Source organism: Vibrio sp. 10N.286.51.E5, assembly GCF_041469125.1.
Classification (GTDB): Bacteria; Pseudomonadota; Gammaproteobacteria; order Enterobacterales; family Vibrionaceae; genus Vibrio; species Vibrio crassostreae_C.
This window is the reverse complement of the sequence record NZ_JBFRJZ010000024.1, coordinates 1-57,671: the sequence shown is the minus strand read 5'-3', so window position 1 is coordinate 57,671 and position 57,671 is coordinate 1. Positions and strand designations below refer to the sequence as shown.

At 45.1% G+C, this 57,671-nt stretch carries 45 protein-coding genes and 2 pseudogenes; 29 read left to right on the top strand and 18 right to left on the bottom strand.

Annotated features, from left to right (window positions below):
• The first annotated feature begins 276 nt into the window (after positions 1 to 276).
• Complete coding sequence (locus AB4161_RS08865; protein WP_004732526.1) at positions 277 to 765, top strand: Lrp/AsnC family transcriptional regulator; 489 nt, start codon at positions 277 to 279, stop codon at positions 763 to 765.
• A 108-nt stretch (positions 766 to 873) separates the two neighbouring features.
• Here the strand turns inward: AB4161_RS08865 and AB4161_RS08860 are convergent, their stop codons facing one another.
• Entirely contained in the window at positions 874 to 1,578 is a 705-nt protein-coding gene (locus AB4161_RS08860; RefSeq protein WP_017065155.1) for a hypothetical protein, read from the bottom strand.
• Positions 1,579 to 1,864: 286 nt separating this feature from the next.
• Positions 1,865 to 3,715, bottom strand: a complete 1,851-nt coding sequence (locus tag AB4161_RS08855; RefSeq protein ID WP_372083229.1) for an ABC transporter ATP-binding protein — start codon at positions 3,713 to 3,715, stop codon at positions 1,865 to 1,867.
• 586 nt (positions 3,716 to 4,301) lie between these two features.
• On the opposite strand from AB4161_RS08855, the gene AB4161_RS08850 reads away from it, so the two are divergent.
• On the top strand, positions 4,302 to 5,276 hold the full coding sequence (locus AB4161_RS08850; RefSeq protein WP_102393786.1) for an arginine deiminase-related protein: 975 nt from the start codon (positions 4,302 to 4,304) through the stop codon (positions 5,274 to 5,276).
• A gap of 133 nt (positions 5,277 to 5,409) precedes the next feature.
• Here AB4161_RS08850 and AB4161_RS08845 read toward each other — a convergent pair whose 3' ends face one another.
• The 6 genes and pseudogenes from AB4161_RS08845 to AB4161_RS08820 form a co-directional block, all read right to left on the bottom strand.
• Positions 5,410 to 6,042 (bottom strand): triacylglycerol lipase, encoded by a 633-nt coding sequence (locus AB4161_RS08845; RefSeq protein WP_050647609.1) that lies wholly within the window; start codon positions 6,040 to 6,042, stop codon positions 5,410 to 5,412.
• A gap of 134 nt (positions 6,043 to 6,176) precedes the next feature.
• Positions 6,177 to 6,376, bottom strand: a pseudogene (locus AB4161_RS08840) (AraC family transcriptional regulator); the annotation flags it as partial.
• 18 nt (positions 6,377 to 6,394) lie between these two features.
• Complete coding sequence (locus AB4161_RS08835) at positions 6,395 to 6,970, bottom strand: mechanosensitive ion channel family protein (protein WP_017070158.1); 576 nt, start codon at positions 6,968 to 6,970, stop codon at positions 6,395 to 6,397.
• A complete protein-coding gene (locus AB4161_RS08830) occupies positions 6,970 to 7,905 on the bottom strand; it encodes a CorA family divalent cation transporter (protein ID WP_017062015.1) in 936 nt (311 codons plus the stop codon). The genes AB4161_RS08835 and AB4161_RS08830 overlap by 1 nt, the downstream gene beginning before the upstream one ends.
• 327 nt (positions 7,906 to 8,232) lie before the next feature.
• Positions 8,233 to 9,855: a phosphoethanolamine transferase gene (locus tag AB4161_RS08825; RefSeq protein WP_372083228.1), complete on the bottom strand. Its 1,623-nt coding sequence runs from the start codon at positions 9,853 to 9,855 to the stop codon at positions 8,233 to 8,235.
• Positions 9,856 to 10,087: 232 nt separating this feature from the next.
• Positions 10,088 to 10,672, bottom strand: a complete 585-nt coding sequence (locus tag AB4161_RS08820) for a porin family protein (RefSeq protein WP_065584469.1) — start codon at positions 10,670 to 10,672, stop codon at positions 10,088 to 10,090.
• Positions 10,673 to 10,864: 192 nt separating this feature from the next.
• On the opposite strand from AB4161_RS08820, the gene AB4161_RS08815 reads away from it, so the two are divergent.
• Positions 10,865 to 11,404 carry a hydrolase gene (locus AB4161_RS08815; RefSeq protein ID WP_372083227.1) on the top strand — a complete coding sequence of 180 codons (540 nt, stop codon included), beginning with the start codon at positions 10,865 to 10,867 and terminating at the stop codon, positions 11,402 to 11,404.
• Here AB4161_RS08815 and AB4161_RS08810 read toward each other — a convergent pair.
• Together AB4161_RS08810 and AB4161_RS08805 are read right to left on the bottom strand one after the other, a co-directional pair.
• Positions 11,401 to 12,264 (bottom strand): MurR/RpiR family transcriptional regulator, encoded by an 864-nt coding sequence (locus AB4161_RS08810; RefSeq protein ID WP_229647596.1) that lies wholly within the window; start codon positions 12,262 to 12,264, stop codon positions 11,401 to 11,403. The genes AB4161_RS08815 and AB4161_RS08810 overlap by 4 nt on opposite strands.
• A gap of 117 nt (positions 12,265 to 12,381) precedes the next feature.
• Entirely contained in the window at positions 12,382 to 13,656 is a 1,275-nt protein-coding gene (locus AB4161_RS08805; protein WP_372083226.1) for an amino acid deaminase, read from the bottom strand.
• A gap of 176 nt (positions 13,657 to 13,832) precedes the next feature.
• Between AB4161_RS08805 and AB4161_RS08800 the strand changes: the two genes are divergently transcribed.
• The 6 genes and pseudogenes from AB4161_RS08800 to AB4161_RS08775 all read left to right on the top strand — a co-directional run bounded on the left by AB4161_RS08800 (position 13,833) and on the right by AB4161_RS08775 (position 21,475).
• The gene (locus AB4161_RS08800; protein WP_372083225.1) at positions 13,833 to 15,266 is read left to right on the top strand and encodes an amidohydrolase family protein; all 1,434 of its coding nucleotides are present in this window, start codon (positions 13,833 to 13,835) and stop codon (positions 15,264 to 15,266) included.
• 103 nt (positions 15,267 to 15,369) lie between these two features.
• Positions 15,370 to 15,762: a RidA family protein gene (locus tag AB4161_RS08795; RefSeq protein WP_102431864.1), complete on the top strand. Its 393-nt coding sequence runs from the start codon at positions 15,370 to 15,372 to the stop codon at positions 15,760 to 15,762.
• A 38-nt stretch (positions 15,763 to 15,800) separates the two neighbouring features.
• Positions 15,801 to 17,195 (top strand): annotated as a pseudogene (locus tag AB4161_RS08790) (sodium:solute symporter family protein); the annotation flags it as partial.
• Positions 17,196 to 17,285: 90 nt separating this feature from the next.
• Positions 17,286 to 18,233 (top strand): sugar kinase, encoded by a 948-nt coding sequence (locus tag AB4161_RS08785; protein ID WP_372083224.1) that lies wholly within the window; start codon positions 17,286 to 17,288, stop codon positions 18,231 to 18,233.
• Between the two features lie 20 nt (positions 18,234 to 18,253).
• Entirely contained in the window at positions 18,254 to 18,883 is a 630-nt protein-coding gene (locus AB4161_RS08780) for a bifunctional 4-hydroxy-2-oxoglutarate aldolase/2-dehydro-3-deoxy-phosphogluconate aldolase (RefSeq protein WP_055319259.1), read from the top strand.
• Between the two features lie 141 nt (positions 18,884 to 19,024).
• Complete coding sequence (locus AB4161_RS08775) at positions 19,025 to 21,475, top strand: family 20 glycosylhydrolase (protein ID WP_372083223.1); 2,451 nt, start codon at positions 19,025 to 19,027, stop codon at positions 21,473 to 21,475.
• Between the two features lie 120 nt (positions 21,476 to 21,595).
• Here the strand turns inward: AB4161_RS08775 and AB4161_RS08770 are convergent, their stop codons facing one another.
• A complete protein-coding gene (locus tag AB4161_RS08770; RefSeq protein ID WP_372083222.1) occupies positions 21,596 to 23,659 on the bottom strand; it encodes an ATP-binding protein in 2,064 nt (687 codons plus the stop codon).
• 230 nt (positions 23,660 to 23,889) lie between these two features.
• Between AB4161_RS08770 and AB4161_RS08765 the strand changes: the two genes are divergently transcribed.
• From AB4161_RS08765 to lhgO, 4 genes are all read left to right on the top strand, one after another.
• Positions 23,890 to 25,230, top strand: coding sequence for a sigma-54 dependent transcriptional regulator (locus AB4161_RS08765; protein WP_102321268.1), 1,341 nt, complete (start codon positions 23,890 to 23,892; stop codon positions 25,228 to 25,230).
• Positions 25,231 to 25,547: 317 nt separating this feature from the next.
• On the top strand, positions 25,548 to 26,561 hold the full coding sequence (locus AB4161_RS08760; protein WP_372083221.1) for a TAXI family TRAP transporter solute-binding subunit: 1,014 nt from the start codon (positions 25,548 to 25,550) through the stop codon (positions 26,559 to 26,561).
• A gap of 213 nt (positions 26,562 to 26,774) precedes the next feature.
• On the top strand, positions 26,775 to 28,952 hold the full coding sequence (locus AB4161_RS08755) for a TRAP transporter permease (RefSeq protein WP_065584462.1): 2,178 nt from the start codon (positions 26,775 to 26,777) through the stop codon (positions 28,950 to 28,952).
• A 26-nt stretch (positions 28,953 to 28,978) separates the two neighbouring features.
• Positions 28,979 to 30,193: an L-2-hydroxyglutarate oxidase gene (gene lhgO, locus AB4161_RS08750; RefSeq protein ID WP_065584461.1), complete on the top strand. Its 1,215-nt coding sequence runs from the start codon at positions 28,979 to 28,981 to the stop codon at positions 30,191 to 30,193.
• Positions 30,194 to 30,336: 143 nt separating this feature from the next.
• Here the strand turns inward: lhgO and AB4161_RS08745 are convergent, their stop codons facing one another.
• The 5 genes from AB4161_RS08745 to AB4161_RS08725 form a co-directional block, all read right to left on the bottom strand.
• Complete coding sequence (locus AB4161_RS08745; protein WP_065584460.1) at positions 30,337 to 31,893, bottom strand: M28 family metallopeptidase; 1,557 nt, start codon at positions 31,891 to 31,893, stop codon at positions 30,337 to 30,339.
• A 143-nt stretch (positions 31,894 to 32,036) separates the two neighbouring features.
• Entirely contained in the window at positions 32,037 to 34,406 is a 2,370-nt protein-coding gene (locus AB4161_RS08740; RefSeq protein WP_372083220.1) for a M4 family metallopeptidase, read from the bottom strand.
• Positions 34,407 to 34,978: 572 nt separating this feature from the next.
• On the bottom strand, positions 34,979 to 35,254 hold the full coding sequence (locus tag AB4161_RS08735) for a hypothetical protein (protein ID WP_017065177.1): 276 nt from the start codon (positions 35,252 to 35,254) through the stop codon (positions 34,979 to 34,981).
• Positions 35,255 to 35,389: 135 nt separating this feature from the next.
• Positions 35,390 to 36,709: a sensor histidine kinase gene (locus tag AB4161_RS08730; protein ID WP_372083219.1), complete on the bottom strand. Its 1,320-nt coding sequence runs from the start codon at positions 36,707 to 36,709 to the stop codon at positions 35,390 to 35,392.
• A gap of 35 nt (positions 36,710 to 36,744) precedes the next feature.
• The gene (locus AB4161_RS08725; RefSeq protein WP_372083218.1) at positions 36,745 to 37,449 is read right to left on the bottom strand and encodes a response regulator; all 705 of its coding nucleotides are present in this window, start codon (positions 37,447 to 37,449) and stop codon (positions 36,745 to 36,747) included.
• Between the two features lie 288 nt (positions 37,450 to 37,737).
• Here AB4161_RS08725 and AB4161_RS08720 point away from each other — a divergent pair, with 288 nt between their 5' ends.
• The 14 genes from AB4161_RS08720 to AB4161_RS08655 all read left to right on the top strand — a co-directional run bounded on the left by AB4161_RS08720 (position 37,738) and on the right by AB4161_RS08655 (position 54,820).
• Entirely contained in the window at positions 37,738 to 38,835 is a 1,098-nt protein-coding gene (locus AB4161_RS08720; RefSeq protein ID WP_102393797.1) for an alpha/beta hydrolase, read from the top strand.
• A gap of 433 nt (positions 38,836 to 39,268) precedes the next feature.
• Positions 39,269 to 39,871, top strand: coding sequence for a transcriptional regulator BetI (gene betI, locus AB4161_RS08715; protein WP_017070135.1), 603 nt, complete (start codon positions 39,269 to 39,271; stop codon positions 39,869 to 39,871).
• 92 nt (positions 39,872 to 39,963) lie between these two features.
• A complete protein-coding gene (gene betB, locus AB4161_RS08710; RefSeq protein WP_102398297.1) occupies positions 39,964 to 41,424 on the top strand; it encodes a betaine-aldehyde dehydrogenase in 1,461 nt (486 codons plus the stop codon).
• A 72-nt stretch (positions 41,425 to 41,496) separates the two neighbouring features.
• Positions 41,497 to 43,224 carry a choline dehydrogenase gene (gene betA, locus AB4161_RS08705; RefSeq protein WP_372083216.1) on the top strand — a complete coding sequence of 576 codons (1,728 nt, stop codon included), beginning with the start codon at positions 41,497 to 41,499 and terminating at the stop codon, positions 43,222 to 43,224.
• Positions 43,225 to 43,351: 127 nt separating this feature from the next.
• The gene (locus AB4161_RS08700; protein ID WP_104216325.1) at positions 43,352 to 44,323 is read left to right on the top strand and encodes a choline ABC transporter substrate-binding protein; all 972 of its coding nucleotides are present in this window, start codon (positions 43,352 to 43,354) and stop codon (positions 44,321 to 44,323) included.
• Positions 44,324 to 44,418: 95 nt separating this feature from the next.
• Positions 44,419 to 45,261: a choline ABC transporter permease subunit gene (gene choW, locus AB4161_RS08695; protein ID WP_009845976.1), complete on the top strand. Its 843-nt coding sequence runs from the start codon at positions 44,419 to 44,421 to the stop codon at positions 45,259 to 45,261.
• A gap of 2 nt (positions 45,262 to 45,263) precedes the next feature.
• Positions 45,264 to 46,478 (top strand): choline ABC transporter ATP-binding protein, encoded by a 1,215-nt coding sequence (gene choV / locus AB4161_RS08690; RefSeq protein WP_102482273.1) that lies wholly within the window; start codon positions 45,264 to 45,266, stop codon positions 46,476 to 46,478.
• 362 nt (positions 46,479 to 46,840) lie between these two features.
• Complete coding sequence (locus AB4161_RS08685) at positions 46,841 to 47,323, top strand: MarR family winged helix-turn-helix transcriptional regulator (RefSeq protein ID WP_004732429.1); 483 nt, start codon at positions 46,841 to 46,843, stop codon at positions 47,321 to 47,323.
• 276 nt (positions 47,324 to 47,599) lie between these two features.
• Complete coding sequence (locus AB4161_RS08680) at positions 47,600 to 49,015, top strand: coniferyl aldehyde dehydrogenase (protein WP_372083215.1); 1,416 nt, start codon at positions 47,600 to 47,602, stop codon at positions 49,013 to 49,015.
• Between the two features lie 85 nt (positions 49,016 to 49,100).
• Positions 49,101 to 49,544, top strand: coding sequence for a hypothetical protein (locus AB4161_RS08675; RefSeq protein WP_076644934.1), 444 nt, complete (start codon positions 49,101 to 49,103; stop codon positions 49,542 to 49,544).
• A gap of 241 nt (positions 49,545 to 49,785) precedes the next feature.
• Positions 49,786 to 50,991 carry an iron-containing alcohol dehydrogenase gene (locus AB4161_RS08670; protein WP_372083214.1) on the top strand — a complete coding sequence of 402 codons (1,206 nt, stop codon included), beginning with the start codon at positions 49,786 to 49,788 and terminating at the stop codon, positions 50,989 to 50,991.
• 194 nt (positions 50,992 to 51,185) lie between these two features.
• Positions 51,186 to 51,617 carry a tetratricopeptide repeat protein gene (locus AB4161_RS08665; protein ID WP_372083213.1) on the top strand — a complete coding sequence of 144 codons (432 nt, stop codon included), beginning with the start codon at positions 51,186 to 51,188 and terminating at the stop codon, positions 51,615 to 51,617.
• A 91-nt stretch (positions 51,618 to 51,708) separates the two neighbouring features.
• Entirely contained in the window at positions 51,709 to 53,454 is a 1,746-nt protein-coding gene (locus AB4161_RS08660) for an arylsulfatase (protein ID WP_372083212.1), read from the top strand.
• A 118-nt stretch (positions 53,455 to 53,572) separates the two neighbouring features.
• Positions 53,573 to 54,820 (top strand): anaerobic sulfatase maturase, encoded by a 1,248-nt coding sequence (locus AB4161_RS08655; protein WP_372083211.1) that lies wholly within the window; start codon positions 53,573 to 53,575, stop codon positions 54,818 to 54,820.
• Positions 54,821 to 54,918: 98 nt separating this feature from the next.
• Here the strand turns inward: AB4161_RS08655 and AB4161_RS08650 are convergent, their stop codons facing one another.
• Positions 54,919 to 55,509: a TetR/AcrR family transcriptional regulator gene (locus tag AB4161_RS08650; RefSeq protein WP_102458015.1), complete on the bottom strand. Its 591-nt coding sequence runs from the start codon at positions 55,507 to 55,509 to the stop codon at positions 54,919 to 54,921.
• Between the two features lie 320 nt (positions 55,510 to 55,829).
• Here AB4161_RS08650 and AB4161_RS08645 point away from each other — a divergent pair, with 320 nt between their 5' ends.
• Positions 55,830 to 56,486: a Qnr family pentapeptide repeat protein gene (locus tag AB4161_RS08645; protein ID WP_372083210.1), complete on the top strand. Its 657-nt coding sequence runs from the start codon at positions 55,830 to 55,832 to the stop codon at positions 56,484 to 56,486.
• A 162-nt stretch (positions 56,487 to 56,648) separates the two neighbouring features.
• Here the strand turns inward: AB4161_RS08645 and AB4161_RS08640 are convergent, their stop codons facing one another.
• Entirely contained in the window at positions 56,649 to 56,864 is a 216-nt protein-coding gene (locus AB4161_RS08640) for a hypothetical protein (RefSeq protein ID WP_029235681.1), read from the bottom strand.
• Positions 56,865 to 57,312: 448 nt separating this feature from the next.
• On the opposite strand from AB4161_RS08640, the gene AB4161_RS08635 reads away from it, so the two are divergent.
• Positions 57,313 to 57,573 (top strand): DUF5062 family protein, encoded by a 261-nt coding sequence (locus tag AB4161_RS08635; RefSeq protein WP_017061084.1) that lies wholly within the window; start codon positions 57,313 to 57,315, stop codon positions 57,571 to 57,573.
• Positions 57,574 to 57,671: the final 98 nt, after the last annotated feature.

Here is a 57,671-nt window from a genome sequence, read left to right as displayed (position 1 = left end):
TAGAGTCATCCTTTCTCTTTGATAATTATATTATTCACTTTGGCCTATATCCTTTCTTTCGTTTCCGGCTCAACTTATTTGTTAATCGGGTCATTTCTATAATAATTTGTTAATAACCAGAGTTTGATTTATAAGGGTTCTTATCTATTTGTATGTGTTTATATCTGGCGTGAATATCATCCGTGCATTTAGTTTTTAAATGTGTGAGCGAGGTTTTCTTCGATTGCACTTGGTATGGAATATACTGAGCGGAATTTAGAATGTTTAAGGAATGTTATGTCTCAGCATCAGCTCGATCGTATCGATAAAGAGATACTAAGAATTCTGCATATGAAAGGGCGTTTACCTGTTGTTGAACTGGCAAAACAGGTCAACCTTACGACGTCACCTTGCTCTGATAGACTCAAGCGATTGGAGAAAGAGGGCTACATCACGGGCTATCATGCTGAGCTTTGTTCAGAAAAGCTGGGACTCGATGTTCAAGTCTTTATCCATATCCGTCTCGATCAGACTAGCTTTTCGATCTTCGACAAATTTGCCCAAGCCGTGGAAATGATGCCTGAGGTGGAAGAGTGCTACTCACTGTCGGGTGACTTTGACACCATGATCAAGGTTCGAGTGAAAGACATGAAGGCGTACCAAGCGTTTATGGCAACGAAGTTGGGCACCTTGCCTGGTGTGATTCAGACACGTAGTGAAGTGGTGATTGAAGAGCATAAAAAGGGCTTCGGCGTGAACCCTGAGTTGTTGGCAACTCTAAAATAGTGGCCTAATTTCGCTTACCAACGTGATTTAGATATAAAAAATGGAAGCAATAAGCTTCCATTTTTTGTTGAGCGTCAGATAAAGAGCAATCCGATAAACTTGTTCGCCTTAAAGCGTAATGGCCGCAGAGATTAAGCCAATCACACCACCGAATACACCGCCCCAAACCACAAGCCAGCCAAGGTGTTTCTTGATCATGGTCTGAACCATCTCTTTAACCAGCTTAGGTGTTAGTTCATTCAAGCGCTGATCGATGATCGCCTCAATGTTTTCTTTGATTTCATCCATCATCGCAGGCGATTCTAGCTCGTCTTTGATGGCATTTTTTACAGAATCACTCTTGCTGATTTCAATCACAGATTCTTGCATCTTCTCAACAAACGGCGCTTTCATTGGCTCTAGTGCTTCTGTGCCACCAAACATTGCCAACATACCGCCAAATTGAGAGTTCTCGATAACATGCACCAGTGAGTCGAATGCAGGGTTAAAGTCGATCTTCTGAATCACAGGCTCTAGATTGAGCGACTTTCCTGTCATCTCGCTGCTTAGGAAGCGGTCGATGTTACTTTCTGTAAAGAATTGCTCCATCATCAGTTGCTTGATGGCTGCCTTGAACTCTTCAAAGCGCGCTGGAATCACTCCAGAACCGTATAGGCCGGGTACTTTCTCGAACAACATGTGAATCGCAAGCCAGTTGGTGATGGCACCAGAAAAGGCGAATAGGCCTGCATAAAGCAAGTATTGGTTTGCTGTCGCATAGCCGCCAGCAAGCAGCGCTAACGCGATAACGTTAGTTAAGACACTTTTGTTCATGGTTGATCTCTAGAAAGAATATTGCGCGCATTTTAAGAAAAAAACGCCAAGAAAAAAACAAAAGGATCGATGAAGTTTATTGGACAGGTAGCAAAGAGCGCCAAATAGCAGGCATAAAAAAGGCTAGCCTCCCCCCGAAGTCTAGCCTTATTCCAGAACGCGCAAGCGAGGCGTCTTTGGTGTTAATGTCATTATATAATTACGACATAACATTCTGCCATGTGTAATTTACCGCTAATAAACAAATTGCTGTGAATCACATCGCACTTTTAAAATAGCACAAAAATTAAGCGTTTGTAGCTTGCTCAAGGTCATCGGCAATGAAGCCACCGGTTTGGTGATTCCATAGCTGCGCATAAATACCATTCTGGTTAATCAGCTCTTGGTGCGTGCCTTCTTCTACGATATTGCCGGCATCAAGCACGATCAGGCGATCCATCGCTGCGATGGTCGACAGGCGGTGTGCAATCGCAATAACCGTTTTGCCTTCCATTAGCTCAATCAAGCTCTCTTGAATCGCTGCCTCTACCTCAGAATCGAGTGCAGAAGTTGCTTCATCGAGAACAAGTAATGGAGCATTCTTTAGAAGAACACGTGAGATAGCCACACGTTGACGCTGACCACCAGAAAGCTTAACGCCACGTTCACCCACTTGAGCATCGTAACCAACGTTGCCAAACGGGTCGGTTAGCGTTTCGATAAACTCATGCGCGTGTGCCTGTTTAGTCGCCGCGTATACCTCTTCGTCTGATGCCTCTGGTCGACCGTAAAGAATGTTGTCTTTGATCGAACGGTGCAGCAGTGAAGTATCTTGGGTCACCATACCTATGTTGCTACGCAGAGAATCTTGAGTAACGCTCGAGATCTCTTGGCCATCAATCAGGATGCGACCACTTTCTACATCGTGGAAACGCAGTAGTAAGTTAACTAGGGTCGATTTACCTGCACCTGAACGGCCAACCAAACCCACTTTTTCACCCGGTTTGATGTTGAGGTTTAGGTTGTTGATCACCCCCTTATTCTCACCGTAGTTAAAGCTGACGTTGTCGAAGTTGATGCCGCCTTGTGGAACGTCCAGAGGCTTCGCGTCTTTCTTGTCTTCGATAGCGATAGGCTTAGACAGAGTTTTAATGCCATCAATCACGGTACCTAGGTTTTCAAACAGGCCGCCGATTTCCCACATGATCCATTTCGACATGCCGTTGATACGCAGAGCCAAACTCACAGCAATCGCAATCGCACCTACTGTGATTGCGCTATCTAGCCATAGGTAGATAGAGATACCCGCAATGCTGAACACCAATAGATAGTTAGCGAATTCCACGCAGATGTTGAAGCCGGTTACCAAGCGCATTTGGCGGTGCACAGTATCTAGGAAGCCTTCCATGCCTTCTTCGGCGTATTCGGTTTCTCTTTTACTGTGTGAGAACAATTTCACCGTCGCGATGTTGGTGTAACTATCGACAATACGACCTGTCATTAACGATCGCGCATCCGCTTGCTCTGAAGACACGTCTTTTAGCTTTGGCACGAAGTGCAGTTGAATACCGATGTAAACGAATAGCCAAATCAGCATCGGAGCCATCAAGCGCCAATCTGATTCAGCAAGCATGAACAGCATCGCCGTGAAGTAAACCGTCACGTAGACAAACACATCGACCATCTTGGTCACAGTTTCGCGCACTGCAAGCGAGGTTTGCATCACTTTGGTCGCGACACGTCCGGCGAAGTCATCTTGATAGAAGGACAGGCTTTGCTTCAAAAGGTAGCGGTGTGCTAACCAACGAATCGACATTGGGTAGTTGCCCAGCAAAGTTTGGTGAAGCAATAGCGAGTAAACACTGATCAAGATTGGCATCACAACCAACAGCAGAATACCGAGCCCCATCAATGTCGATTCGTTGTCTGCTAAGAAAGTGTCTGGGTTGCTTGTTGATAGCCAGTCGACCAATTGCCCCATGTAACCGAACAGCGCGACTTCGATGATCGCGATGGTCATGCTCATCAACCCGAGCAAAATCAATGGTTTTTCGAAACCTCGAGTGTAATGGCGGCAGAATGCCAGTATGCCAGTAGGAGGTTGTATCGGCTCTCCCTTTGGAAAGGCTTCAGTAAAGCCTTCAAATTTCTTGTACATAGATTTCCCTTTATAAACTAGTGCATCTATAAGCGACTGCATCGTTGGTGCAGCTTTGTTTTTATGGTCTTGATTCGAAATTTAACTATCTTAGTTTGAAATTATATAAGCGCCCATGGGTTCTTATCAGTATTAAGTCATTCGATGGATTTTGTTCTAGCGCCTATTTAGGCACTTGGCTTTAAAACACTAAAACTTTGTCTAAGCGATACAGGAAAGGTCCAAAGAGTGTCTTTCATGACGCTTATTTTAGATTGAATTAGACAGGAAAAGTTAAGCTTATTTCAAACGTAATTGATTGTTATGCAACGGTGATAATCCTAACGTTAAATGGATTGAATTGTAATCAAAACTCGTGATGGGCGAGAAAATGGAATCAGAATATTTATCCATAAAGTGACTTAACGAATATGCATACAGTTGGTTCTTTCTGATGTGCTGTTATCTTGCAGTAAAAATTACCGAATAAACTGACTTTTGCAGGAATTGTTTGGGATAAATATTCAAATCATTATTCTTTTCAGTGAATCTTGTCGTAACAAGTTGTTTACAATTCTGAGGTAAATAAAAGATAGGGACGGTTGAGATGTTAAACCTACACAAAAAATCACTTCACATTACTAATGTTCAAAACGCCAATTGCGTTGTTATGGTGCCGCCAAAAGAATTTAAATTTAATGAAGAAACGGCACAAGATAATGAGTTTCAGCACAGAGTAAACCTGACCGAAGCCGAGGTAAAATTAGAAACCATGGCTGAGTTTAAGGCGATGGTCGCTTCGTTGCGTAAAGAAGGTGTGCAAGTTGTAGAGTTTGATTACCCAGAATTGGGCGTTGAAACTCCGGATGCTGTTTTCCCAAACAACTGGTTCAGTACCTGTAGTGATGGAAGCTTATTCACGTTCCCTATGGCGTGTGAAAACCGTCAGAATGAAGTTAAGCCAAATGCTCTTATTGAAGCGTTAGAAGCGTCGGGTCGCATTGTTAACCATAGCGAGTCTCTAGAGTCTTACATCGCGCAAGGTTCTTATCTAGAGAGCACGGGCGTGATGGTTATCGACCATATCAACAAGACCATCTACGCTGCGCTTTCTCAGCGTTGCGACCGTGAAGTATTAGAAGATTATGCGAAGCGTATTGGTTATTCTCGCGTGGTTTCGTTCCAAACGGCATTACCGTCTGGTCAGCCGATTTATCACACCAATGTGATGATGGCGATTGGTGATAACTTCTGCGTGATCTGTGATGAAGTGATTCCTGAGTTTGAACGCCGCTTTGTGGTGAAATCTCTTGCAAAAGACAAGCAAGTTATCTCGATCTCGATCGATCAGATGAACCGATTCTGCGGCAACATTCTGCAATTGGAAACCGTGAATGGCGATAAGGTAATCGCGATGTCTCAATCGGCTTACGATGCGTTTTCTCCAGCCCAGTTAGCTCAGCTTTCGACGCATGGAAAACTGCTGCCATTTAACGTGAAAACGATTGAAGACATTGGCGGTGGTTCGGTGCGATGCATGTTGGGTGAGGTGTTTTTACCAACGCGAGTAAATCGTCTGTAACAAGCACTCACTTTCAGTAATGAATCTTTGAATACCACTCTTATCGCAGAGTGGTATTTTTGTTTTTGTCTTTCACATATAAGAGAACAGAGCTCGATACAGGAGTCAACGCGCAAAAGCTAATGGAAATAAGCTATGAAGCGTCCTTAAAAGCTCTGTGTTCGATGAACTGAGCCGACAGTGTTACGACTTCTTTGGAGTAGACGAGCGCCGTGTGGTTGAGTTTGAGGGCGTAAGTATCCGTTGCTCCTCTCAGGTTGGCGTCTTCGAGTGTGACTGTGCCATCGCCCGGGTTTCTTCCCAGAACAATACGTCCGACTCCGGCGTCGTAGGTACCTGTAATCACGCCAATCGGCACATCAATATCGTAGTCACCCAGGCCATCGCTTAAGATCATTTTGCTCGAACCAAATATAAAACCAAGCCCATGATTCGACAGTGTTTTGGCGATAGTTGCCCCATTGTGCGGCGTCCCTGCGGTAATAATGCAGGTGTCGGCAAAATTGGGCTGATAAAACTTAAAGTAGTGACGAATGAGTAAGCCACCGAGTGAGTGACCAAAAAAATAGACCTCATCGTACTCATTAAAGCGAGCATTTACGAAGCGATTGAGGCGTTTGGCTGCAGAAGGGAAACGCAGCGAGTTGTAGGCAAACTTGTGCGTTGTAAAGCCGCGTTTTTTGAAGTTTCTATCCAGATACTGCATGATCAACGCAGGCATATATAGACCATGAATTAAAACTATATGTTTGTTTTTATTATTCATTTTTGTCCTCCGTCTGATGATGTCCCCAGTATATTTAGTCGCAAATCTAAACTCAATAAAACTTGCTACGAATGAGACACAAAAGGCAGAGGTGTAAGTTATAAACAGAGCGTTCGTTATAGAGCAAGGTTGGGTTAGTCCGATCTCACTCCACCATACACATCTATGGTTAATCCGCCTTGTTTGGCGTAAGTATTGGGTGTTAGACTTTTTACCTTATTGAAGCTTCTCTCTAATGTCCTTTATCGCCAAGTTTTGCAATCCATGTCGAACTAAGCTCTTTTAATATCTTACGAATCAGTTCGCTGTGTCTATCTGTTTGACTTGCCGATATCTAAGGCACCAGTAAATCTTATGATTCTGAATTTTCAGTTTTGGTTAGCTCAGTATCACCTGCTTCACTTTTTGCTTCCGGTTCAACCAAAACTTTGATTACGCCTTTTTGTAGGATCAGGTTATTAGGGTAGGTGATAATGTTGCCCGAACTGTGTCGAAGAATAACATGGAACATGGTGATATCGATGATCACACCGCTGATGTCTTCGTCTTTCTCCGCGACTCTTACTCTGTCGCCAATGCGATAAGGGAAGACGAAAAATATTAGTACGCTGGCTGTGAGGTTACTTAGAATCGACCATTGCGCGAATAAAGCGACACCCAGCACCGCAAATATCGAAGACAAGAACAGAGAAATATCACCAAAACCCAAGTTAAGAACAATCGTAAACACAGCGATGAAGAGTAGAAACAGAACAATATTGAAACACTTAATCACGAACTGCTTTCGCTTCAATTCGACACGCTTATTTTCCGCTAATGTTTCTATCCAGTTCTTACCCAAGCGTTTGATCACCCAATACACAGTGATAAGAAGTAAACCTAAAACTACTTGTCTAAGCCACATATTGGATTGCAAAAACTCAACCATTAAATAAACCTCAATTTTTTCAAAATAACGACCTCTGCCGCTATGACCACGAGCAGCCCAACGCAAAATAGTGGAAATGCTATCGGGTTATCTGTTCCGGGTATCCCAGCGATATTGACACCCAGTAAACCGGTGAAAAACCCAGCAGGGAGGAAAATACCTGCAATGATAGAAAATAGGTACGTATTTCTATTCATTTTTTCAGCTTGTTGCTGACTTAGGCTCGCTAAAAATACATTAATTTGTTCGATGTAAAACTCAACAGACTCGTTAATTCTCAGGATGGTATCAAGGCTGTTCTTTATATGACTGTTGTGCTTACTCAATGGCGCAGGTAGGTCACTCATTAAATCTTCAAAAACGTATTTCTGTGGCTTCAAATAACGCCTTAGTCTGAGTAGCCTTGAATGTAGAGCGTTAATGGATCTTATGTCGATATTGGATGTAGATTCTAACTCGTCAATTAATAGTTCGACGGGTGCTAGGAAGGTTGAAATACTGTGGTTGATTCCACGGATCATGCCCAACAACACATCAGGTAATGATGTAGGGCCTTGGTTTTGTTTGAGATCAGATATCAGATTACTGACCGCTTTTGAAGGAACTTTACGTGTCGATATTAAAGTGCCTTTGTACCATAAGATGCGTAGGCTAAGCATGTCGTCAGGGTTAGCACCTTCGTTTAGATTAATGCCTCGCAGAATCATCAAAAAACAGTCGTGGCCAAATTGTTCGAACCGAGGGCGGGTGTCATCGGTGAGTAATGAATCGATGATGGCATTTGGAACCGTATTACTGTGGAGCCATTCTCTCAAACCGTCAGCATCTCTTTGGCAGTGATACCAAGTTGATTGCTCGAATGAGGCTGGGCTGGTGGTGTGTTCATGTGCCACCCCCTCAGAAAATTGCCAGCTTGAAATTATGAAAGCGTCCATTCATTTGTCCTTAATGATATGACGTAAACATTGATATTATGCGCCATTCAGGCGCGGTATTGAACTGAGCTTAATCGTGGTAAGTTCAATGAGCGATGTGAGTGAGATGAAGTCTAATAAGACATGTTGGTCTTTGGAGTACGACGGACTCTTCCATTATTGTCTCTATTAAATGTAGCTCATTGTTTCATCGTTATAAATTAGCACTCTGGCTCCATGTTAGCGACGAAAAAAAAGAAAAGACCGAGGTCTTTTCTTTTTAGGAGAAGTTGAGGAGAGCTTGTTCAGGCAACTCGAGTTTTCCGATGGTTTACATAAGCAAAAGCACTACCGACACGCAGCAAAAATGTCTTGGTTCTCTCGATATTCTTTGGTTTGTACATCCATCAAGCCAAGTAAGGAGTCGAACAGGTTATCTTGGGAGAAGCTCTGTTCTTTGCCTGCCTTTCTTAAGCAGGTCTGGTTTATCCCTTTCTGCTCGGCGAAACCATCAGACATCCATAGGATCATAGGCACATGGGTTTGCTCTTTCGGAGCAAATGAATAAGGCATGCCGTGTAAGTAGACGCCATTTTCTCCCAATGATTCTCCGTGATCGGAAATGTACATCAGCGCGACATTGTACTTATCGGTGAGTTTCTCTAGCTTCTGAATAGCCTGTGAGAGAAAGAAATCTGTGTACAAGATGGTGTTGTCGTAGGTGTTGACCACTTGCTCTTTGGTGCAGTTTTCAATATCTGCACGAGGGCAATCAGGCGTAAATTTCTTATGTTCTTCTGGATAACGCTCAAAGTACGTTGGGCCGTGAGATCCGGAGATATGATAGAAAATGATGCTATCTTGTTTAAGATCTTGAGTATCTTGTTCGAAGTTCTCTAGCATGGCTGTGTCATAGCACACATCTTTATTACACAGCGGGTCGCTGTCTTTGGCGACGAGAGTCATCTCTTTGATTCGATGTGCGACCGCCTTGTCTCCACCATCGTGCTCTCGCCAGATAGAGTGAATGCCCGCGCGGTTCATAATGTCGACCACGTTATCTTGGTTGTAGGCTTTGTCGCGATCGTAGTTGCTTCGGTTCATGTTAGAAAACATACACGGCACAGAAACCGCAGTGGCTGTTCCGCATGACTGAACATCAGAGAAAAAAATCGGATTATAGGGTTTGGTATGAGCATTGGTTTCTTTCTCATAGCCATAATATTGGTAGTTATATACACGTGCTGTTTCACCAAGAACAAACACCAATAAGGTTGGTTTTTCAGCTTGTTTAGCTTCTGGTTTTAGCTGCGCATCTAAGCCGATTTCTTTGTAAGGAATCGGTTCTTTGATGTAAGTATTGTTGATGTATTTTGCGGTTGAAGCGACGTATTCGGTCGGAATGATCATCTTTTTAAGATGAGAGTTATTACGACCAATCGACACATAATCTTTGTAAAACAACCCGGCAATGATGGCAATGACGATCAACGAAGAGAGCAATCCAATCGCCTTCCCAATAGCAAAATCTTTCCAAGATTCTCTTTCAAGATCCGTAAATAAAAGCAGCAGTGACGGGACTCCTCCCATCAGAACAAACCATAAAATAGAATAGCTGCTTAGGTAGCTAGCAGCCTCTCCGCTGTTGGTTTCGAAGACGTTTTCTATCATTCCATAGTCTACAAAAATGCCGTAGTTGAACATGCTGTAGCTGACTAAAGAGGAAGTAAGTAGTAACAAGATAAAAAAAGCTTTGGCGAATATCGGCCAGTTGAATACTTGAAAGATAAAGTTGAATGCGGCGAGAAAGAAAAATGGGATCGAGATGATAAACCCAATGCTTTCGGCTTGTGAGGCACTAAGAATATTGAACAGTTCGCGTGAGATAGGCAAGTTAATGACAAGCAGGTAATACACTGCCAAAACGAAAGGGAGTTTGTTTATCGACATGTTTAAGCGTGGTAGATTCATAGGTCTTGTCTTCCTGTGTCACTTATCCCTTTATTTTAGTCTCGCTACCAAGAAAGCTCTAATATCAATGCATAAAGCTCAAATAGAAGGCGCTGAGCGATAAACTGGCTAAAGTGAAATGACGCTAAGGTGTGTAGATACAAAAAATTTACTTTACTGAGTGACCTTCATGACAAGGTGGAACAGCAAAGTGAATTAGTATGTTCAGCTTATTCTATGTGGTTCAATCACATTAGAAGTTGTATGAACCACCGAAGCTAATGCTTTTGAAGGCAAGCGTGTGGTCACCAGCTGATATCTGAGAGTTCTTAAATTGGACCGTGTCGTCTACGCTTACTGCATCCGCTTGCGAGATTAAGCGTAGCGTTAGGTGTTCGATTGGCGTGTATTCAACACCTACACCAAAGTGGAAACCCGTACCGCTGTCATCAGCGTAACCAGCACTCTTATTTGCGTTTAGGTCAACAGAGCTTAAACCAGCCAATACGAATGGGCGGATTGTGTTGTCGAATGTGTAACCAAGATTTGCTGACAAAGAAACAGACGTCGGAGACAGCTTTTCAGCGCTATTTTTGTAGTTTGCGTAATCTGTGTAGCCAAGTTCAACACCTACGATACGGTTGAATTGGTAGCCGCCGTATAGGTTGTAGCCCATGCCATCTGAATCTAAGCTACCGTGACCGTCTGTGTCAGAATCTTGGTAGACACTAAGTCCGCCACCAATGTACGCACCGCCGTCAGTACCTGCTGCTAAAGCTGGAAGAGAAACTGCGCTGATTAAACCCAGTGCTAATGCTGATTTCGTTATCTTGTTCATCTTTGTTACTCACTCTTAAATGTCATGCCAGTATCAATAATTTTTATTTTGCGACCTTTCGACCGTTGGTGAGTATTATTCCGTAGTCTTGTATGTATTACTGTATGGCTTTGTAAGCTGAATCGTTACATAGTAGAAAAAATACACATCAGGTTGCTTAGTGAGTCAGGCTGTTTAAAACAAGGAATAAACATGCTAACGAAACAAAACACAGGTTTGGTGGTTGTGGACGTACAAGGCAAGCTCGCACGCCTTGTTGATGAGAGCGATACGCTGATTGCTAATTGCGGGAAGTTAGCTCAAGGAGCGCAGGTTTTGGGGCTGTCAATTATTCGTTTGGAGCAGAATCCAGAGAAGCTAGGTGCTACAGTCGACGAACTTAATGACTTGCTGAATGATGCAAAGCCGATACCTAAATTCACTTTCAACGCGTGTGATGAGCCCAAGTTTGTTGAGGCGGTTCAAGCCAAGGATGTAGAGACTTGGTTAGTGTGTGGTATTGAGGCTCATATTTGTGTTTATCAAACCGCATTGGGTTTGTTGGAGCTTGGGTACAGGGTTCAGGTAGTTGGCGACTGTATTGGTTCACGGACAGCATTGAATAAGAAGTTGGCTATCAGCCGATTACAGGACGCTGGTGTCCAAATTACGGGATTAGAAATGAGCTTATACGAGCTAGTGAAAGATTGCCGCGCACCAGAATTTAAGCTCATTCTATCCTTGATTCGTTAATCACCGAGAGGCTGTCTATCGCCACCGCCTCGGTAAGAATCGAGCGCAACTTTCAAGCGACGCAGTTTGTCGCGCGAGCGGTTCTTGTGATTGACTGCGATTCCCATAGAAAGCACATCCACTAACGCCAACATAGCGTAGCGAGAAGCCGACGGCTTGTAGATGAAGTCGGTTTCCATATGCTTGATGGGTAACAAGATATCGGCAATTTTTGCTAGCGGTGTATCTTGTGGGGTAATCGCAATGATCTTAAGTCCGTACTGCTTAGCCAGCTCTGCCGTTTCTGTGATCACTGGTGTAAAGCCAGTCGCAGAGATCATCACCATTACGTCATTAGCATCTGCCGTGGCAGCAACCATACGTGACATCAAGCCATCGTTGTACGACACCACTGGGTAGCCTAAACGAAACAGTCGATGTTGCAGCTCTTGAGAAGCAATGGTTGAACCACCACCCATACCAATAGCAATGATCTGTCTGGCGTTATGCAGCCAGCTGACTGCGGTTTCAACGTCTTGCTCTTTGAACAAGGTGCGGTTGATGTCTAGGCTTTGCTTGATCGATTCGTAGATACCTTGATAACCCGTTTGGTCAACCGGTTCGAGGATAAAGCGCTGGCCAACGGTTAGCGTCTGAGCCAACTTAATCTTCATATCACGTACGTTGCTGCAACCGATCGCTTTAGCAAAACGTGTAATGGTGGCTTCACTCACTTGAGCGCTTTCAGCAAGCTCTGTGATGCTGGCATTGGCAGCAAAATCAATGTCGTCCATGATCAGCTTAGCGACTTTTTTCTCTGCATCGCGAAGAACAGGGAAACGCTCTGTTATCTGTGAAATGATATCTACTTCTAAACTCAAGAATCCTGATCCTTTGTTGATGGGGCTATTTGCTAATACCTAGTCATTGGTCGCTAAAGCTTAGCCCCGTTAGTATATCTTATTGTTTCGCTGATTCTAGCTTATCGAGAATTCGATTTAGAAACAGGTTTCCACCCAGTTTATTACCTGATGGTCGTCATCGCTGATGGCAATGTAGCGCCACTTATCGAAGGTTAAACACGGGTGTGAGGTTGAGAAGGCAATCATGTCTCCTACTTCAATCTCAGAAGAGCCGTCAGTTTCAACAAAAGTATGCTGATCCATCACGGAGGTAGCAGTCAGCCCTTTCACTGAGATCGCTTCGCCGTTGCGATAGCCGCGTTCGGCAATAGGTAAACCCGCATCAAAGGCCACATCACGCTTGCCTAACCCAACCACTAATTTGGTCGGTTCTGGGCGAGAGATTACATACGCCCATACTTCAAGTGCCGATTCCAGATCTCCACCCAATTCACACGCGTAACCTTGGTTTGCTTGGGCACGCTGCAACACTTTGCTTTGTGCGTCTAGGTAAATGCCTGTGTCGTGAATGGCATAGCAGCCCGGGCGGATGATCGCCAAGTAATCGGTTAGGTTCGCCAAACATTCTGCAACCACGTCATACCAAGCAGAACCAGCGCCCGTGATGATAGGTTGCCCTGCAATTAGGCCATCTGACGCGAGGCTTTCGACCGAGGTGAGCGCGTGATTTAAGAAGGTACGAATGTCTTGTTCTGCATTGTCACCGTGAATCACACCTTCATATACCTCAATACCCGCCAGCGAAAGGGCAGGTGTGTCTTGTATGGTTTGAGCCAGTTCTAGAACTTCTTGTGGTGAACGACAACCACAGCGACCGCCCGGTACACCAAATTCGATCAGTACTTTTAGTGTCTGTTTTGTATTAGAGAAATATTGGTTAAGTTGCTGCACGTTTACCGAAGAATCCACACAACAGTAAAAGTCGATATCAAACTCACTGATCAACTGTTCAACGATCGCCATGTTGGTTTTACCCACCAATTGGTTAGCCATGATGATGCGTTTTGCACCCGCCATAGCGGCAACTTCTGCCTGTGCAGGCGTTGCTACTGTAATACCCCAAGCGCCATTTTCTAGTTGTTGGCGGAAAAAAGCAGGTGTCATTGATGTTTTGCCATGTGGCGACAATTTAACCTGATGGTGATCGGCGAATGATTGCATCCAATTCAGGTTATTGGTTAAGGCGGATTGTTTGATAATTGCTACCGGGAGCGAAATATCTTCATCAACCAGTCGGTAAATACCGTTCTCAGATTGTGATATTGCTCTCCCTTTTTGGCCTTTTTCAGTCAAGATAAAACTATCGTTTTGATACTTTATAACATCTTTTTGTGCAGGGTTATGTTTCATTGCTGATTCCTAACATGACTTAAGTGGTTGTTATTTAATGTTTAAATATATCTGTAATGTGTTTTGTGGTAGAAACTATCACACAAATTAAAATATTATGTGTGTTTTGTCACTGAAAATAATCGGCTGGATTTCTAATATAGCTCCATCAACAAAGTGGATTGAGAGAGTGAGAAATGTTGTTCGATACGATAATTAAAAATGTAGAGGTGTTTGATGGCACCGGCGAACAATCGTTTTGTGCCGATGTAGCAATCCGAGATGGAAAAATCGCCGAAATTGGCAAAATCGATCATGAAGATTGCAGCCAGTTGGTTGAGGGAGCAGGCTTAGCATTGGCTCCTGGATTCATCGATGTACACACACACGACGATACCAATGTTATTCGTTACCCAGACTGCCTACCAAAGATCAGCCAAGGTGTGACAACCGTGATTGTTGGTAACTGCGGTATCAGTGCATCACCTACAGTTTTGGCCGGCGACCCACCAGACCCAATGAACCTTTTAGGCGCGCAGGTTGATTTCAAATACCCAACCTTTGCCGCGTATGCACAAGCAGTGGAGCAGGCGCAACCAGCGGTGAACGTAGCAGCGTTAGTTGGCCACACCACACTGCGTAACCAAGTGATGGACGACCTACAACGCACCGCAAGCGAAGAAGAAATTGCAGCAATGCAAAGCAACCTTGATTTAGCAATGGAGCAGGGCGCATTAGGCTTGAGTTCTGGTTTGGCTTACGCAAGTGCGAAGCAAGCCAACGCGAATGAGGTGATGCAGTTAGCGAAAGTGCTGTCTAGCCATGGCGGCATCTATACCACGCATATGCGTACCGAATTTGAAGAGATCTTAAGCGCGATGGAAGAGGCGTTTGAGACTGGGCAATACGCGAAAGTACCGGTTGTTATCTCTCACCTTAAATGTGCAGGTGCAGGTAACTGGGGCAGAACCGTTGAAGTACTTGATTTGATGGACAAGGTTTCTGAGTACCAAGATGTGTCTTGCGACTGCTACCCATACTCAGCGAGCTCTTCGACATTAGATTTGAAACAGGTGACGGACGATTTCGATATCTTCATTACTTGGTCTAAAGCAAAGCCAGAACATGCAGGCAAAACGCTTAAGCAGATTGCTGATGAGATGAACCTACCACTGATGGACGCAGCAAAAGCGCTTCAACCAGCCGGTGCGGTTTACCACTGCATGGATGAGAACGACGTAAAGCGCGTATTGAAATACAAGCTGACCATGGTTGGTTCTGATGGTTTACCCAATGACCCGCATCCACATCCAAGATTGTGGGGCACCTTCCCGAAAGTCTTAGGTCATTACTGCCGAGATGAAAAACTGTTTGCGCTACCAGAAGCGATTCACAAAATGACCGGAATGTCTGCGAAGCGCTATAACCTCGCGGGAAGAGGTGAGATTCGCCAAGACGCATTTGCCGATTTAGTTTTATTTGACCCAAAGAATATTAAAGACACAGCAACATTTGAAAATCCTATGTCAGTTGCTGAGGGAATCGAAAGTGTATTTGTAAATGGTGAGTTAACTTACCAAAAAGGAAAAGTAAAAAATAATCGTTCAGGCGTTTTTATTTACCGTAATTAGAATTTAATTATTTTATTAAATATACAGTAATAAGAAAACGACGAATTAATTTAAATATATTGGAACAGAACCAATATTATCTATAAAGAAGTGGAGTTAAAAAATGACTATTAAACGTTACGGTGTTGAAGGCGGTACAGGTACAGGCGGACAACATTTACCATTTGCACGCGCAACTGAAGCGGGTGGTTTCCTATACGTTTCTGGCCAGACACCGATGACAGATGGTGAAGTGGTAGAGGGTGGCATTGTTGACCAGTCTCGCCTAGCGATCCAAAACTGTGTCGATATCATGACTGAAGCGGGCTACGCCCTAGAAGACGTAATGCACGTAAAGGTTGTGCTAACGGATTCTCGTTACTTCCAATCTTTTAATAAGGTATTCAAAGAGTTCTTCGGTGCTAACCCACCGGCTCGTATCTGCATGGTCTGTGACCTAGTGGTAGACGTGAAGGTTGAAGTAGATGTGACTTGCTACCGCGCGGATCGCGTTTAGTAATAACCTAATCACAATTACCTACTTAGAGAGTATTACTGCCATTATTCTTAGTACTTGGTACAACAGTTGCGACTATGGTCGGCACGGGTTCAAGTATGGGCGCGGTTGGCTTTGGCTACGCAAATGGTTGGGCGGGTGCTCTGTACGGAATAGGCGGTGCTGTCGGCATCCTATTGCTTGCACTTTGGTTTGCTCCGGTTCGTAAACTGAACTTCATGACCATGAGTGAAGAGCTGGCTTATTACGTTGGCGCTAACCGAATCGTAAAAAACGTGGTTGGCCTACTTATCTTTATCGCGTCAATCGGTTGGTTAGGTGCGCACATTCTAGGTGGCGGCATGTACCTAGCGTGGATTGCAGACATCGACCTTAACCTTGCGAAAATTATTATTGCTGCAGCTTTCACTATCTACGTTGTTATCGGTGGTTACACAGCAGTTGTATGGACCGATACGATTCAAGCAATCATCCTTTTTGCTGGCTTCATCCTAATGGCGGTAATGTCTGTTGATCACATTGGTGGCATGGATAACCTTTACGCTGCGATGGACCCTGCTGCTACAAGCTTTTTAGCAATCGATAAACTGGGCATTCTGCCTGCTGTTTCTCTGGCTGTGGTTATCGGTGTGGGCGTACTTGCAACACCTTCATTCCGTCAGCGTATCTACTCTGGTAAAGATGTTTCAACTATCCGTCGCTCATTTGTCGCTTCTGGTGTGTTGTACCTTTTCTTCTCTATTATTCCAGCAATCATTGGTATGGCTGCGCACGCAATCGACCCATCATTGGATAACCCGAACTACTCGTTCCCATACGTAGCTGCAACGGTTCTTCCAGTTGGCGTAGGCATGATTGTTCTTATCGCAGGTCTATCTGCAACCATGTCGAGTGCAAGCTCAGATGCGATTGCCGGTGTATCTATCCTACTGCGTGACGTGTACGTGATGTTCACAGGCCGCGTACCAAACAAAGAATCAATGTTGAACTACTCTCGTCTAGCTTTGGTTGTGGTGATTGGCTTCGCACTACTGTTCGCACTGACGTCAAACGACATCATTGGCTACATCACTAAGATGATTTCAACGGTTATGTCGGGCATGTTTGTGTGCGGTATGTTGGGTAAATTCTGGAAACGCTACAACTGGCAAGGTGCGCTTGCAACACTAGCGGGTGCTTCTGTAGCTTCATTCGTAGTAATGTTTAACGCTGACTACACAGCCTTCTGGGGCAACCCAGTTATCCCATCATGTCTGTTTGCTCTAACGGCAGGTGTGGTTGTGAGCCTAGTGACTCCGGCTAACCAAGTAACACCTGAAATGGCAAAAGCGATTCTTGATGACGAGCGTGCTCTGATGGAGATGGAAATGTCTGAGACTGGCGTACTTGAAGAAGAAGCGGCACCTCAACGTCCTGCAAATCAAACAAGCTAAACCTAGTCTCCACAACTGGTTTGCTTAATTCAGGTCCTGCTTAGTGGCAGGGCCTTCTCCCACATATATCTCTCTATTTTAGGATCGGCTATGCCTGCATCTTCTCATTTCAATATTGCTTTCTTCGGCGAATGTATGGTCGAAATAAGCGGCTCTCCATTAACCAAAAAATTTGGCGGTGACACGCTCAATACCGCGCTTTACCTTTCTCGCTTAACCCAACATCAAAACCTGTCTGTTCATTACGCGACTGGTTTGGGTAGCGATGAACTGTCTCAAAACATGATTGATAGCTGGCAACTAGAAGGCATTCAAACCAATCTCGTTGAACGTATTCCAAACAAGTTGCCCGGTTTGTACATGGTAGAAACGGACGAAACGGGTGAGCGACATTTCCACTATTGGCGCAATGACGCGGCAGTAAAATCTTACTTTCAAACTGACGACCTGAATAAGCTTGAAATCGCGCTGACAGAGAAACAAGTCGACGCGGTTTACATCAGCGGTATCAGTATCGCGATTTTAGATGACGCCTATCGTGAGCGCTTATTCAAAGCTATCAGCGTGTTCTCAAACCAAGGCGGCAAGGTGATTTTTGATAACAACTATCGCCCGCAACTTTGGAGCACCGAGCAAGCTAGACATTGGTATGCCAAGTTACTGCCGCTGGTGGACATCGCCCTGATTACTGAAGACGACGACCTGCTTGTCTGGGGGAGCTCAGAGAACGTTCAACAACGTTGCCTTCGTTTGGGTTGCCAAGAGATCGTCATCAAACGTGGCTGTGAGCCATGCAAGATTGTTCAAATTGAACAGGACGATATTGTTGAGAATTATGTTTCAGCGACTCGTGTTTCTAACGTGGTCGACACCTGTGCGGCGGGCGATTCATTCGCCGCGGGTTATCTGGCGGCGCGTCTTACAGGTGAGAGCACCAATGATGCAGCTGAACTGGGTCACCAACTGGCTTCTACCGTTATTCAATACTCAGGCGCGATCATCCCGGTAAGCGCTATGAATCACTTAATTAAAAAATAGAAAAACAAAGCGAATTTATTATGTCTCAAGAAATGATCAACACACTTAAGCAGTTCAAAGTTATCCCTGTTATTCAAATCAACAAGGTGGAACATGCGATTCCACTAGCAAAAGTGTTAGTAGAAAACGGCCTGCCAGTCGCAGAAGTGACGTTCCGTACCGAAGCGGCAGCGGATTCGATTCGTGCGATGCGTGATGCCTACCCAGAGATGTGTATCGGTGCTGGTACAGTATTAACGCCAGCGCAGATCGACCTTGCGAAAGAGGCGGGCAGCGAATTCATCGTAGCACCGGGCCTGAATCCAAACACCGTAAAACGCTGCCAAGAGATCGGCATGCCAATCGTTCCGGGCGTAAACAACCCAAGCCAAGTAGAGCAAGCGCTAGAGCTTGGTCTTAACTTCTTGAAGTTTTTCCCAGCAGAAGCGTCTGGCGGCATCAACATGGTGAAATCTTTGCTAGCGCCTTACGTTGATGTGTCACTAATGCCAACGGGCGGTATCGGCAAACACAACGTGAATGATTACTTAGCCGTTGATCGCGTCGTATGTTGCGGTGGCACGTGGATGGTTTCTCCAAAGATGATCGAGAACGAACAGTGGGATGAGATCGCGGTGTTGGTTCGTGAAGCGGTTGAGTTGGTTAGCTAATCATAAGTTTGTGAGCTCATTCGTTTTTCACAGACGATAGGCTTTGAGCTCACGATAAACAACAGCAGTGGTTGATGGTTCTGTTTTGTGAATTGCCTCCGATAAACAAAACAGAACGCCCGTTATATAGGAAAACTAATAATGAAAAAAACTATATTATCCCTATTGATTTCAGGTTCAGTAGTGTCCCCAATGGCGTTAGCAATGGCTCCGAATACCGATCTAAATTTAATGCCGTATCCACAAACAGTCGAGCTGCAAGCTGGGCAAGTTAAGGTCGACGGTAACTTCAAGGTTTACATCAAAGGCTTTAACTCTGATCGCGTTGAATACACCGCGAAACGCTTTATCGATCGCCTAGAGCGCCAAACTGGCGTGCCGATTCTAAACTGGCAGGTTGATAGCGCCGACCAAGCGAACCTGATCATTGATATCGACGCGGCGCCAAAATCTGAAGTACAAAACATTGATTCTGTGGAGTCCTACAAAATTACGACTCAGGGCGAACAAATCACGCTGAGCTCTCCAAGCCCATACGGCACAATTCACGGCATCGAAACCCTTTTACAGCTCGTTGAAACCACAGCGACTGGCTACCACATTCCTGCTGTCACGATTGTCGATGAGCCTCGCTTCCGCTGGCGTGGTGTCTCTTACGATACCTCTCGTCACTTTATCGAATTCGATGTGCTGATTCGTCAGTTAGATGCGATGGCATCGGCGAAGATGAACGTTTTCCATTGGCACTTCTGGGACGACCAAGGTATTCGCATTCAAACCGAATCATGGCCACGTTTGTGGTCTGAAACCGCTGATGGTAACTACTACACCAAAGACCAAGTCCGTTACTTAGTGGAATACGCGCGTAATCTTGGTATTCGTGTGATTCCAGAGGTGTCTCTTCCGGGTCACTCTTCTGCGGTTGCTTATGCTTACCCGCGCCTGATGTCGGGTGGTGAAGGTCAAAGCTATGAGCAAGAGCGTGGTTGGGGCGTGTTTGAACCATTAATGGACCCATTGAATCCAGAGCTCTATGAAATGCTGGGCGACGTATTTGATGAAGTGACCGAGCTGTTCCCAGACGAGTATTTCCACATCGGTGGCGATGAGCCGAACTATGCGCAGTGGAAAAACAGCGAAAAGCACCAACAGTTCATTGAAGAGAATAATATCGATGGTGAGCGTGGCCTGCAGTCTTACCTCAATGTAAAAGTTGAGAAGATGCTCGAAGAGCGCGGTAAGAAGATGACGGGTTGGGATGAGATCTGGCATAAAGATCTGCCAACTTCTATCGTGATTCAAAGCTGGCAAGGGCACGATAGTATCGGTCGTGCAGCGAAAGAGGGCTACCCAGGTATTCTTTCTACGGGTTACTACCTAGATCAACCTCAGCCAACCAGTTACCACTATCGCAATGATCCAATGCCAAGTGGCATCACGGTTGACGATAAGCTGCACAGTGGTGAGAAGTTTGTGACTTACCAATGGCAAAAGCCTCGCTCTAAAGGCAGCCCACGTAAGGGAACACTGACTATCATTGAAGCGCAAGACGGCACGTTCCGCGCATTCAGTGATTACAACGGCAAGTCTCGTGAAGAGATCTACATCCTTGATTACGTGCCGGGCAAAACCTTTGTCGGCCACTTCGATAACTTCATGTCGTACACCGAGTTCAACCTGAACCTAAATCCAAATGGGTTTGCGGAAGGCAGCTATCAGTTAATTGGTAACGTGCGCTGGCCAACCACAGGTGAAGTGATTGCGAGCAGTGATGTTGAAGGCAGCGTGATCCCTGAGCCAAATGGTGGCTACCCTGCAGAGTTAACCGACAAAGAAAAAGAGCTGATTTTAGGCGGCGAGATCACCATGTGGCTAGAAAACAAAGACAGCCTCACGGTTGAAAACTACCTATGGCCACGTAGCTATGCAATTGCAGAGCGTTTCTGGTCGGATGCAGAACTGACCGACGAACGAAGCATGTATAAGCGCATGAAAGCGATGGATACATGGTCGGAAGTGTCGGTTGGGTTACGTCACCACGCCGATGCTGACATGTTGTTGAAGCGCATTGCAAAAGGCCAAGATATTCAAGACCTGCGCGTGCTAGCTAAATACACCGAGCCTGCTCAATACTACGCTCGCAACTGGGAGAAGTGGAATTCTACGGAACCTAAGGGCACTTTATACAGCCAATACGAGCGCTTAAACCGCTTCGTTGATGCGCTGCCTGTGGAAAGCTACGCCGTGTATGAGATGCAAGACTTGGTCAATGACATGGCGACAGGCAATCAACAAGTGCTTGAGCAACTTGCTGAGCATTATCAGCAAGCAAAATCGGCTGCACTAGCGGCTAAAACTGTCTTCGCTGGTAACGTGTCTTCGGTAGAGACTGTGGTGGTTGCAGAGAAAACCGTTGAAGTTGCAGATTTAGCATTAACTTTGATTGCTAAAGCGCAAGCTGGCGAGAAGGTAAGAGAAGCTGACGTGAATGCCTACCAAGCGATACTGTCTGATTCAGCGAAAATCTACGATGAATCGATCATCGCGATTGTGCGCCCAACAGAACTGTTGTTGAAGCAGTTAGCTGAGTAAGTCGTTAACGGATTAGTGAATAAGTCACACGCCAATAAGTGAATCAAAATCGCCCTCTGTGGGCGGTTTTTTAGTTTTAGCGCTTCAATAGAATGTGGAGTTCAAGGTCTGTGTAAGTAACTACTCACTATCGCTATTGTTTAGTGTTAACGTAAATGTCATGCCTTGGTCTGAATTGTTCTTCGCTATTAATGTGCCTTGCATATCGCGAACGTTGTTGGCTGTGATAGCCAACCCGAGCCCCAAGCCTTCGCCCATCTTTTTGTTGGTATGAAACGGTTCGAAAATGGTTTCGAGTTGATCTTCAGACACACCACAACCGTTATCTTGAACCTTGATGATCACGCGTTGTTGCTCGGTATGAGCGCTGATCACAATGGTTGCTGGTTTCTGATTCTGCGTGGCATCGACAGCGTTTCTAAGCAGGTTACCAAGCACTTGACGAAGTCGCGCCTCTTCTCCCATTACCATCGAAATATTGGAAGCGACACGCACGCGAATATCGACGTTTTCCAGTTCGGCTTGATGAATTCGCAGGGTTTCTTGCAGTGCGTCTGTCAGTGAAACTGGGTAAGGCTTTTCAAGTCTTTGAAAGGCGAAGGACTTCAGCTGGCTGGTCATGTTGGCCATTCTGTCGATGAGACTCATCACCAGGTCCATGTTCGCTTTCAACATCTTAGTCTCGCCTCTTTCCATCAGTAACTGGTTACTTGAAAGCAGGGTTTTTAGGCCAGTAAGCGGTTGATTGAGCTCATGAGTAATCGCACTCGACATACGGCCCAATGCCGCTAGCTTGCTTGATTCGACTAACTCTTGCTGCGCATCTTTTAGATCTTGAGTTCGCTCTTCGACGCGCAGTTGAAGCGTTTTATTAGCATTTTGCACCGCAATTTCGGCTTTCTTACGTTTGCTGATATCGATTACGGTACACAGGTAGTAAGTCGTCGCATGCCAAGGAAAGGCGCTAATAGAGAATAAAACAGGGAAGTAACTGCCATCACTGCGTCTTGCCATGGTTTCGACGCTGGTGATCTCGGCCAGTTCTTGGTGTTGGTCTAGATTTTTTAGCAGCTGTAGCGTGGTTGAGTTTGGGTTGCCCGCTTCAAATAACTGCCACGCCTTAATGTTGTTGATCATCGAATCGGACAGGCAGAAGTAGTTCTTCGCCATCAGGTTAATGTCGTGGATGTGGCCGTGTTTATCGATCAGTACCAGCCCAACGTGGGTCTTGTTTATCATTCCGGATAGGCGCTTTTCCGACTCTTCGATAAGCTTTTGGATTCGCAGGTTACTGAGTTTCTTCTGGCGTCTTTGGTAAAGAATCACTAGCAATAACATGACGAAGAGACAGGCCACCGCTACGCTCCAACTGATCCAACTCGTGGTCTGGTTGAGGCTAGTTAATGGGGTGAGGTAGGTTAAGCGCCAATTGAGGTCGTCTAACTTGATTGACTGAATCAGGTAATCCTTACCTTGCAGTCGCCAAACGCGAATATGGGTTTGGTCGTACAACTCGCGTTTTGTAGCTGTTGGCTGGGAATTGAAGGTGTCATTGAACCAATCGGCACTCAGCTTGTTGTCGCTGGAGAGGAAGAACTGATCTCTAGGGTTCTGGAACAGTATCGCTTCACCATCGGCGAACCATTGATCGGTCAGTAACGACAAGTCGATTTGTACCGCCACAATACCTACTATATCTGACGCTCGATAAACGGGTGCGGCAATGAAGTAATCGGGCGTCACGCCTTTGTTTTTTGTTACCACTGAAATCGCACCACCTTGCTGGTGGATTTTAGAAACAATCATGCTGGCGTTCTTATTGCTCAGTTTGCTTCTTTCGACACTCGATACCAACAAGTCACCTTCGCCAGAAAGCAGATACCAGCCCTTGGTATTGGCGGCTTTATCCAATTGAATCAGCTGTTTCTTGATGCGTTTTTCAAGGCGGTCTTCACCATCGATAAAACGAACCGTGGTTTCATCATTGGTTACCAGGTAGGGCAGATAATAGAAACGCTTAAGGGTTCGCCTCGCTTCTGCAATGTAACCAAGGAAGCGTTGTTCGGCGTAGCGTTGGGCTTGCTCGAGTTTCCACTGGCTGATGCCATTCTTGGTGGTAACCTGCACCAATCCAATCAATAAACAGGCACATAGGAATAACCAATATCGATTGTTGTTAACCATGCTTGATTAAATCCTTTTAAAATTAGTGATTTACCTATTCAAGTTAATGAGATACGAAGCTTCACTGTTTTATTGCTTGGAAGGTGGAGTGTGAGACAAATCGAAGCTAACAAACATTATTAAACTGTTAAAGGAGTGTTATTCAAAGTGGGAGCTAGCTCCTTTTCGTCTGAGGTTTTTTTACATACCGTGGACGATATTAATCAGATGTAGAGTGGCGGAACCAAACTATGCAGCGTATTGCTTTAATTGAAGATGACGCGATTGTGCGTCAAGCAACCAGCCAATGGTTGCAGCTGGCGGGCTTCGATGTCACCGCATTTGAAGTAGGACAAGATGCGTTAAACGCCGTAGAGCAGGGTGATTTTCAAACCATTATCACCGATGTTCGTTTACCTGATATTGATGGTGTTGATCTGCTAGGGCGTTTCAAAGGTCTTGTGCCAGATGTGCCTGTTATTTTGATTACTGGGCATGGTGATGTCGATATGGCGGTGAAAGCCTTACAGCAAGGTGCCTATGACTTCATTGAGAAGCCATTCGACCCAGAGCGTCTGTCTCAAACGGTATCGGAAGCGGTAGATAAACATCAAAGTGGCCAAGACAGAAACAGTCGTCAGAACTATCTGGATAACCTTAAGGGCATTGAACAGGTGCTGATCGGTCGCAGTAAAGTGATGTGTGAACTGCGCGAGCAAATCCAGAAAGTCGCTTCCATAGACACCAACGTGATCATCTATGGTGAAACGGGTTGTGGTAAAGAGCTGGTCGCCTCTTGCTTACATGAATTCAGCCAACGTAAAACCCATCCGTTTGTTCCGCTCAACTGTGGCGCAATCCCAGAAAATCTCTTTGAAAGCGAGCTGTTTGGACACGAAGCCGGAGCGTTTACTGGTGCGGCCAAACGACGCATTGGTAAGCTGGAATTTGCCGACAAAGGCACAGTGTTCCTTGATGAAATAGAGAGTATGCCGCTGTCGATGCAGGTAAAAGTGCTGCGTACCTTGCAAGATAATGTCGTCGAACGCGTGGGGGGGAATCAGCAACAACATGTTGATCTACGAGTGGTCTCTGCCTCGAAAAGCGATCTACTGAATCACCCCGACTTTCGCCAAGATCTATTCTATCGTTTGAATGTTGCCCAGCTGCATTTGCCTCCACTCAGTGAGCGTGAAGAAGATGCCTTACTTTTGTTTGAACACTTCACCCAAGAAGCCAATTCCGAAACACGTATAGCCAGTGAGGCTGATCGCTATGCACTGCTCTCGTATGCGTGGCCGGGCAATGTGCGTGAACTGCGTAATGTTGCGATTCGTTTTGCATTGGATGAAAGCTTGACCGTTGGGGATATTTTGGCGTGTCGTCCCAATTCTGTCACAGAGTCCACAACGGCGGGCATCCCTTTGGCGGTTCAAGTACAGAGCTTTGAAAGGAAAGTGATTCATGATGCCTTAGTTCGTTATAAAGGGCGTATCAATGACGTGATGCAAGATTTGGATTTACCTCGTCGAACATTGAACCAAAAGATGGTGCGTTATGGGTTAAATCGAAGTGACTATGTTGACCCTTAGAGAGCGGCTTCATCGCAGTGCTTGTTGATTTTTAATGAGCAATAAATGGCTCATTGCATATTTATCAATTTACATACATTGATCACACAACTGCAACATGGTGTGACTTGCTTCCCGATCTACAGGTGTTAATTCCGGTAGCCGATAAGCCAAAAATGGCTTACTTAATAACAGGGGAATAAGCAAAAAACGGCTTATTTTGAATAGGTTTTAAAATAAAAGTAAATTAAAACAAATAGTTAAAAACTGGCATTACGCTTGCTATCTATTGTTGTTAACAAAAATATAACGTGAATAACCCTACATGGAGAGTAACAATGAAATACAACAAGCTGGTTAAAACTTTAGCGCTAGCAATGGCTTCTCTTGGCCTTATCAGTAATGCGTCAGCTGAAGAAGATCGCAGCTATATTTTAGCGACGGCTTCAACGGGTGGTACCTATTATCCAGTGGGTGTGGCCTTAGCGACATTGAGTAAAGTTAAGCTTGCGCCTAAGCAGCATTTTTCTTTAGCGGCTATCAGCTCTGCGGGCTCGGGTGAGAACGTAAAGTTGTTGAACGAGAACGAAGCTCAGTTCGCAATTCTACAAGGTTTGTATGGTGCTTGGGCTTGGCAGGGTTTGGGGCCATATGAGAAATCTGGCAGACAAACTCAACTGCGTTCAGTTTCCATGTTATGGCAAAATGTAGAACACTTTATTGTGCGTTCAGATCTAGCAAAAACAGGTACGGTAAGCGATCTAGAGAACCTAAACGGTAAGAAATTCTCTATCGGTAAGAAGAACTCAGGCACTGAGAATTCAGGACGCCAGATCATGCAGGGCCTATCGGTTAACCCAGAACAATTTAAACTCGCCTTTATGGGTTACGGTGGCAGTGCTAGTGCACTACAAAACGGCACGATTGATGGCATGAATACGCCTGCTGGTGTGCCTGTTGGTGCGGTAACACAAGCCTTTGCTGCCTTGGGTGAAGATATTCAAATCCTGTCGTTTACCGATGCGCAGATCAAACAAGCGAATGGCGATTACAATATCTGGACCAAGTACGAGATCCCAGCAAACACTTATCCAGGTGTCGACAAACCAATTACTACGATTGCCCAACCTAACTTCCTAGCAGTTCGCGAAGACATTTCTGAAGACGATGTGTATCAACTGACCAAAGCTATCTATGAAAACCTACCTTTCCTACAAGGTATCCACAAAGCAACCAAAGCAATGGCACTTGAGAAAGGGATCGCAGGCCTTCCTGTTCCGCTTCACCCAGGTGCTGCTCGTTACTATAAAGAAGTGGGTATAGAAATCCCTTCTGAGTTGATCGTCGACTAACCCTTTGTCTTCGATTAGCCATTTATCTTTAACTCGCTATTTGGCGTGAACTGAATATTCGCGTTAATTAATTGCTTGGTGCGTTTTCATCTGTTTCGGCTACTTTGTTTGATTTGACCGTCTCCGGCTCGTTCGATTATTTGAAGTGAAAACGCACCACCTTACTTTATGGATTTTCTCTGCGCGTTTGGCTGTGGAGAGCAGGAGTTTTCTATGAGCGATTCGCTGCAGCAGGAACTGAAAAAATTCGAATTGCCTACCCGAACAGATTTCCCTTGGGTAGGCAAAGCAATAACGACAATGGGAGTGATACTCTCCCTCCTACATATTTGGTTTAATACCTTATCTACCTTGCCAGAGCTTTGGATTTCGGCGACGCATTTCGCTGGTTTCGCAATCATTTGCGCACTTTGGTATCCCGCCCATGTCTCGCTTAAAAAAAGCAAAATAGCATTAGCTATCGATATTGGGATTGCCTTGGCTGCTTTAGCTTGCCTTATCTACATTCCCTTTGCCGAAGATGCGTTGTATGACCGAGGCGTAAAATTTATCGCCAGTGATTGGTTTTTCTCTATCTTGGCGATTGCCATCGTCATTGAGCTGATTAGACGCACTATGGGCTGGTTCATTCCAGTGCTTATCTTAGTGTGCTTAAGTTATGTAGTGCTTTGGGGACAATGGACCAGCGGTATTTTTCATTTTCCGGGTTTAAGCCTTGAGACGTTACTTTATCGAAGCTTTTACTCATCAGAAGGGATGTTTGGTTCGATCTCAAGAATCAGTTGGACCTTCGTGTTCATGTTCATCTTATTTGGCGCATTTTTAGTTCGATCTGGTGTCGGCGACTACATTATTGATGTATCCCGTGCCGCGGCGGGCAAAGTGATTGGTGGCCCTGGTTTCATTGCCGTTATTGGCTCCGGCTTGATGGGCTCTGTCTCCGGGTCGAGCGTAGCAAACACAGTATCGACGGGCGTGATCAGTATTCCCTTGATGCAAAAGGCAGGTTTCCCTTCGCGCTTCGCGGCAGGTGTTGAAGCGGCTGCATCTACTGGCGGGCAGCTGATGCCACCTGTGATGGGTGCGGGCGCGTTCATCATGGCCTCTTACACGCAAATTCCTTATGTCGATATTATTGCGGTTTCCTTCGTTCCTGCGCTTATCTACTTTTTGTCTGTGGCATTCTTCGTGCGCATCGAAGCAAAACGCAGTGGTGTGCAAAAGGTGACTTCTGGCTGTGAACCTCTATTGAAAGTATTGCTGTCGGGTTGGCACAACCTGATCCCATTAGCGGTGTTAGTGACTCTGTTGGTGAAGGGCTTTACGCCGACTTACGCTGCGGGCATCTCGATTCTGTCTGTCGTGGTGGCTTCATGGTTCTCTAAAAATCACAAAATGGGTCCAAAGGCGATCATCGAAGCGCTTTCTCAAGGCGCAAAAAACATGGCGACCACGGCTGTGTTGCTAGTGGGCATTGGTCTGGTGATCAACGTGATCAGCACGACTGGTATTGGTAACACCTTCTCGTTGATGATCAATAGCTGGGCGAACGGCGATTTGTTGGTGATGATCGCCTTAATTGCACTGGCGTCTTTGATTCTGGGCATGGGGTTACCAGTAACCGCGGCTTATATCGTGTTGGGTACTCTGTCTGCACCAGCTTTGTATAAACTGATTGCTGAAAGTCAGTTGCTCGACCTGTTGGTTTCGGGACAGTTACCGGAACAGGCGAAAGCTATCTTCATGTTGGCTGCGCCAGATAAGCTTGATTTGCTGAACGCGCCAATGGCACTTGAAACAGCCAAAGAGATGATTGCGTTAGTCCCTGCTGATTTTGTGGAAACTCTGCTTGAACAGAGCCTTGGCTTAGAAGCGATCAGCCTTGCACTGCTTTCTGCCCACTTGATCATTTTCTGGCTATCGCAAGACAGCAACGTGACTCCGCCTGTTTGTTTAACTGCATTTGCGGCTGCAACCATTGCTAAAACACCCCCGATGAGAACGGGATTAATGGCATGGAAGATAGCCAAAGGCTTGTATTTAGTACCATTGTTGATTGCCTACACTAACTTGGTAAGTTGGGATGTGATCTCCGTGTTAGTCACGGGTGGCTTTGCTGTTATTGGTACTTACGCGTTTATCGCGGCGATTGAAGGCTATCTAGAGAGCGAAGTTAATATTATTACTCGAGTAGCGTTGGTTGCGGTAGGTATAGCTCTAGTATGGCCTGATGTTTCAGTCGTGATCCGTTTGGTATGTGTTGCCATTTTTGTTGGCATCTTTATCTACAGCGGTCGTAAATACGATGCTAATCAAGTGAAAATGGAATCAGAAAGTGAGGAAAAAAAGTTACCTCAAACCGGGTCTAACACTGTCGCGTCTTCCCTATAATTAAAAGGATTGAATGTAGGAATATTATGAACTCAATATACGACTATATTATCGTTGGTGGCGGCATTGTTGGCGTGTCGACGGCTTGGCAATTACAGCAAGCTCACCCTGATAAAAGTATCCTTTTAGTCGAGAAGGAACGTGGTTTCGCGCAGCACCAAACTGGCCATAATAGCGGGGTGATTCATGCTGGTGTTTACTACGCTCCGGGCAGTTTAAAGGCGGATTTTTGTAAACGCGGCGTAGAGCGCACCATCGCCTTTTGTAGCCAACACGATATCCCCGTCGAAAACTGCGGTAAGTTGTTGGTCGCGACCAATGAGCAAGAAGTGGAGCGAATGAATGCGCTCTATCAGCGTTGCCACGATAACGATATTGATGTTGATTTGTTGGATCAAGCTCAGCTCAAACTTGCCGAGCCAAATATCACGGGTTTGGGTGCGATTTATGTCAAAACCACCAGTATCGTCGACTACAAAAAAGTCACCGAAGTGATGGCTCAAGAGTTTGTTGAGGCGGGTGGTAAGCTTAGCCTTGGTACGGAAGTGATCATGGCCGATGAGCAAGAAGATGAAGTGCAGTTAACGTGCAAAGTAGATGGTCAGACTCTTCAACTGAACAGTCGATTCTTGATCACGTGTTCTGGCTTGATGGCCGATAGAATGACCAAGATGTTAGACATCGAAACCGACTTCCAAATCGTGCCTTATCGCGGTGAGTATTATCAGTTAGACGCTAAGCACAACCAAGTGGTGAATCATCTTATCTATCCGATCCCTGACCCAGAACTGCCTTTCTTGGGCGTGCATTTAACACGCATGATTGATGGCTCCGTAACAGTAGGGCCAAATGCAGTTCAAGGCTGGAAGCGAGAAGGTTATGGCAAGCTTAACTTTAGCTTCAAGGACACTTGGCAGATGCTGAGCTTTGTGGGTTTTTGGAAAGTGACTGCGAATCACTTGAAAACGGGTTTGGTCGAGTTTAAGAACTCGTGGTGGAAACCGGGATATCTAAAGCTAGTGAACAAATACTGCCCGAGTATTACGGTTGATGATTTTAAGCCTTATCCTGCTGGGATTCGTGCTCAAGCGGTACTGAAGGATGGCACCTTGGTCCATGATTTCCTGTTTGCCGAAAGCCCAAGAAGCTTACATGTATGTAACGCGCCATCACCGGCTGCGACCTCTGCAATGCCGATTGGTGAGTACATCTGTGGCAAGGTAATGAAAAAGACGGCTTGATGATAACTAAAGGTTATTAAGTTGAGATGCTCTCCGAAGACAATAAAAAATCCGCAAGCTCCAATCTATTTATGATCGTGGGCTTGCGGATTTTTAGTTTTAGCCGTGTTTGCTAGGTTTAATTGTTAGTCAATTAACCAACCTTAAAGCCAATCAGGAACGAAGTTAGCGACGATGGTGACATCACTAAAGTTACGGTAACCGCGCACCATGATGCTGAATTCACCCGCTGGCTTGTTCAATACACACTGTTCGTTGCTGCTGTTCTGGTATGGGCGGCAGTCGTAGTTCGCTTTCGATACGGTGCCGTTGTGTTTCACATATAAGTCGGCATCGCCACTTCGAGGGCCGGTTAATGTTACCGTTAACTGACCTGCACTTTGAGTCGTAAATGTGAAGAACTGCTCTTCACCATATCCTGCAGTAAGTCCTTTAACAGGCACGCCATTTTGTAGCTCTTTAGGGCCTGCAACGGGTGAATCAAGGCTGGTTTCGACAAGGTAAGCAATGGCTAGTTTGGCGAACTTGGTCGCGTGTGTCGCCGTAGGATCGGAGTTCTCAAGCGTGTCGTGCTCAGTGTGAATACTTGGGTTGTAATCATTGAACATGCTTTCGAATGGCATGGCTGCTGGGTAGCCAACATTGTGCCAAGAGGCGTGGTCAGAACAGGCATAGCCACAATCATCGAAACCGTAACTGATGTCGCTCGCGTAAGTGTCGATCAGCTCGCTTAAATAGGCGGTGAGGTTGCTGTCGGTGTAGTCTGTGATGAAGGTGATATCGTGCGCTGAACCGTTGTAGTTGGTCATGTCTAATTGCAATACCGATACAACGTTGGCTTGCTCATCTCTTAAAGCGTTGGCGACATCTTGTGAGCCACGTAGCCCTACTTCTTCAGCAGCATAACCATAGAACTTAATGGTTTTGTCTGGTTGAATACCACTGGCGATCATCAGGCGAAGCGACTCTGTTACCGTTGCAATGCCAGACGCATCATCATCGGCTCCCGGTGAGATGGTGCCTTCGCTTGTCCAAGATCCAACGGTCGAATCAAGGTGTCCACCAACCACGACGATCTCTTCAGGATATTTAGCGCCAAGCAGTGTCACTTCAACGGATTTCTGTGGGTATTCGGCATGCGTGATCTGGCGTGCAGACGCATACGGCACATCTTTAATTTCCGTCTCCCAACGTTCTAAAAGCCAATCTGAAGCAGCGACACCAGTAGAAGTAGTATAAAAACGGTTGGTGAAGTTGGTTAGATTTTCGATGGTCGTGACCATGTTGTTCGGCTCGACCTGAGCGAGTAGGTCGTTCACCGTATCTTGATGGCTGATAACTGGCTTTTCGAAGTTGCTCATGGTCAGTGGCATAGCTGCCGCTTTGAGTGCGCTTGCTTTGTCTTCGTGCACCATGTAGCCACCACAACGGTGGGTTTCTTCGTGCATGTGGCTAGATAGTTTCGCCAGCTCTTTCTGGTTGATTTTCGCGACGATGGAATGCTTGTTTCCGGTCACGCTTGGATAAACCGTTGCGCCATGCTGAGTCATTATATGCTGTGCGTCAGCATCGGTGGTGATCCAAACTTCTTCGTTCGCTGGTGGTGTGATGCCTAGGGATGCGTAAGCCGAAGTACTGTTGATTAAGGCTAAAGAACCTCCGAGTACAGCCAAAGCTAGCATGCTTTTTTGAATAGCCATTTGTCGTCCTTTTTATGGTGAGTATTGTTATGTTGATGGGGGTGATTTTTGTGTAATACGTGGATGTTTTTGTGTAGATGTTTCATTTTCTGAACAGTTAACCGCGAAAAGGGCCCCTTTCGGAGCCCTGAATTTACTATCGATTATTGTGTTTTAATGAAACGGTAATGCTTGGTTTCTGAACAGATATCGCTTGAGGTACACACTTGGTACTCCACATCTACTGTTCCGTTATGACGGAACTTGTCGACGTATGAGTTGAAGTCTGTAGCGCCAACATTCTTGCCATTGCGCTTAATCACGAAGTAGTCGTTGGTGTCGTAATCCCATGCCAGCTTAACGCGAGCTTTGCCGTTCGGGTTTTTGTTACCAAACTTCAGTTTTAGCGGGAAGCCTTCTGCTGAGTCACCTTCAATCGTGATCGACTTGCTGGTTGATGTTGCAACGCCGGCATCGTCAGTCACGGTTAGAGTCACCACGTAGTCGCCAGCTTCAGCGTAGGTATAACGAGTCACTTCACCGGTTTGCGTGTTGCCATCGCCTAGGTTCCATTGGTAAGAGACGATCTGGCCATCGCTGTCCGAACTTGTGCTACGCAGCTCTACTTCTTTGCCTACGACCGTGTGTTCGAAAGAAGAAACTGGCGGTACGTTAGCATTGCCTGATTCGTACGATGCTTTCAGATTTGCACCTGCGTAATCTGAGTAACCCAGAATGTTCACCGTGTAGCGACCAGCTGTTGGGTTTTCAATTACACATACTTCATCGGTTACGCTTTCACTCTTACAGATATTCTCTTGAGAGCTTGGCGCATAATCTAGACCAACATACATATCCGGATCACCAGTAGACACAGCAAGATCAATCGTTAGCTTGTCTTGGCCTTCTGGTACTTCGATATCGAAGTAAGTTTTTGAGCCTGTTTCACCAGCAACTGCGGCTTCAACACCGTTTTCAAGGCGTTGATATTCCGGTTCTGGTGGAAGTGGTGGTTCGCCACACGGTGATACACCCACTAAGTTAAACGCAGAAACAACATCATCGGCACTGTAGCCAAGGTCGGTTGCTGCGTTTTTCACGCCACAGGCGCCCTGCCAAAAGTCACTGTTTTCAGACCAGTAGATCTGGTTGGCTAGCACGAACAGTTCGAACGCTTTTTTGGTGTCCCAACCTTGTGTGGTTGCAAGATGGTAGAACGCCTTGTTGAACACGCCAGAGCTGTAGTGCACGTTTAAGCCATCGTAGTACTCGGATGCGTTGTTGATTGAAGAGCCATCGCGTGATGGATCGTCCATGTAACGCAGCGCACCTTCGCCTTTAAAGATATTGCGTCCGACCATCCAGTCGTTGGTGCCTTTCATATAGTATTCTGCGGCTTCACCGGCCATGTCAGAGAAGGCTTCGTTCATACCGCCGGATTGGTTTGCGTATATCAAACCTGAGTTTTGCTCAGTGAAACCGTGGCTCACTTCATGGGCTGATACATCTAGGCTAACAAGCGGGTAAAAGAAGCTCTCCCCATCACCAAAGGTCATGGCTCTGCCGTCCCAAAATGCATTCTCGTAGTTTTCACCGTAGTGAACACGCATCATGAGCTTGAAGGAGAGTGGCGCTGTGTCGAACCAGTTTTTATACATATCGAACACGATGTTGCCAAAGTAATGGGCATCGTTGAGTGGTGAGAATGCGCCGTTCACGGCTTTATATTCGTTACGAGGACATTCATAGCTGTAAGTGGTGTCGCCGTCGGTCGCGCCATTAAGGTCAACGGTAACGACATTTTCAGACTCCATTACACACTCTGTGCCCACTTCTTGAACATCAAGGTAGTGGTAGTCGGTGCCGTATTCGTACATGCCGGTTTTTTCGTTGCCGCCAGGGCCAGTGCCGATCTGAGCATGGGCAATACCTTCCCAGCGGTCGATGACTTCGCCTGTGTGCGCGTCTAGCATGGTGAACGGTCGAGTCGGCAGTTCACTGCCTTCTACTAGGTAAGAGACAACGTACACTAGTCGTGTTTTATCTACGCTTTGCTGTCCGATGCCTTGCTTCACAGAGCCTTGATAGATAAATAGCTGATGTTGAACGTTGTCTAGAGATTTGCTGGTTAAGCCTTGAGTCTTTAGATCTTTACTTGCGAGTTCAACCGCTTGAGCGCTGTTGATTGATGGCTTAACAAAAGATCGCTCTAGGGTCGTTGTTTTAAGGTAGCGACCTTGAACGGACTTAAGTGCGCCACCTTGGACACTTTGGGTGGCATTTAGGTAATGTCCCCATACCGGTGTTCCCCAGATGTTCTGCTGGATCTTAACTTTATAGATACCACGCTTTTTCAGGTTTACTTCTTTCACCATCTTGAAGCTAGAGGCGTTACTGACTCCTAACTGAGCGTTGAACCCAGAGAAGCTAGTAAAGTTGATCGGTTGATCGATTTGAACGGATTCACTTGCATGCACTGACAAAGACATAGCACTGGCTATAGCAACGGCAACTAAACGTTTTCTTATTTTCATTGTTGTTTTCTCTTTCCATGTAAAATTCAAGAAAACGTAACAAATTAATCACAGCGAATTTACATCATTCGATCTGATTAATTAGTAGCATGGCAATGATCTCTTTTATTCATGAAACTTATATTTCTCGTATTTACAGATAGTTATCATTTCTGTTTATTTTTGAACGCACCTGTATGTTTATTTATAAAATCGTGACACTTTTATTAAGTGTTTATTTCTCTTGGAAATTAAGATTTTCGAGTAAATTGATCTGTGCCTCAATTAACGGATTCTGGGTTGATAGAAGGATCAACGATTTGAAAGTGTCACTTTAAACAGAAGGCCATTTAGCGAATTTAGGGGCAATTTTGATAAGAAATCGAAGACTTTTCGGCTTATTTTTCGAATTGTTAGTTAAAAGAGGGAAGGGGAATCGGGCACTTGTTTGGCACAGAGCACAAAATCTGCTGGATGAAAAAAGCCAGCGACGGGTCACTGGCTTAGATTAACTTAGTTTGTGCAGGCTACTGAATATAGGTAGGCAACTGCGACACTTAATTATGGTACGTGGCTAACGTCACTATAGCGAATTACTGCTTTTTACCGCCAACTTGTACGTAGTCGATACCGATAATACGGTTGATGATACCCAGAACAGAGCTCGTATCAGAGTTTGTTGAGCGAATCGTATCAACCGTTGCACCTTCAGGTACTAATTCCATTGCGCGGTCTTGAGTGTTACCTGGCACTTGGAAACCGACAATGTTGAAGCTCTCTGCGTGCGCTGTGTACACTTCTTCGTTGTGGCTGATACCAGAACAACCCGCTAGAGAAACAATGCCTAAAACAACTAATAACTTTTTCATAAAAATACCTTAAGAATGATTGGAACCTAGATGGCAAGGCACAAAGGCAGTGGCATGATTATCTAGATTTAATAAGTTCATGGGAGACAGCATCTCCCGACCGATGTTGAACATTATTCCAGAGGTGTTTTGTAGTTACTGTATGGGTTTGTCAGTTGAATCATTACATAGCTGAATGGTTATGGTGAATACCGCCCCCTTTAAGGTTTGGCTCTGACCAACCTCTACGGTCGCGCTATGTTGAGCACAGATCTTTTCGACGATAGAAAGCCCTAAACCATGGCCGCTCTTGGCCTTGTTACGCGCTTTGTCGCCAACGTAAAAGGGTTCGAACAGGCGAGCTTGATGTTCTTGTGCCACGCCATCACCATCATCATGTACCGCGATCTGTAGCTTATCTTGATGCACGCTTGCTTCAATCGACACTTGCGAACGTGCGAATTTCATTGCGTTACGCACGAGGTTATCTAGTGCTCGGTTGAGTAGTGTTTCATCCGCAAGTATTGAGCTAGGTTGCGCTGGTAGTGAAAGGTCGATGTTGAGTTGAGTGTCTTTACTCCAACGCGTCATTGCGTGGTCGAGAAAGTCTCGAATCTCTAATGGCTTTTTTAAGTTCTCTAGGTCAGTGCTACCGAGTTTGGCGTAATACAATAGTTCATCGACCATCTTTTCCATCTCTTCCGTGTCTTCGACAATGCTCTCAATCGTGCTCTCTTGCTCTGCGTTTAGTTGGGTGTCTTTCAACATTTCAGCTTGCCACTGAATACGGAATATTGGCGTGCGCAGTTCATGAGCGACAGCATTAGTGAGTGAGCGATTACTTTCAACTAAGCGATGAATTCTGTCGGCCATCAGGTTGAAGGATTTGTTCAGTGAACCAATCGCAACACCGCTTGAAGTCTCGGCTCGTGTGGAGAGATCCCCTTCAGCAAAACGCAGAGTGGCAGACTCAAGCTTTTTGACTCGGCGGAAGATAATAAATAGATGACACAAGCCATATAAGATAAAGCTCGCTAAAAAGAACAACCAAATGAGGTCATCCTCCAACTCAATTTTTTGCCTAACGAACGCTTCACTGTTGGGAAGGTAGTGATAGGTATTGTCGCTGCTTGCTAAGCGAAACCATAGGTCACGCTCATCATCGTGAAAGATAAAGGTATTCGGATTGGTACTGAAGAACTCTGAAACGGGGCCTGGTATTTCATCGTCTGGGCTGAACGTAACCAGTTTATTTCGTGTGGTTTCTACAAATTGGTTTATCGCTTGATGAGCAGCTTCAAGACCCTGATTTTTAGCGATATTTTCGATCAATTGCTGGTGGGCAGTCGCTTCGTAATCTTCCAGTACATATTCGTAGTCGGTATTGAGCTGATAGACGCTAATCTCGTAGGCGACAAGGCCGGCCATGAAGCAAACTAACAGCCCTAATAGGGACTCCAAAAAGATACGTCGCATAATCGCTCTCTCTATTACGCTCGTATTGAGCGAGGTTAACGCCAGGCGGTCGAAACAAATAAGTAGCCTTTACCGCGAATGGTCTGAATTTTCTCTGCTGGTGTGTTGTCGTCGCCCAAAATCTTCCTTAGACGTACAACCTTGTTGTCAATCGTCCGGTCTATTCCGTCGTACTCAATCCCGCGCAATGTTTGCGTCAAGTAGTCACGAGATAACGGCGTGTCTGGGTTGCTTGCCAATAACCAAAGTAGGTCAAACTCGCTGTCAGTGAGTGATAAAACCGCACCATAAAGTTCACACTTCTTATAAGTGTTTTTCAGAACGAGTTGATCGAACTGAAGGGTGTCTGAGTCATCGACTGAAGCGGTATTGGTGTCTTGGCGGCGTAATAGCGAACGAACTCTGGCCAGCAGAACTCTTGGTTTGATTGGCTTGGTGACATAGTCATCAGCCCCTGTCTCTAAACCAGCGACGTGGTCAAAGTCGTCATCGCTAGCAGTGAGCATCAAGATTTTACCTTTATAGTGCGTACGCGTCTGTCGGCAGATTGTAAGTCCATCAGTTACAGGAAGCATCAAATCCAGCAGTACGATGTCAGGTTGCTCCGTGAGGATGGTGTGTGCGGCATCACTGCCATCGTCCAACACCGTGACATCAAAATCTTGCGCGACGAAGTAGTCCTGCAACATTTTCTGAAGTTTCAAATCGTCTTCCACGATGATCATTTTAGGTTTTGTCATTCCATTATCAGCCTTGTCGTGCGTTTCACTTATTGAGATTAGGTGAGCGAGTCTTCGTCGTGATGAACCATTACGATTATACGCTATTGCATATAAGTTCAGATGCTTCGCCAAATACCTAAAGCGAATGATTAAACACTTTATAAGTTAGTTCAATGATGAATTGGCATTTATAGGAAAATAAAAAACATCGTTCAAATAGGCTCGACATTCTCATACATTTCCACGACAGATAAATTCAGCGCTAAACAATAGAATTTTCTCATCAAACATTTTGGGAATAACGGTATGAACGACTATAGAAATGCATTACTGGCGTTACCTTTGATTCTGTTAGCGGGCTGTAATTCAAGCTCTAACTCAGGTAAAGCTGCCACCAAAGTGCAAGCAAAACCTCAAGCGGATTACGTATTTTCATCAGCGAAACTGGGTGAGTTGTATAAAGAGCGACAAGAGGTCCAAGAATCCATAAAACTTGATTACAACGGTGTGCAGTATGAAATCGTTCTGTTTGCGGAAGATATTAGTGATAAGCAAAAAGTGGTTAGGCTTGCGGATAGTTTAGGTCAAAGTGTGGATCTGTACCTCCCTGATGCAGGATTTGATAGCTGCGGTATCTACACAGAGAGCAAGGGTTTGGACGTGTTTGATTGTGGTGCGGCTCAACGCTCAATCGGGAATGACACCACGTTAATTAACACGACGACGAATACTCATAAGCCCGTCGAGCTTGAGTATCACAATGAACTGGTTCAATACGTGACTAGCCTTGGGTCTACCATTCTGAGTAACACTAAAAGTGGGAACAAGGTAACGATAACCACCTCGTTTGCTTTCAACGCTTTTTACCGTGATGTGCTCAACGAGACTGGCGCTGTTGATCGCATTACTTCCACTCTAGGCGCATCAACCTATTCTCAGCTTTTTGATATCGTGAAATTGTATCAAGGCAGTGAGATGACGTTGAAGTTTACCAACCATATTGGTGGAAGTGCCGACGATGATATCAATATGTACACCGGTCGCATGATCCACAGTAACAACATGACGACGATCGTAACGCCTACGGGGTCGGTGTTCTCTGGCGGCACGGATCTTTTCGCTGCGGGTAACCCACGAGTTTTGCAACGAGCAGATACCACTAAAGCCATTGAGCTTAATAAGCAGGTTGGTGTGCACAGTTGGGCTGAGGATGATAAAACAGCCAAAGACTTCCCATACACGAACGAAAGCCATCGCAAGCAAGCGACCTACTTTAAAAAGGTAATGGGAGACAAAGGAATCGACTTCTATATCTTCACGTTGGATTCTGCTCCGGCTTCTGGCGAACACTGGGTGACTAAGGCTGAGTCAGATAAATACGGTTTCATTACACGCATTGAGTAGCTTAGGCTCGCATTAAAAATTAGGTGTGTATGTTGAAAGGTTGGTGATGACGCTGTTGTCGCCAACCTTTTTTGTTCATTTTTTGATTCGTTACCTGTGTTGATTGTGGATTTCCTTGTCTTAAATTTCAGTATGAAAATTCCTTGATACTTCCTTTCCACTCCCTCCCCAAAAAGTTTCTACAAGGACTCTCACTGATTGATTCTTGAACTTTCTAAGCAAAAACATTTGACCAATAACTATCACACCTCAAATCTTTAATTGTTTTCGTTAGTGCTCTAAATGATATTTAATCCATTGTTTTATAATGAATTTTGTTGCTTTGAATGCTGTGTTGTTACGAGTTTGTTTTAAATAATCATTTGAACCCTAACTAAATTTCTGTCATTTTATATTTAACTGAACGTTCAATATAAAATAAAAGGACTAAGAAATGCCGAAGGTTGGGATGCCTGATATACGTAAACCACAGCTTGTTCAAGCCACCATGACGGTGATTGATCGAGTGGGTTTGCATGCCGCGAGTATTGCGTTGATCAGCAAAGAAGCGGGAGTCTCCACTGGCATTATTAATCACTATTTTGGTGGAAAGCATGGGCTGCTAGAAGAGACCATGCGTGAAATCCTTCGCCAACTTTCCAATACCATCACCACGTCACTAAAAGCACTTCCTGTTGATGCTCACCAACAGAGAATCAACGCGATCATCGATGGTAACTTCGAAGGTTACCAAGCAGAAAATAAGGTCGCGAAGGCGTGGTTGGCATTTTGGTCATATTCAATGCATGACGAGCAGCTGAAAAGACTGCAGCGTGTGAATGAAAAACGTTTGATTTCACACTTACGTCTTGAGTTGAAAGGTATTTTGAATCATGAACAAGCGGATCTCGTTGCTCACGGGATTGCGTCTCTGATTGATGGTTTGTGGCTGAGAGGCACATTAAACCCAGATGGTATCGATGCTCAAAAGGCGCGTGCCATCATCAATGATTATCTAGATAAACAACTTACGTTCTACTCGTGTTACAGCAAATAGATCGCAGTGGTAGCGCTAGACCTAGAACGACCACCCAATACTCACATATAGACCAGTAGAGTCTAATAACAATAATTAAGTCAGAATCTCAAATGGAAATGAACTCGTTATACATCGATGGCGCAGCGGTTAAAGCAACCTCTGGTGAAACCTTTGATAGCATTAACCCTGCAAACGGTGAACCTATCGCGACGTTAGGCCAAGCATCTTCTGCGGATGTCGACAGTGCTATTGAATCTGCGAAACGCGGATTTGCGGTATGGTCAGCAATGACCGCTGTGGAACGCAGCCGCATTCTTTTGAAGGCAGTGGAAATACTTAGAGCTCGAAATAATGACCTTGCAAATCTTGAGGTTGTTGATACGGGCAAGCCTCTGCAAGAAGCAATTGAAGTGGATGTGGCGTCTGGCGCTGATGTTATTGAATACTTTGCTGGCTTGGCTCCAACGCTACAAGGCGACCAACAGCCGCTGAGCGAATCTCAATTTTTCTACACTCGCCGCGAGCCGCTAGGCATTTGTGCGGGCATTGGCGCGTGGAACTACCCAATTCAAATCGCGATGTGGAAATCGGCTCCGGCATTGGCCGCGGGTAACGCGATGATTTTCAAACCTTCAGAAGAAACGCCGCTCACAGCACTGAAGCTTGCAGAGATCTTTACTGAAGCTGGTCTTCCCGATGGCGTGTTTAATGTGGTTCAGGGCGATTACCGTGTTGGTCAGATGCTAACGGCGCACCCAGATATCGCAAAAGTGTCGTTCACGGGCGAAACCGGTACCGGTAAAGCGGTAATGGCAGACAGCGCTAAGACGCTGAAATCAGTCACCATGGAACTTGGCGGCAAGTCACCGATGATCGTGTTTGATGATGCGAAATTGGATGATGCAGTTTCCGCTTCGATGGTTGCTAACTTCTACACCCAAGGCGAAGTGTGTACTAACGGTACCCGTGTTTATGTACACGAAAACATCTACAACGCATTCATCGACCAACTTAAAACACGCACTGAGAAGCTGATCATTGGTGATCCAATGGACATGGAGACTCAGATCGGCGCGTTGATTTCTAAAGAACACCTTTCAAAAGTCCTTGAAGCCATTGAGCTAGCTAAGCAGTCGGGCGCAACTCTGCTGACGGGCGGCTATCAAGTGACAGACAACGGCCTCGAAAACGGCAACTTTGTTATCCCTACCGTGTTTGTGGATTGCGAAGACAACATGCCTCACGTTCAACAAGAGATCTTCGGCCCTGTAATGTCAGTGTTGAAGTTTACGGACGAAGACGACGTGATTCGCCGCGCTAACGACACCAAATATGGCCTAGCGGCTGGTGTGTTCACGCAAAACCTTTCTCGTGCGCACCGTGTTATTCACCAAATGCAGGCAGGTATTTGTTGGGTGAACACGTGGGGCGACTCACCAGCAGAAATGCCGGTTGGCGGTTACAAGCTTTCGGGTATTGGCCGTGAAAATGGACCAGAAACCCTACTTCATTATACGCAGACTAAGAGCATTCTTATTGAACTTGGCGACTACGCCAGCCCTTATGCCTAACGCGTAACACTCAATTTTATGGGTTAGCTTAACAGAGCTAGCCCTACTGACTCATCTCAGGGAAATCAAAACATGGAACAACGCTACGATTATATTATCGTCGGCGCGGGTTCGGCCGGCTGTGTGTTAGCGGATAGGCTAACGGAAAGCGGTGAACATAGCGTTTTATTACTGGAAGCTGGTGGTACGGACAAGAGTATTTTTATCCAAATGCCAACCGCGCTTTCTTACCCAATGAATACTGAAAAGTACGCTTGGCAATTTGAAACAGAGAAAGAACCGGGCCTTGATGGACGTGAACTGCACTGCCCACGTGGCAAAGTGTTAGGCGGCAGCTCATCAATTAACGGCATGGTTTATGTTCGTGGCCACGCGTGTGATTTTGACCAATGGGAAGAAGAGGGTGCGGCAGGTTGGAACTACCAAGCATGTCTGCCTTATTTCCGCCGTGCTGAATCATGGAACAAAGGCGGTGATGAATACCGTGGTGACAATGGCCCTGTCGGCACTTGTAATGGTAACGATATGGAGCTTAATCCACTTTACCAAGCGTTTATCGATGCAGGTAAAGACGCCGGTTACCCAGAAACACAAGACTACAACGGCTACCAGCAAGAAGGCTTCGGCACTATGCATATGACGGTAGACAAGGGTGTTAGAGCCTCAACCTCTAACGCTTATCTACGTCGAGCATTGAAGCGTTCAAACCTAACCTTGAAGAAAGGTATCGTGGCGCGTCGTTTCTTACTTGAAGCACTCGACGTAAAAGACCAGTCATCAAAAGGTAAATCAGGCTTGAAAGCCGTCGGTGTCGAGTTTGAAAAGTCAGGCAATACTCAAGTGGCTGTGGCGAACAAAGAAGTGATCTCTTCTGCGGGTTCTATCGGTTCTGTTCAACTGCTTCAGCTTTCTGGTATCGGCCCGAAAGCCGTGCTTGAAAAGGCAGGCGTTGAGCTTAAACACGAGCTGAATGGCGTAGGTGAAAACCTTCAAGATCACCTAGAAGTGTACTTCCAATATCACTGCAACGAACCCATCACGCTCAACAGCAAGCTTGGTTTAGTCAGCAAAGGCATGATTGGTGCAGAATGGATTTTGACTCGTAAAGGCCTTGGTGCCACTAACCACTTTGAATCGTGCGCGTTTATTCGTTCTCGCAAAGGATTGAAGTGGCCAAACATTCAATATCACTTCCTACCAGCAGCGATGCGTTACGACGGACAAGCGGCCTTTGATGGTCACGGTTTCCAAGTACACGTTGGGCCTAACAAGCCAGAGAGTCGCGGTACGGTTGCGATCACTTCTGCTGATCCGCATGCCAAGCCAGAGATCATTTTCAACTACATCTCGACTGAACAAGATCGCCAAGATTGGCGCGATTGTATTCGTCTGACGCGTGAGATTTTGTCTCAACCTGCGATGGATGTGTATCGAGGAAAAGAGATTCAGCCGGGTCTAAATATTACTTCCGATGAAGCAATTGATGAATGGGTTAAGCAGAACGTTGAAAGTGCTTATCACCCTTCATGTGGCTGCAAAATGGGTTCAGATGATGATCCAATGGCAGTGCTTGATGAAGAGTGTCGCGTTCGCGGTGTCGATAATTTACGTGTTGTCGACTCATCGGTTTTCCCAACCATTCCAAACGGCAATTTGAACGCCCCGACCATTATGGTTGCTGAGCGTGCTTCCGATTTGATTTTAGGTAAGCCGATGCTCAAAGCGCAGGACGTTCCAGTGTGGATTGCACCTGAGTGGCAAGAGAAGCAAAGAATAAATAAACCAGTAAGAGAAGCGTAAGCCTCTGTTATTAGTTCAAAAATAGAAAAAGCAAAAAGTAACAACAAAAATTAGTCAAAAGTCAGAAGAACTGCTCTCTATCGGTGTTGATATCGAGCAGAAAAAGGAAAGATAAAAAGGAACCATTATGACGACTCTAAATATTCAGAACATGACCACGAAAACGTTAACAGCACTAGCCATTAGTTCATTTGCATTTGGTGCTAACGCTTCTATTGAACCACAGCAATGTGAAAACGTTCGCTTCGCTGATGTAGGCTGGACTGACATTACCGCAACAACCGCCGTTACTTCTGAACTATTAAAAGGCCTTGGTTACAAAACCAAAACCGACCTACTTTCAGTACCGGTGACTTACTCTTCAATGGCGAACGGCGATATTGATGTATTCCTAGGTAACTGGATGCCAACCATGGAAGGCGATATTGCTAAGTACCGTGAAGCGGGCACGGTTGAAACCGTTCGTGCCAACCTTGAAGGCGCAAAATACACGCTAGCCGTACCAAAATACGTGTACGACTCTGGCGTAAAAAGCTTCGCAGACCTAGCAAAACATGCCGACAAATTTAAAGACCGCATCTACGGCATAGAGCCGGGTAACGACGGTAACCGCTTAATCCAATCAATGATTGATTCTGACGCGTTTGGCTTGAAAGATTTCAGCCTAGTGGAATCAAGTGAAGCGGGCATGGTATCGCAAGTATCTCGCGCTGCTCGTCGTAGCCAGTGGATCGTTTACCTTGGTTGGGCTCCGCACCCAATGAACAGCAATGTTGAAATGGAATACCTATCAGGTGGTGACGACTTCTTTGGCCCTAACTACGGTGGCGCGAATGTTTACACTAACGTTCGTTCAAACTACGTGTCTGAGTGTGCAAATGTCGGTCAACTTCTACAAAACCTAGAATTCACTCTAGAGATGGAAAACCAGTTGATGGAAGAGATTCTTAACCAAAAAGTGAAGCCAGAAAAAGCGGCTCAACAATGGTTGAACAAGAACCCTCAACAAGTGGAAGCTTGGTTAGACAATGTAAAAACGCATAAAGGTGAATCAGCGACTCAAGCCGTTACTGAATACCTAAAGCAAGTTAAAGCTTAGTTCTACCTATCTCAACAGCTACATAAATAATAAAGGTGGGCTTGCCAATTTATCGATTGGTTTGAAGTAGCCCACCCATAATAAAAGGCAATATTGTGAATTTTATTACGGAAAACAAAATCCCTGTTGGTCAATGGATGGAAGCGGGTGTTGATTGGCTAACAATCAATGCAGCAGGATTCTTTGACGCTATTTCGATTTTTCTAGAAACCGTCATTATGTTTTTAGTCGATGTATTTAAGTGGATGCCACCGGCTTTACCAATCGTGATGACCGCGGCGATTGCATGGTATTTACACCGTAAACCTTCGCTGGTGATCTTTGTGGTCGCGGCACTGCTGACTATTCTTAACCTCGGATACTGGCAAGAAATGCTGGAAACCTTTGTTCTCGTCTTTGCGGCGACAACGATTTCCGTATTAATTGGCGTACCGGTTGGCATCATGGCTGCTCACCGTCCTTGGCTCTATACAGTTTTGCGTCCAATCCTTGATTTGATGCAGACAGTCCCAACTTTCGTTTATCTGATTCCAACTCTGGTTCTATTCGGCTTGGGTATTGTTCCTGGCTTAATCTCGACCATTATTTTCGCGATAGCTGCACCGATTCGTTTAACCTACTTAGGCGTCACTAAAGTGCCGGAAGAGTTGATTGAAGCGGGTAAAGCGTTTGGTGCCAGCCGCATGAAATTGCTGATGAAGGTCGAATTACCGGCGGCTCTACCAAGCATCATGGCGGGTGTAACCCAATGTATTATGTTGTCGCTTTCGATGGTGGTTATCGCCGCTCTTGTCGGTGCTGACGGACTTGGTAAACCTGTTGTTCGTGCATTGAACACAGTGAACATCTCACAAGGTTTTGAAGCTGGATTAGCGATTGTATTAGTCGCAATCATCCTTGACCGCTTGTGCAAAACACCAAACCAGAAGGAAGCTTAATCATGTCTAACTCTCAGGAAAAAAAGACAATGGACGCGATTACCATTAAGAATCTCGATGTTGTGTTTGGTAATAAATCGAAACAAGCGCTTGAGCTACTCGACCAAGGTAAAACTCGCCAAGAGATCATTGATGAAACTGGTCAAGTTGTCGGCGTAGACAATGTGTCGCTGACCGTTGAAGAAGGCGAGATTTGTGTGCTGATGGGGTTGTCTGGTTCTGGTAAATCATCTTTGCTTCGCGCAGTTAACGGCCTGAATGAGATCAGCCGTGGCTCATTGGCGATCAAAGATGGAGACAAGCAGGTTGATTTAGGTGAACAGTGCGACGAAGCGACCTTGCGTCATCTTCGTACTCACCGCGTTTCTATGGTGTTCCAAAAATTTGCCCTAATGCCTTGGTTAAACGTGTTAGATAACGTGGCGTTTGGTCTAGAAATGCAAGGCGTAGCCAAAGATGTTCGTCGTGCTAAAGCGCGTGAACAACTTGAAATGGTGGGTTTGGCAGAGTGGGAAACCAAGTATCCGCATGAGCTTTCTGGCGGTATGCAGCAACGTGTTGGTCTAGCGCGTGCCTTTGCGATGGATACCGACATTCTTCTTATGGATGAACCGTTTTCAGCGCTTGATCCGCTCATTCGTGCACAGTTGCAAGATGAGCTAATTTTATTGCAAAACAAGCTTAACAAAACGATTTTGTTCGTGAGTCATGATTTAGACGAAGCGCTGAAGATTGGTAATAACATTGCGATCATGGAGTCAGGCAAACTGATTCAACACGGTAAGCCTGAAGAGATCGTACTGACGCCAAAAACCGAATACGTAAAAGACTTCGTTGCTCACACCAATCCATTGAATGTGCTTAAAGGTCGTTCTTTAATGCAGCCTCTTGATTCACTGACGCAAGAGAATGAAAGCTGGAAGATCTGCGATTCTAAAGATCTCTGGATTGAACAGAATGAAGGTGCTTTATCGGTGAAAGGTGAATCTACCTTGGCGCTTGTTGAGTGGAGCGAGTCTGACGATCTAACTGCGATCAACGCGTCGAGTGTGGTAGTGACAAGCCCGGAGATTGGTATGCGTGATGCGATTAAGCTTAAACAGATCAGTAACCACCCAATTCTGTTGGTTGAAAACGATCAATTGGTTGGGATTTTGGATAACAGCGAGTTTTACAACGCACTAACGGGTAACTTTCAGATGAATACCGCTGCGTAAAATTTCGTTTTTCAGCTTAGCTATTGAGGCTGGTTTTTTATTGGGTGGAGAGGGTTAAGTCTCTCTACCTCTATGATTATTAAAATATATTATTCTTTGAGTTTGTATTCTCTGGTTCATTATTTTTGTCTTCATTGAAGCTTTCATTCCCCCTTCATTAAGCAAAAGTGCCGTACCACGCAAGTTTAGTGGTATAGAAAAGATTGAGAATAGTATGAACATCAGTACAATGCGGAAAAATCAATGAAGTAATTTATCAATTTACAGTGTAATTCGAGCGCGCGTGACGTAATCACTCGAGGCATTTCATCGCTTCGACGCTGTAAAACCATTCACAGTATATTAGTACAAAGGTCTGCATCTTGGACAAACATGACGAAATCCTGGTCGCTATTCGCCAAATTATTCGCGCTATCGATTTACACTCGAAGAAGCTGAGTAAAGAGTATGGTTTGACTGGCCCTCAATTAATCTTAATGAGAGCAATCCAAGAAATGGGTAATGTGACGATCAAAGAATTGTCTAATCAGACCAATGTAAGCCAAGCAACGACGACGACGATCATCGACCGTCTTGAGTTAAATGGCTATGTACAACGAGTACGCAGTTCATCGGACCGCCGTAAAGTACACGCGAACCTGACTGAAAAAGGTCAAGAGTTGCTAAACAATGCGCCACCGCCGCTGCAAGATAACTTCGTTAAAAAATTCCAAAACCTAGAGACGTGGGAGCAAAGCTTACTGCTTTCTTCGATGCAGCGTGTATCAGCAATGATGAACGCAGAAGACATCGACGCTGCTCCAGTGCTTCAGCTTGAAGGCATTGCAAACGTAGCCAAAAGCTAACGTTAGTTTTAAATTATCTATTTAAAACAAAAATTTAAATAATTATTAAATGGTCGCATTAAGCGGCCATTTTTGATCTCACTATGTGAAATTTCTCGTTATACCGCCTATTCGCTACGTCCTTCTATTTTAAATCTCCCTGGGTTTTAACCCTACGTTGTAATCACCCTATTTATTTGTATTCAAAAATGCATTGACGATTCTCTGACAATAAAAGTATAGACCGACCGGTCTGTTTTGTATTATTGTGTGCTCATCTTAACCACGAGGTGATGTATGAAATACGAATTGACGCCAACACAAATGACCATGACGTTGAACAACATGCAGGGAGCTTTTGCACAGAACCCGATGCCAGCGGTATCGGTGAGAATTGAGCAGTTGCTTGCACTTAAATCTGCGCTTATCGACTACACAGATCGTTTGTGTTCAGCCGTGAGTGAGGACTATGGTCACCGCAGTCGACAAGACACTTTGATGGCTGACATATTGCCTTGCATCGGAAATATTGATCACAGCATTGAGTGTTTACCTCATTGGTCGACATCTTCGATTCGTCATTCCGGCCCTTTACTTTCAACCTCTCGTGTTGAAGTGGTTTATCAACCCAAAGGCGTTGTCGGGATCATTGCTCCGTGGAACTTCCCGATCATGTTATCCGTCGGCCCGCTTATTTCGGCGTTGGCAGCGGGCAATCGTGCCATGATCAAGATGAGTGAATTTACCCCAGCGACGAACCAAGTATTAAGATCGCTATTGGCGGAAGTCTTCCAATCCGATGAGGTGTGCTTGGTTGAAGGTGAGGTAGAGATCGCAGCCGCATTTTCGGCGTTGCCGTTTGATCATCTTTTGTTTACGGGGTCAACCCAAGTAGGTCGCCAAGTGATGAGGTCAGCGGCTGACACGCTAACTCCAGTCACGCTAGAGCTAGGCGGTAAGTCACCGGTTATCGTTGCAGAAGACATGCCAATTGATATCGCGGTTGAGCGAATCATTTATGGTAAGAGCCTCAATAACGGGCAGGTGTGTGTGGCTCCTGACTATGTATTGCTACCTGAAGGGAAAGTTGAATCTTTCATTCAAGAGTATAAAAAACAGTACCAATTGCTGTTCGATGAAGGGGTCTATTCCGAGAGTTTGACGTCCCTAATCAATCCTCGTCAATGCGATCGTATTGTCGGCTTGTTGAATGAAGAGCAACAAGCAGGAACGCGAACCGTCGCTTGCCATGACGAAGCGATGGACTTAGATTGCCAACGACTGGTGACGCACCTAATTGTTGAACCAAGCCTGTCATCCAAGGTGATGAACGAAGAGATTTTCGGCCCACTATTACCCTTGATTACGTATCGCAATATCGAAGAGGCGTTCCAAGTCATCAATAGCAAACCAAGGCCGTTAGCGCTCTATCTAATGAGCTTTGATTTGATCTTACAAGCTCAGGTTAAACACCAAGTTCATTCCGGCGGAATGTGTATCAATGACTGTGTTTTCCATTTAGCGGTTGATGACGCGCCGTTTGGTGGCATTGGTGAATCTGGTCAGGGCAATTATCACGGTAAAGAAGGCTTCCTTACTTTCTCCCATGCCAAAACAGTCTTGGAAACGGGCTTAGATCATCGAGTTAAGCATCTGTTTTCAAAAGAAGACAACGAATTAAAGACCGCAGTGATGAGCATGCTTGGCAAGTAAATCATTTCTGTCATTACCCAATTTATCTACAAGAAGTTATTTATAAGAAATTATTTTTACGACGTTATTTTAAGAGGTTATTTTTATGTTGGAACGATTTTTTGAACGAACGATGAAAGCGTATTTGATGGTTACAGGATTCTTAACCGCAACCGCTTTCTCTACTTTCCTTGCGCCTGATTGGAGTATGCAAACGCTGTTCTCGTACAACGATACGATGATGGTGAACAAAGAGTATCTTATGGGTACCTATCAACACTGGGGAGTCATGGTTGGCTGTATTGGTGTGTTGTTGATGTTCTCGGCGAAGTACAAATCGCTGCGTACTTCGACCATGATTTACAGTGCATTTGAGAAGTCGATGTTTGTGGGCATATTCTTATACAACGTGTGTATCAACGATTATGAGTGGTTTTATGGTTGGAGCGGTGTGTTTGCGCTCGATGGATTTGTGACTGTCTACTCTTTAGTTTATCTGTATTACTACCTCACTAGAGACAAAAGCAAGGTGCCAGCTCATCTTAGTTAATAGTTAATAGTTAATAGTTAATAGTTAATAGTTAATAAGTTGCTCATGGTGAGTCAATGACACTTATTTAATGATCACTCACTAGCTTACTTATTACTACAGCCCGCATTTGCGGGCTTTTTTCGTTTTGGGGCAATGATCCATAAAGATCTTAATTGACATATTTTTGACATTAACGAGCTAGACCGACCGGTTTGTATTGGCTATTGTTTAGTCATCAACTAGAAATGAGGTAAATATCATGACAACCAATAATTTTAACTTTCAACTTAAAACCATTGTTCATGCTCAAGAGAATGGCATTGAAAATATCCCTTCTCTTTTTGGTCGCTTAGGTGCGCAAAGAGTCGTGCTCTTTTCTGATAAAGGCTTGGAGTCTCTTGGTTTTGTTGAGCAGTTCTCGGCGTTGTTTGTAAACGAAAAGGTGAACCAGCCAGGTAATGAACAAGCGGTTCAGCTTGTTGGTGTGTACACCGATATCGCGCCAGACGCGACTTGCGACAACATCAACGCTGCAATTGAGTTTGCAAACAGCGTCAATGCTGATGCGATCTTGTCTGTTGGCGGCGGCAGCGTGATTGATGCTTCTAAAGGTGTGAAATACGCATTCCATAAGCAGATAGATGATATCCGTACGGTGATTGCGGGCGGCGGTCATATGGATGTGTGGCCAAACAATGAAGACATTCGAGTGCCACACATTGCGGTTCCGACAACGGCTGGCACGGGCGCAGAAGCCTCTCCGATTGCTGTTTTTTACAACGAACATGAAAACATTAAGGCAAGCCTAGTCGCATCGGGATTGGAAGCTGATATCGCGATTCTTGATCCAACGGTGACCACTAAGCTGCCAGCTCACCTGACTCGTTCTACCGCCATGGATGCACTAACACACGCTGTTGAAGCAATTGTCTCGCCAATGAGTAATGCATTCACCGACGCTTACGGGATTCAGGCGGCAAAACTGATTGTTGAAAACTTACCCTTGGCACTTAAAGAGCCAGAGAACCTAACAGCGCGCGGCAATCTTCTTCAAGCAAGTACCATGGCGATCTCTGCTTTCTATTCGTCTTTGGGCGGCATTCCGATTCATAACTGTGCTCACGCCTTTGGTGCGATTAGCCACATTCCACATGGCGATGCCAACACGGTGCTGATGCCGGTTGTGATTGAAGCGCTGCCGGAATTTTATATGCCGAATGCGGCGAAGTTAGCTCAAGCTTTCTCTGTCGACACGACGGGAACCGATGAGATGATTTACCAACGAGTTTTGGATTTTTTAAACAACTTCCAAACGAGTGTTGGTGCGATGAAGCGTTTCAGCAGCTGGGAGTTTGATGAGCAAGAGAAGAGCAACATTGCAGAAGCGATTGAAAAAGACATCTGCTTTCAGTTCTACCCTATCTCGAAACAGACGATTGAAACCATCATTGAGAAAGCGATTTAAGTCTCAGTCTTAATCGACTGAATGTTATGACCATTTAGTTCAGTCCCTGATTCACTCACAACTATTACTCGAGAGCCAATTATGAAAATCGAAAACGTATTGCTATCAAGCTTGTGCATCATCGCGCCATTCCTACTTTTCACCTAATTCATTCGACAGGGACGTTGTGACCTTTATTCCCGAGGAGGAAATAAATGCTCAATAAACGTTTAACTACCGTGATTTTGGCGGGTGTTTTGGTTGTTCTGTTTTTTGCCAAGGCAAGCTTTGGAAGCGAGAGCTTTGAGAATGAAGCCACCATGGATCAAGTGCAGCAGCATCAAGACGTCGTGCAATTGTTGGATGAAGCTTACCAAGGGCAATTGGATGCCCAGCTCTCTGTCGCTTACTTATATCTGAGCGGAGAGGGCGTAGAACAGAATGATGAAAAAGCCGCGGAGTGGTTCGTCACCGCAGCCAACAACGGTAGCCCTGAAGCTCAAACGCAGCTTGGGTTGATATATATCTCTGGAAGTGGCGTTCAAGCCAGCCAAGCGGAAGCTGTCACCTGGATAGGCATGGCAGCAGCTCAAGAGTATGACCCTGCGCTCGACTTATTACATTGGATGTCGCAAGCCGCGCACTAATTCAAATCCTAACTCAGGTTAATCACAGAAAGGTTAACCACAGAAAAAGTTAATCATAAAAAAATTAATCACAGAAATTGGAGAACGTCTTATGCAGACATTCAAGAAATCTTTAGTCTTCACGGCAATGGCGGCGGCAAGCAGTGCTGCTCTTGCGGCTGAATCAGAAAAACCGAATATTGTTGTCATTGTTGGCGATGATGTGGGTTTTGCCGATACACAGCCTTATGGCTCAGAAGCGGATACCCCAAACCTAATGGCGCTGGCTGAAGAGGGGGTTAAGTTTACTAATTTTCACGCGTCACCAACCTCATCGGTAACGCGCTCTATGATGTTAACCGGAGCAAACAGTCACGAGGTTGGGCTAGGCACCTTCGACTATGCCGTCTATCCGGGCGCGATTGGTAAGCCGGGTTATGAAGGTTACCTCACCAAGAAAGGCGTCACGGTCGCAACGCTGCTTGAAGAGAGTGGCTATAACACTTACCTGTCTGGTAAATGGCATTTGGGACACGAGGATGGATTCTTACCGGATGATCGAGGTTTTGGTGAGAGTTACGGTATCTTAGCGGGCGGTTCGAATCACTTTAACCGAGATATGATGTTCCCGGCCAAAAACGCTGCGACAGCGGATGCGCTGCAAAAAGGCGATATTCCCGGTGTTGAAGTTGAGCCAACTTACCGCAACGGTGAAGTGGTTGAGGATAAATACAAAGGCGAGTACTCAGACCAAGTTTACACCAACGAGATCATCAAGATGATCGATAGCAAAAAAGACGACGGTAAGCCTTTCTTCGCCTACGTCCCATTCACCGGTATTCATCTACCACTGCAAGCGCCTGAGTCTGCTTATCAAGATAAAGTCGACTACTACGTTGAACATGGTTGGGACTCGGTTCGAGAAGACCGTTTTCAACGCATGAAAGAGATGGGTGTGATTCCAAAAGACGCCGATATTTCAGATCGTAATGCATTAAGCCGACCTTGGGACTCGCTCTCTGAGAAAGAACAAAAGTGGTACGGAAAGAAAATGGCTGTCGCGATGGGCATGATGGAAATGCAGGACCAACAAGTCGGTCAGATAGTCGATTACCTGAAAGAAATCGGGGAATACGATAATACTTACATCATGTACCTAGCGGATAACGGCCCAGAAGCGGCGGATATTACCGGTGAAAATATCAGTGGTTTGATCCGAACGTGGACTGCTCATCATTTCGATAATTCGACTGAAAACTTGGGTAAGGCGAACTCCAGTGTGTCACTTGGTCCGGAGTGGGCAAGCGCTTCAACCGGTGGCCTATCTTGGTACAAAGCTTACACAGCAGAGGGCGGTATCCGTGTGCCATTTATCGTTAAGCCAGCCAAAGCGCTTTTAGACGGTGAAGATGCGTTGCAACCGGGAACTCAGACAGACGACTTATCCCAAGTGAAGGACATTGCAGCCACGATTCTTGAGCTTGCAGAGGTCGATCATCCAGGAACCGAATATCAAGGTCGAGAAGTGGCGCCGATGAGTGGTGTGAGTTTGTTGCCTTACTTCAAAGGGGAAACGGCAGACGTGCACAGTGCCAACAATGCGATTCCATTTGAATTGTTTGGTAGCGGAATTCTGCTTAAAGGTGATCATAAGATCATCCGAATTTCTACGGGAATGGGCGGTGACAGTGAGTGGCACTTATACAACACCAAGAAAGACCCAGCCGAGCAACATGACTTGAGAAATCAAATGCCAGATCTGTTCCTTGAAATGGTCGCTGAATATCAAGAGTACGAAAAAGCGCAAAACATCGTCCCGGTTGACGAAGCGTGGAACCCGTTTGAAAACGTGAAATAGAGGAAAAAATCACTCGGCCAACCTAATGCCATCAAGCTTGGTTGGCCGATGAACACCGTGTAAAGGAATTACGAATTGTTTTGGCTAATACAATAACTTTTACATCGAGGCACTCTTCATGACGACATTATCGCTATCAAATTTGAGTTCAGTTCCGCAGTTCAATGGCAAAGCACACTGCAAACTTCAGGCGTTAGCAAAACCGATTGGGGCGGTGTGTAATATCAGTTGCACCTACTGTTATTATTTAGAAAAACAACAGCTGCTTGATTACCCAAAAGGCTCTCAATATACGATGGATGAAGTTCTATTAGAGCGTTATATCAAGCAGTACATAGAAGGGCAGAATACGCCTGAAATCATCTTTTCTTGGCATGGTGGAGAACCTACTTTGTTGGGGCTTGAGTACTTTCAAAAGGTCGTCGAGCTGCAGAAAAAATATTGTCCTAGCTACAGTAAGATCAGCAATGACCTTCAAACCAACGGCACGTTACTGAATGATGCGTGGTGTGAGTTCTTCAAGAACAATGACTTTATCATTGGCGTGAGTATTGATGGACCAGAGCACCTACATAATCACTACCGAACTAACCGTGCAGGCAAAGGCACTTTTTCTCAAACAATGCGTGGCATTCGCTACTTGAAACAACATAACGTCGAGTTCGCGACTCTAAGCTGCGTGAATGATGTGACAGGTAAGTATCCATTAGAGGTCTATCGCTTTCTACGCGATGAAGTGGGTTCGAAGCAATTGCAGTTTATTCCTGTCGTCGATAAGCGCGAAGCTCACACCAACAATAAATGGTTGAGCAACCAACAAGCGATCATTCCCGTATCAGGCGAGGTTGAACCGTGGAGTGTCGGCTCTGCGCAATGGGGACAATTCCTCACTACCGTTTTTGATGAGTGGTTTGAACACGATTTTGGTCGAGTGTTAGTGCCGTACTTTGAAAATTTTGTCGGTGTATGGATGGGCAGAGAAAGCACCATGTGCACGCTGAGTGAGATCTGCGGCAAAGGGTTAGCGGTTGAGCCCAATGGCGATGTGTACTCATGTGACCATTATGTATTTCCTGAATTTCAGTTAGGTAATATTCAGGAACAAGCACTTTCAACTTTAGCCTTTTCGCCAAAGCAGCAGAGTTTTGGGTTCGCCAAACAGAAGTCTCTGCCGAAACAATGCCAAGCCTGTGAGTTTAAATTTGCATGCCATGGCGAATGCCCCAAAAACCGTATCATCACAAGCCGAGATGGCGAAGCAGGGCTAAATTACTTGTGTGAAGGTTGGCTGAGCTTCTTCAAGCATATCGACCCTGTTATTAAGGACTTATTCAAAGCCAATAATATTGCGTCTCGTCTGGGGTAATGGAGTAGGCGTGAATGGATTCAATCAAGATTTAAGTTAGATAGAAGGCTCGCTAAATTGTGCGAGCCTCTTGGTATTTGGTATTTGGTAACGGGTATCTAGTCAGCCGATTCTTGGGCTGGGCTCATGGCGAGAAGAGTCTCTTCCATGGCATTGTTTAGAATCGAACGGTTACGCTGCATGGCGGCCATGAGCGTTGAGCCAAGCCATAAACCATAAAGCGTTCGAGATAGCGATTCGGGCTCTGCGATAGTGAAATCACCGGCCTCATTGCCTTCTTCAAACAGCTTTGCCATACGCAGGATTATCTTTTCTGCGCCTTCTGCCATGGTCGATTGCAACGGGTTTGCAGACCCAGATACTTCTCCCGCCAGTTTTACAACAAGACATTGGATATTGAAGTCTTCAGTCAGTTTCGACGCACACCAAAACTCGAAATAGGCTTTAACGCGGTCACGACGAGAAAGCGATTCATCACTTAAAAAGTCATCCAGCTTAGCGAGATGCTCATCAAAGTAGTTAGTAAGAAGGATCTCACCAAAGTGCTCTTTGGATTTAAAGTAGTGGTAAAAAGAACCCTTCGTGCCTTCCGCTTGGTTGATGATCTTCATCAGGCCAACACCAGCAAACCCGTGTTCATTAATAAGGCTAAACCCTGCATCGAGCATAGCTTGTCGCATGTCTTTCATTGTTCTTACTCTTTATGCTGAGAATGAGGAATAGTGTAACGAGCAACATACCAACCGTCCAGTCTAGCGCGTTAGGACGCGGTCAATAATTGACTCGTTTCGTCAAAGTAACTTTTTCTCTTATTGGCACTTCTAAGCGACAAAACTTTTTTCAAGATAAGCACATCCTATAAATCGAAAATAACAACCTTAAAGGGCTTGTTTGGTGCCTTAAAATGGCTAAATTGGGGTGTTTTAAGTTGCTGTTTTTATTGGTTTTTAATTTAGTGTTTTCTTGAGAACGCAATGATAGTCTTAGCGTAATTTCTTTAGGGGGCTAAATGGACACCAATAACAGCACTTATCATCACCACAGTTTTGCTCAGCAAGACTTATCAGAGCTTACATTTATAGCCTGCACGTTTATCCGTTGTGATTTCAGACGTTCTAACTTACGTGATGCAACGTTTATTAACTGTAAGTTTATTGAGCAAGGCGATATTGAGGGATGCCACTTTGATATTGCCGACTTACGAGATGCAAGCTTTCAGAATTGTCAGTTGGCGATGGCGAATTTCAGTAACGCGAATTGTTATGGTATTGAGCTACGTGAATGCGACCTGAAAGGGGCGAACTTCACTCGTGCGAATTTTGCCAATCAGGTGAGCAATCGTATGTATTTTTGCTCAGCATATATTACGGGCTGTAACCTGTCATACGCCAATTTTGAACAGGCTTGTTTAGAGAAGTGCGAACTGTTTGAGAACCGTTGGATAGGCACTTACCTTGGTGGCGCGTCACTGAAAGAGTCCGATCTTAGCCGAGGTGTGTTCTCGGAGGAAGTATGGGGGCAATTCAGTATGCAAGGTGCTAATTTATGCCATGCTGAATTAGAAGGGTTAGATCCTCGCAAGGTAGACACATCGGGGATTAAAATCGTTGCTTGGCAGCAAGAGCAACTGCTTGAAACCATGGGTATTATGGTAATGCCTTATTGATAGCTGTAATTTCTAACTACAGGCTATTTGGAATATGTAAGAATTCGCTATAGAAGAAAAGCCCAAAGCTAATAACTTTGGGCTTTTCCGTATTTGGTAACCAGCATTTTATAATGAATTTTTAAAAAGAGAATGCTTGGTGATAGAGAACTGATTGGTTGATTAATGCATGCCTGAGCGCATTTTGTCGGCGAGCGCAAAGAAGACAAAAACGACGAAACAGACTAGAGCAGCACACAGTGAAGTTAAGATGGTTGTGGCGTCTTTTGAAATCAATGGAATGGTGATAGAAGCTAGCGCTATCAACATAACAAGGATATGAACAATTCGACCCGGAATTGGATTTTTATGACAGAATGAAGCCCAGAGGTAACGCATTTTCAACACCAGTATAAAATTAGTGGTTTTATTCTATTTTCTTAGTGAGTATTTTGTAAATAACAATTGGTTACAATTGGTTGTAAATATGATCTAAGTCGAATTAGTATTAAACCAGTTAAATAACAGCAGTTTATTGATCTTTTATTGAATTTTAACTTTCAAAATGAACATCATAATATTCCGTATTCTTTGGAATGCTAAGTCAAATATTATTCGAATTTTTGTTTTTTGACTTAAGATCTCATTTATTGAGTGTTCTGTTAAGAGACCGTTTGCGTACAGGTATTGGTGGCGTAACTATCAAGCGAATTAGAGTCATCCTAGAGCCTGTTATTCGTTTTATGTTATTTATCAAAGTGACTCCTCAAATTGAGAGCGAAGTAATCTTGTGAATTTTTCGGTTTGATATACTCAATATTCATTCGATAAAGATGATGGAGATGATATGTCGAAAACCGCGAAGATCATTAATGAAGATAAGCTGGTAAAAAAAGCAGTTGAAGTCGGTTTTAAGATGGCTAAGCTACAAGGTTTTGATTTGCCAAATTCATCCCAACCGATAAAGGTTAAAGCGGTGTACTTGTTCCTTGTTGAAGTCAATCAGATCACACCGTTACCGGACGATAAGCTTGATGGCGCGAACATCAAGAAGCGTTTAGCACTCTGGCTTCATAAGGCACTGCCGGACAATGACCCGCTGAAGTAAACTTGTATTACCTCATTTTTTATATTTGAAACCTAGCGATTTTTCGCTGGGTTTTTTGCTTTATGGAGCAGTAAAAATAGGTTCATCGCGGATTAGCG

What these genes read in the sequence shown, in the direction of transcription:
- AB4161_RS08865 (WP_004732526.1), top strand. Translation starts at nt 277, where the DNA reads ATGTCTCAGCATCAGCTCGATCGTATCGATAAAGAGATACTAAGAATT.
- AB4161_RS08860 (WP_017065155.1), bottom strand. Translation starts at nt 1,578, where the DNA reads ATGAACAAAAGTGTCTTAACTAACGTTATCGCGTTAGCGCTGCTTGCT.
- AB4161_RS08855 (WP_372083229.1), bottom strand. Translation starts at nt 3,715, where the DNA reads ATGTACAAGAAATTTGAAGGCTTTACTGAAGCCTTTCCAAAGGGAGAG.
- AB4161_RS08850 (WP_102393786.1), top strand. Translation starts at nt 4,302, where the DNA reads ATGTTAAACCTACACAAAAAATCACTTCACATTACTAATGTTCAAAAC.
- AB4161_RS08845 (WP_050647609.1), bottom strand. Translation starts at nt 6,042, where the DNA reads ATGAATAATAAAAACAAACATATAGTTTTAATTCATGGTCTATATATG.
- AB4161_RS08835 (WP_017070158.1), bottom strand. Translation starts at nt 6,970, where the DNA reads ATGGTTGAGTTTTTGCAATCCAATATGTGGCTTAGACAAGTAGTTTTA.
- AB4161_RS08830 (WP_017062015.1), bottom strand. Translation starts at nt 7,905, where the DNA reads ATGGACGCTTTCATAATTTCAAGCTGGCAATTTTCTGAGGGGGTGGCA.
- AB4161_RS08825 (WP_372083228.1), bottom strand. Translation starts at nt 9,855, where the DNA reads ATGAATCTACCACGCTTAAACATGTCGATAAACAAACTCCCTTTCGTT.
- AB4161_RS08820 (WP_065584469.1), bottom strand. Translation starts at nt 10,672, where the DNA reads ATGAACAAGATAACGAAATCAGCATTAGCACTGGGTTTAATCAGCGCA.
- AB4161_RS08815 (WP_372083227.1), top strand. Translation starts at nt 10,865, where the DNA reads ATGCTAACGAAACAAAACACAGGTTTGGTGGTTGTGGACGTACAAGGC.
- AB4161_RS08805 (WP_372083226.1), bottom strand. Translation starts at nt 13,656, where the DNA reads ATGAAACATAACCCTGCACAAAAAGATGTTATAAAGTATCAAAACGAT.
- AB4161_RS08800 (WP_372083225.1), top strand. Translation starts at nt 13,833, where the DNA reads ATGTTGTTCGATACGATAATTAAAAATGTAGAGGTGTTTGATGGCACC.
- AB4161_RS08795 (WP_102431864.1), top strand. Translation starts at nt 15,370, where the DNA reads ATGACTATTAAACGTTACGGTGTTGAAGGCGGTACAGGTACAGGCGGA.
- AB4161_RS08785 (WP_372083224.1), top strand. Translation starts at nt 17,286, where the DNA reads ATGCCTGCATCTTCTCATTTCAATATTGCTTTCTTCGGCGAATGTATG.
- AB4161_RS08780 (WP_055319259.1), top strand. Translation starts at nt 18,254, where the DNA reads ATGTCTCAAGAAATGATCAACACACTTAAGCAGTTCAAAGTTATCCCT.
- AB4161_RS08775 (WP_372083223.1), top strand. Translation starts at nt 19,025, where the DNA reads ATGAAAAAAACTATATTATCCCTATTGATTTCAGGTTCAGTAGTGTCC.
- AB4161_RS08770 (WP_372083222.1), bottom strand. Translation starts at nt 23,659, where the DNA reads ATGGTTAACAACAATCGATATTGGTTATTCCTATGTGCCTGTTTATTG.
- AB4161_RS08765 (WP_102321268.1), top strand. Translation starts at nt 23,890, where the DNA reads ATGCAGCGTATTGCTTTAATTGAAGATGACGCGATTGTGCGTCAAGCA.
- AB4161_RS08760 (WP_372083221.1), top strand. Translation starts at nt 25,548, where the DNA reads ATGAAATACAACAAGCTGGTTAAAACTTTAGCGCTAGCAATGGCTTCT.
- AB4161_RS08755 (WP_065584462.1), top strand. Translation starts at nt 26,775, where the DNA reads ATGAGCGATTCGCTGCAGCAGGAACTGAAAAAATTCGAATTGCCTACC.
- lhgO (WP_065584461.1), top strand. Translation starts at nt 28,979, where the DNA reads ATGAACTCAATATACGACTATATTATCGTTGGTGGCGGCATTGTTGGC.
- AB4161_RS08745 (WP_065584460.1), bottom strand. Translation starts at nt 31,893, where the DNA reads ATGGCTATTCAAAAAAGCATGCTAGCTTTGGCTGTACTCGGAGGTTCT.
- AB4161_RS08740 (WP_372083220.1), bottom strand. Translation starts at nt 34,406, where the DNA reads ATGAAAATAAGAAAACGTTTAGTTGCCGTTGCTATAGCCAGTGCTATG.
- AB4161_RS08735 (WP_017065177.1), bottom strand. Translation starts at nt 35,254, where the DNA reads ATGAAAAAGTTATTAGTTGTTTTAGGCATTGTTTCTCTAGCGGGTTGT.
- AB4161_RS08730 (WP_372083219.1), bottom strand. Translation starts at nt 36,709, where the DNA reads ATGCGACGTATCTTTTTGGAGTCCCTATTAGGGCTGTTAGTTTGCTTC.
- AB4161_RS08725 (WP_372083218.1), bottom strand. Translation starts at nt 37,449, where the DNA reads ATGACAAAACCTAAAATGATCATCGTGGAAGACGATTTGAAACTTCAG.
- AB4161_RS08720 (WP_102393797.1), top strand. Translation starts at nt 37,738, where the DNA reads ATGAACGACTATAGAAATGCATTACTGGCGTTACCTTTGATTCTGTTA.
- betI (WP_017070135.1), top strand. Translation starts at nt 39,269, where the DNA reads ATGCCGAAGGTTGGGATGCCTGATATACGTAAACCACAGCTTGTTCAA.
- betB (WP_102398297.1), top strand. Translation starts at nt 39,964, where the DNA reads ATGGAAATGAACTCGTTATACATCGATGGCGCAGCGGTTAAAGCAACC.
- betA (WP_372083216.1), top strand. Translation starts at nt 41,497, where the DNA reads ATGGAACAACGCTACGATTATATTATCGTCGGCGCGGGTTCGGCCGGC.
- AB4161_RS08700 (WP_104216325.1), top strand. Translation starts at nt 43,352, where the DNA reads ATGACGACTCTAAATATTCAGAACATGACCACGAAAACGTTAACAGCA.
- choV (WP_102482273.1), top strand. Translation starts at nt 45,264, where the DNA reads ATGTCTAACTCTCAGGAAAAAAAGACAATGGACGCGATTACCATTAAG.
- AB4161_RS08680 (WP_372083215.1), top strand. Translation starts at nt 47,600, where the DNA reads ATGAAATACGAATTGACGCCAACACAAATGACCATGACGTTGAACAAC.
- AB4161_RS08675 (WP_076644934.1), top strand. Translation starts at nt 49,101, where the DNA reads ATGTTGGAACGATTTTTTGAACGAACGATGAAAGCGTATTTGATGGTT.
- AB4161_RS08670 (WP_372083214.1), top strand. Translation starts at nt 49,786, where the DNA reads ATGACAACCAATAATTTTAACTTTCAACTTAAAACCATTGTTCATGCT.
- AB4161_RS08665 (WP_372083213.1), top strand. Translation starts at nt 51,186, where the DNA reads ATGCTCAATAAACGTTTAACTACCGTGATTTTGGCGGGTGTTTTGGTT.
- AB4161_RS08660 (WP_372083212.1), top strand. Translation starts at nt 51,709, where the DNA reads ATGCAGACATTCAAGAAATCTTTAGTCTTCACGGCAATGGCGGCGGCA.
- AB4161_RS08655 (WP_372083211.1), top strand. Translation starts at nt 53,573, where the DNA reads ATGACGACATTATCGCTATCAAATTTGAGTTCAGTTCCGCAGTTCAAT.
- AB4161_RS08650 (WP_102458015.1), bottom strand. Translation starts at nt 55,509, where the DNA reads ATGAAAGACATGCGACAAGCTATGCTCGATGCAGGGTTTAGCCTTATT.
- AB4161_RS08645 (WP_372083210.1), top strand. Translation starts at nt 55,830, where the DNA reads ATGGACACCAATAACAGCACTTATCATCACCACAGTTTTGCTCAGCAA.
- AB4161_RS08640 (WP_029235681.1), bottom strand. Translation starts at nt 56,864, where the DNA reads ATGCGTTACCTCTGGGCTTCATTCTGTCATAAAAATCCAATTCCGGGT.
- AB4161_RS08635 (WP_017061084.1), top strand. Translation starts at nt 57,313, where the DNA reads ATGTCGAAAACCGCGAAGATCATTAATGAAGATAAGCTGGTAAAAAAA.